Below are 57671 nucleotides of genomic sequence, written 5' to 3'. Positions count from 1 at the left end.
TACGTTTATCTTGACCCTTATGAGGGGGCAAAAGCAGTAGTAGCAGAAGCAGCACGCAATCTTAGTTGTGTCGGTGCGGAACCATTGGCAGTCACTGATAACCTTAATTTTGGTAGCCCAGAGAAACCAATTGGTTACTGGCAATTAGCTGAAGCTTGTCGCGGATTGGCGGAAGGTTGTCGAGAAATGGCAACCCCAGTTACAGGTGGTAATGTTTCTCTATATAACGAAACCCTTGATTCTCAGGGGCTACCCCAACCTATTTATCCAACTCCTGTTGTCGGAATGGTGGGCTTGATACCCGATTTAAGCAAAATTTGTGGTCAAGCTTGGCAAGCTGAGGGCGATGTAATTTATTTATTGGGTGGATTATCTTCTTATTCCACTTTAGGTGGTTCAGAATATTTAGCGACCATCCACAATACTATTGCTGGACAACCACCACGGGTAGATTTTGATTTGGAACGGCGAGTGCAAAAAGTTTGTCGTGAGGGAATTCGTCAAGGGTGGATACGTTCAGCTCATGATTGTGCTGAGGGTGGTTTGATTACTGCTATTGCTGAAAGTTGTATAACTGGCAAACTTGGTGCAGTAGTGAACTTGGATTTAGCTGAAAATAATTCCCGACGACTAGATGAAGTGTTGTTCGGCGAAGGTGGTGCGCGAATAGTAGTTTCCGTAACGCCAAAACAACAAGATATTTGGGAATCTTACTTACAAGAAAATCTCTGCCAAGAATGGCAAAAGTTGGGTAAAGTTGGGAATTCCGAAATGGGTTTACGGGTTTTAACCTCTGATAAGCAAACTTTAATAAACGTTAGGATTGAGGTGATGAGCGATCGCTACTTCAATGCGATTGAAAAACGTTTAGCCATGTCTAGTGCTACTCCTTAACTCTATTACTTACAGAGTTGAAACTAAAAAGTAGAAAGTAAGGGTTTTAACTAATAACTCATCATTTGTACTGGCTACCGCAAGCGTAATTAAGGTACTGTTTTAATGGATGGTTAATTTTTTATTAATCATCACACAACTATCCCTTTACATAATCCTAGTGACTTGACACCCCCGACCAGGAGCAAAGCGAGCATGATTCCCAAGCATAGCGTCACTTCGGATGACTACCCCCGACAGAATAACTTAATGAACGATTTAGAAACTCGAACAGACAAGCCAGAAGAAGCTTGTGGTGTATTTGGCATTTATGCACCAGGGGAAGACGTTGCCAAACTCACCTACTTTGGATTGTATGCTCTCCAACACCGGGGGCAAGAATCGGCTGGCATTGCCACATTTGAAGGTGAGCAAGTACACCTCCACAAAGATATGGGTTTGGTGTCCCAAGTCTTTAATGAAACGAATTTGAATGAGTTACCTGGCAGTATCGCTGTTGGTCACACTCGTTATTCAACCACAGGTTCTAGCCGCAAAGTTAATGCTCAACCAGCCGTAGTTGACACTCGTTTAGGAAAATTAGCTCTAGCACATAATGGGAATTTAGTCAATGTCGCACAATTACGGGAAGAGTTGCTGCAAAAAAACTGCAACTTAGTCACTACAACTGATTCCGAGATGATTGCTTTTGCGATCGCCGAAGAAGTCAACGCAGGTAGAGATTGGTTAGAAGGTTGCATTGAAGCTTTTGGTCGCTGTCAGGGAGCCTTTAGTTTAGTCATTGGCACGCCCACTGGTGTCATGGGTGTTCGCGATTCCAATGGTATTCGTCCCCTCGTCATAGGTACTTTGGAAAGCAATCCAGTGCGTTACGTCCTCGCTTCTGAAACCTGTGCTTTAGATATCATCGGTGCCGAATTTCTGCGAGATGTACAACCAGGTGAGTTAGTTTGGATTACAGAAGAGGGTTTAACTTCCTATCACTGGTACCAACAGCCACAACGCAAGCTGTGTATCTTTGAGATGATTTACTTTGCCCGCCCAGATAGCGTTATGCGGGGAGAAAGTTTATACAGCTACCGGATGCGATTGGGGCGGCACCTAGCAGAAGAATCACCCACAGAAGCCGATATTGTCATTGGTGTTCCTGATTCTGGTGTGCCAGCAGCTATTGGATTTTCTCAAGCTTCCGGTATCCCTTATGCAGAAGGACTGATCAAAAATCGCTACGTCGGGCGCACTTTTATTCAGCCTACCCAATCCATGCGGGAGTCGGGTATTCGCATGAAATTAAACCCGCTCAAAGACGTGTTATACGGCAAACGAGTTGTAATTGTAGATGACTCAATTGTTCGCGGGACAACTAGCCGAAAATTGGTTAAAACCTTGCGTGAAGCCGGCGCGGTAGAGGTACATATGCGAATTTCCTCACCGCCAGTAACTCATCCCTGCTTCTATGGCATTGATACTGATACCCAGGATCAACTGATCGCTGCCACTAAATCAGTAGAAGAAATCACCAAGCAACTAGAGGTAGACAGTCTTGCCTATTTAAGCTGGCAGGGAATGCTCGCAGCAACACGAGAAGATCCACAAAGCTTTTGCTCTGCTTGCTTCACAGGAGACTATCCTATTCCTGTGCCAGAACCAATGAAGCGCACCAAGCTGATGTTGGAAAAAGCGGTAGTGTAAGTTTAAGTTAGGGGCTAGGGGCTAGGAAGAGGAGGGGAGAGGGGGAGACAAGGGGCAAGAATGTGATTCACGATTCCCCGCGTCTCCATTTCCCCACGTCGCCCTGTCCTTTTCCCGATCCCCAACCTAACTTTTCTGTAAAAATTCAATTTTTGGCAATAAAGGATCGCAAACAACACCCACACCGATAAAACCCCAACGTTTCAGCAAATTTCCTATTTGCGAGCCGGAAATAGATTCTATTGCAAAGCGATTTGCTACTTCTGTGGCATGGGTATTAAGATAGCTCAAAGCATCAAAATGTTCGCGAAACAACAATAAATAACCCAGTTTTTCCGAATTTGGTCGAGCAGCAAGATAGCTACCGTCAGTTTTTGACCGTATGAGATAATAAACTTCTGAAAACATATTCAACAGTCAATAGTCCATAGTCAAAAGTCTAGACGTTTTCTGCTAATGTACAGATGCAATTAATCGCGTCTCTAACAAATAACTAATGACCAATGACTAATACTACTAACAAATAACTAATTGAGATTTTCCAAGCGGATGCGAGGATCGGCAATCTTTAGCAGTAAATCTGCTATTAAATTGCCCACTATCAGCAAGACTGCACCCATAATCAAACTTGCCATCAGTAAATATAAATCTTGAGCTTGTACTGCCTGTAGTGTTAACCTTCCTAAACCAGGCCAGTTGAAGAAAAATTCGGCAATGAATGCACCGCTTAGTAAACCTGCCAATTCAAAACCTAATAAAGTAATCAAGGGGTTGATGGCGTTGCGCAGAGCATGAACATAAATAACTCGATTTTCTGGCAGTCCCTTAGCACGGGCTGTTTGAATGTAATCTTGGCGCAGCACATCGAGTAGCTCACCACGAGTAATGCGCTGTAAACCAGCAAAACTGGTGATACTCAAAGCAATGGTAGGTAAAATCATATGCCAACCGATATCGAGAATTTTACCAAACCATGTCAGGTCACCATGATTGATACTAGTCATGCCACCGACAGGGAAGACTGGAGCAGTCATTTGGGCAAAGATTAACAGTAATAGGGCAGTGATGAAACTGGGAAATCCTTGTCCGGCATAGCTAACCACTTGTAAAACCCTATCGGTAAGACGATTTTGTTTGACGGCAGCAACAATGCCCAAAGGAATAGCGATCGCCCAAGTAATAATCAAAGATGCGATCGCCAATAACAAAGTCGCAGGTACCCGTTCCCAAATCAGTGAGGCTACGGAGCGCTGGTAAACAAAACTTGTGCCAAAATCTCCTTGAGTTACTACTCGCCAAAGCCAAAGAAAATACTGTTCCGGCCAAGATTTATCCAGTCCAAATTGTTGCTTGATTTCCTCAATGCGTTCTGGAGAAATTTTCGGGTTTTGCCGTAGCGTATCTACATAATCACCAGGAGCCAGTTGAATGATAAAAAATGACAACGCCGACGCCAATAACAAAGTCAACAAAGCTTGCAAGACTCGCTTAATCACATAAAGAAAAGTCTCGCTCGTCACTAGCCTTACCAGCCAATCCCGACTTGCCTCCAAGGAAATTCTCGTAGTAGTCATTTGTGATTTGTCCTTTGTCCTTTATCCATAGTCATTAGCCAAGGACTAATGACCAATGACTAGTGACTAATATTCAACCAGGGTGACAATCGGCACATCCGGCAGATTTTTACGCCCTTGTAGATCCCGTAGCTCGATGATAAACCCAAACCCCACCAGTTCGCAGCCAATTTTCTGTACTAGCTGTGCTGTTGCTGTTGCAGTCCCACCTGTAGCAATGAGATCGTCTACAATCAAAACTCGGCACTCTGGTTGCAAAGCATCTTGATGCACTTCCAAGCAATCTGTACCATACTCCAGTTCATACTCAATAGAATGCACTGCTGCTGGTAGCTTACCTGGTTTACGAACAGGGATAAAACCTGCTCCAATGTTATAAGCCAGAGGCGTGCCAAACATAAAGCCTCGTGACTCCATTCCCACTACGTAATCTGCCTTCAGTCCGGCATCGAGAATCTTTTGTGTGAATAAGTCAATAGTATGGCGCAAACCTTCTGGATTACGCAAAAGTGTAGTGATATCCCGAAATAAAATTCCGGGTTTAGGAAAATCTGGAATATCACGAATCAGAGACTTTAGATCCATAGATTAAAGATAGCTTTGATGAAGGTACAGCAGTACATCCTTGCTCCCATCTGCCGATAGGAATCTATCGGGTGGTTGCGGGCAGATACCTGACAAATCGTACACTATAATGTCATACGCATGGAATTAGCACTCTGTTGCTATCCATTGACGATTATCTGAATCTACACCAAGCTAAGGATGAAATGATAGTAACAACAATAAACAATAGAAAATAAAATTTATGCTTTGAAAACTTTAAGCTGTATATGCGGAAATATTTGAATAGAAAGAGTAACTAATGTATGTATCATAGTCGGGCAGTTATTACACTGCCACAAGTAAATATTTCCCGCTTAAGCTATCTATCTTAAATTAGTTTTACCGACTCTGTCGCAGCCGCACAAGGTATTTATAATGAATGTCTCCGCTAGTGTAACGCCTTTTAATAGTCAAACTCCCCAATCGCCGCCAATGATTTTAGATTCGTTACCTGATCCTGCTATTGAAGGACAGGGATGTCCCAGAAAAACGCGGGTGCAAATTGACCTGATTTTACTGGCAATTGAAGCTCTAGAACTTGGCGGTTCTGAGGCTATTCTGGCATTTGCCGAAGAATTGGATTTAAAAGGAATCATTAAAGATCGGGTGAATTTATGGCGAATGCGTAGCTCTAACCCTTTGAGACGAGCACATATCCGTCGTTCTTTAAGCATTATGGAGGCAAAAGCCTTAGTAGTAATTACTTGCTATTTAGCGCGGCGGTTAACAGTTGTGATTCGCCAGATGCTGATGATATATCAACAGTTAAATGAGAAACAGATTCCTCTCGAACAAAATTTGCGTTTATCTAATTACTTAGAGCGGTTTAGAGCGCATTTTAAAAGCCGAATGAACCCGCGACGTTCTGGTGTACTGGCTTTAAATTCAGATGAAAAATTAGATGAATTGGCTATAGATTTATTAGCTAAATTACTATTTTGTACCGGTACGGCTGGAATGCAGCGGTTCTGGATTAGCCTTTTTGACGGTGAAGTAGAATGAATATTCAACGTAAGTACAGCCTACCCAATTGCACGTTAGTTTTAGAAGGTCTCAGTGATGCTGCCCAAGCTGCACAATATCAAGAACTGCGCCCTGCACTTTCAATATTAGTGAATGCAGAATGCTACTTATCTGGTTATCGTCAGCCTTTATCTGGAGGACGGGAATTTTTTGAAAGTTTGACGAGGACAGTTAGTGCCTATGCTCAAGAATTTTTGAGTAATGTTAACCATCCACAAGCTCATAACTTTGAGTCAGAGTTGGTGCAATTGCAAAAAATAGATGTCAATTGCCATAGGCTAATTGTACACTCAGAAATTCCTGGTCAAGATTTAGAGGTTAGCTCCCATAACGGTAAACAGCCTATTCAAATGGATTTGAATACAGTGCAGTTATTTGATTTAGTAGAAGCTGTTGACCAATTTTTTGCTGACAGTCAAACTTTACCAGAGCTATCACTAGAATTACAACCAGTTCCGAAACGGTATGGCGGCAACACTCAAGCTTTGTTCAAACAAACACTGCCAGCTAGTGTGGGGGCAACTAGTTTAGCCGCAGCAGCGATCGCTTTCGGCATGATCCCACCTCCGCAAATGCGTCCACCACAACCAGAAACCCAGGAGCAATCTAGTTCAACTAGTCCTAACGCCAATACTTCTGAACCAGTTCCTAGCACTCCTTTACCGCTCACTAATCAACAAGTCGCTGCCAATTCAACATCAACTCCTACACCAATTTCTGCAACAGCTAAAAATCTTACACCTACTCCATCTCCTACTGTTCCAAATTTAGAAGCACTTTTAAACACAGTCCCAGAAATTACGGATGCATCCCAACTACGTGCATTAAATCGTCAAATTTATAACCAAATTAATCCGACTTGGAAAAATCGCAAAGCATTACAACAGAACGCAGTTTTTCGTGTAGGTGTGGCAGCTGATGGTGCGATTGTTGGTTATAAAGCTGTTGATTCCGAATCCAATCAGGTAGTTAATCAAACTCCCTTACCTGATTTGCTCTCCAATCCTGCAAATCGTACTTCTCTTACAAAAGAAGCGATCGCTCAATTTAAAGTAGTCTTTACTAACGAAGGTATACTTCAAATTAGTCCTTGGCGTGGATACACTAAAACGCCCGATGTTACCGGGCAAAAAATTACTAACTCTAATAAAATCAAAGAATTAAATCAAAAGCTTTATAGTGTTGTTCGCCAAAATTGGCAAGGCACTCCTAGCTATACACGCGACTTGAAATATCGCGTCGCAGTTAACAAAGATGGCATTATTGCCGATTATGAACCACTAAACCAAGTTGCATTTGACTATTTTCGAGAAACACCTTTGCCGCGAATGTTCCATAGTATTTATGGCTCAACTGTTGCAGCACCTAACACCAAAGAACCCCTGGCTCACTTTGAAGTAGTTTTCCAGCCAACTGGCAAACTGCAAGTTAATCCTTGGCGGGGTTATAAGTAAGGGGACAGGGAATAGGAAGAGGACAAGGAGAAGGGGAGACAAGGAGCAAGAACGTCAAATACGATTCTCTGTGTACCCGTGTAACCTTATCCTCTTTTTCCCGATGCCCGATACCCAATCCCAATCACCTGTTACCTGTAACCTATCACCTGTAACCTAATTTTCTAGCGAACTACTCTACGCATATAATTTCCCCACAACTGAGCTGCTTGAGCGCTACTACCAGTTGTGGGAGAGTTGTTATCGTTACCCAGCCAAACACCTGTCGCTATGCGGCGGCTGGGAATATAACCAATAAACCATAAGTCAACGTTTTTATCAGTTGTACCTGTTTTCCCAGATACAGCAAAATCGCCGATAGCAGCACGAGTACCAGTACCGTTTGTAACTACCCCACGTAGCAAACTAGTCATAGTGTCGGCGATCTCAGTTTTCAGTACCCGTCTATTCGCATCGGCATCTTGATCAAATGAGTAGATAACGCGGCAAGTTTTTAGATCATTGCGATCCTTGCAATCACTACTGTCTAGAATGCGGCTAATTGCATGAGGACGATTCCAGACACCGCGATTACTAATTGCACCAAAAGCACCAGTCATTTCCAAAACATTGACCACACTTTGTCCCAATACTAATCCTGGTACTGGATCTAATTGTGATTTAACTCCTAACCTTTGTGCCATACTCACGACTTTATTTAACCCTACCTGCCTTGCGATTCTTAAGGCAATGGGATTTTCTGATTGGGCAAGCCCTGTGGCAACATCTAAACTAACATCAGCACCTGCTCGACAGGGTTTGTAGGTAAAACCTTGCCAAGTTAAAGGACTACATGAATAACTTGTACTTGGTGAAATCCCCTGTTCTATAGCGGCGGTATAAGCAAAAACTTTAAATGTGGAACCCGGTTGCCTTTGAGCTTGGAAAGCGCGGTTGAATTGACTTTTGGCGTAGTCGGTACCCCCTGCCATTGCTAAGACGGCACCAGTGCTGGAATCAAGGGTAACGATCGCCCCTTGAGAAAAGTTAAAACTTCTGCCAGCGTCATTAACATGATTGCGCAACGCTGTTTCTGCCTGTGACTGAATTGCGGGATCTAGCTGAGTTTCAATAATAAAATTGCCTTCACCCGCTATGTCTTTTCCCAAGATGGATTCGAGTTCTTGAAAGACGTAGCTGTAAAAATATGGAGCAATCGTTTTGGCTTGAGTTTCGCAAACCTTGGGGCTAATCTCCACAGGCGATCGCCTAGCTCGGTTATACTCATCTTGTTTGATTTTGCCTGCGTTCAGCATTCGCCGCAGCACTCGATTGCGGTATTCTACAACCCGTCTTCTACTTTCGTTATCCCCACAAAAATTGAAGCTATTAGGCCCTGGTAAAATTCCTACTAATGTTGCTGACTCTGCCAAAGTTAACTCTTTTGCTGACTTATCAAAGTAATATCTAGCAGCATCCTCAAAGCCGGAAGTATCCGCTCCTAGAAACACCCGATTTAAGTAAGTCAACAATATGTAATCTTTGCTGTAAAAAGTTTCCAATTTAAAAGAAACAATTGCTTCTCTTAATTTGCGCCCCAAAGAATCCTGTCTGCCCACATATTCGCGGAACAAGCTACGGGCAACTTGCTGAGTAACTGTACTAGCTCCTTGCTGAACATCCCCACTTTTGGTATTTATAAATATGGCTCGTAAAATTCCATAGGGATCGACTCCAAAGTGCCAGTAATAGCGACTGTCCTCTGAAGCAACTACAGCCGAGGGTAAATAAGGGCCAAAGTCCTCCAACCGCTTCATGTCTATATGGGCAGTTGTCCGAGGTTCGCGTAGCGGTGTTTCTCCATCACGGGCATATACAATAACTGGAGCGCGAGTGGCGATTGGTAATGGTCTAACAGAGAATTTTAACCATTCTACGCCAATGATTAATGCCATTAAGGCACTGACACCACCAACACCATAAGCTCCCCAAGTTGCCGCTTTGACATACACTGGAGGCGGATCGACATATTGCAGACGTACTGAAGCCGCAAGCTCTGGTGGCCCTAACGTTAGGATATCGCCATGACGCAACTCTAAGGAAGTAACTCGGCGCTTGCCACGATAAATACCATTCGTTGAGTTTTCATCTTTAATGACGAAAACTGGTTTTCTTTGAGTAGAATCCCGCGATAGTGACAAGTGGATTTGACTGACAACTGGGTTGCGCACAACAATATCGCAGGATTTGGAACTGCGACCAAGTACATAGCGATCGCCCAATAGCGGATATACTTCCGCTTTGTCCGTCCCCGCGTCCTGCACCCAAAGTTCTGGTACTCTGGCATTAGGCTTAAGCGCCAGTTTAGAAAAATCTACCCTAGCTTGAATTGTTTGTACGGCTTGTGTTATCTGACCAAGCAGTGTTTGTGGCTTGTGGGGAGGTGGGGGAGAACTCATCGGCTAAACGAACCACGCTTAAAGAGTGGAAAATCGGGGCAAAACGCAATCTCTATGTTTGTACTTCACCATTGTACCCATAGAGCCGCATAGACGTTGGCTGTACGGTTTCGTTCCCAATTCTCGATGACATCAAGATAATATATAGTAATATGACTCGTTTTGTTAATTTTGTAACTTCTGTTTGCAGTCCAATATTTCATTCCTGCTATTCTAATATCTGTAGTTATATACCGTATTTACTTGTTAAACAGTAATAATTGCTTTTTCTGTATTATTCTTCTATAACTATAAACAAATCAACGAATGATTTAATTTTTACAACAACAACACCCACTACACCCTACAAGAAAAAAATACATCTTCTTTTAGGAAGATTTTCTTGATCCCATTGTTTGATTTAATGGGGCGAGTACTTCTTTGTATTTAGGTGTTGAGGTTAAGTTATATGAAGGGGAAATTTATAACCCTGATTGGTACAGGTATGGTTTTGGCATTAACTAGCAGCCTAGTTCTTGCTCAAAGCTCCCAATCAAGAACTCCACAGCCAGGAGATCCAAGAAATCCAACTCCAAAAGAAGTTCAAGAGCTAGAAGCGGGTGAGTCTGCCGCAGAAATCAAGCTTTCTCCAGAGGCACAGGAAATATTGTGTAAGCGTTTCCCACTTAATTCACGGTGTGGCGGCAGCGCTCAAGGAACCACAACAACTCCTGAAGCAACTCCAACAACAACTCCTGAGGCATCTCCTGAGGCTTCACCTTCTCCAGAGGGTACAATAGCTCCTGAAGCATCACCGGCTCCAGAGGGTACCACCGAGACTCCAGGAAGCACTACTACTCCTGACAATACAACTGAACCAGCACCTGGCAGCACAATTGAACCAGCACCTGGCAGCACAATTGAACCAGCACCTGGCAGCACAATTGAACCAGCACCTGGCAGCACAATTGAACCAGCACCTGGCAGCAGCCCAAGCAACATCACTCCCGCTCCTCAAACAGTACCAGCCCCGGACGCAACTCAAAGTCCTGACTCCGGCAACACAATTAAAATCACTCCCGCTCCTGGCAGCACAACTGAACCAGGAAGCACAACTACCCCCGGCAGCATGGGTGATCCAACCAATACTTCTCCCTCCAGTGTTCCTGGCGGTGTAGAAACAGTTCCTAATACTGGCAACTAACCAAATTATGGCTTTAGGCTAGTTAAGATACAATCTAAGACTAGTTAACAGCATTTTGTTGATGAGTTGAAAAAATCACAGGAAGATTTTTAGCCAAAAAACAGGAGACAGATGTGAGCTGGCTCCTGTTTTTTTATATTAGGCGATCAGCATTTTACCGTGATCTGCGATTTGAAGTTGGTGTTTTTTTAAAGGTAGCAATTAGCAAACAAGCAATACCAACGTTAATAAACACATCTGCAAGATTAAATACAGGAAAGTTAATCAGTCGAAAATCAAGAAAATCAATAACATAGCCTAACACAAAGCGATCTATTCCATTACCCATCGCACCACCTAAAATAAATCCATAGCCCAACTGATCCCAACGATGTAAAATTGGGCCAAACCAGGCTAAAGCTATCAATGCTAAACTTACTGCCAAAGACAACCAGCGCAACCATTCTACTTTTCCTGAGAGTAAACTAAAAGCTGCACCAGTATTGGTAACATAGGTGAGATGAAAGATTCCAGGTAACAGTGGCAATGTTTGCCCCAAATTAAAGGTTTGTGCAACCCAGTATTTTGTCAATTGATCTAATAAAAAAACTGTGAAGGCAGCGATCCAGAAGAGGGAATTTTTTAAATGCATAGCTAGTTAGTCAAAAGGGGGACACTTGCACAAGAAGGGTTCCCGCAGGTTACAAAGTGTCCGTTCAATAGTCAATAGTCAATGGTTTATAGTCAATAGTCAATAACTCACGTTAATACAGATACTCTTAATTAAAAGCAAACACTGATATACAAGTAAAGGCGCGGCTAGTGAATAGCTAATAGAACATTATTTGCCTTAGTACATATGCTATGAGTGTAATGGCACAGATGACTACTATTTGTCCTGGAAGTGCAAACCAAGAATATTTAAGAATTGCTTGTGTTAGTGACAAAGTTTCTGTACCTTGCCACTGAAAAAAATAACTAAGAATTAAATAACCAATACCGCAGATATGAACAGTTAACAAGCCACAAATGCAACTAAAAGCCAAAGTTTCTAATCTTGGTCTGGCTTTAAAGGCAAAAAAGCCACAAATCCAAGCTCCAGGAATAAAACCTAATAAATAACCAAACTGAGATAATCTAACATACCCTATACCACCACCGTCAGCAAATACAGGTAACAAAGTTAAGCCCATAACTAAATAAGCAATTTGTGAAAGCGCACCAGCGTTTTTGCCTCCTAAACAACCAACCAGGAGTACTCCGCCAATTTGAAAGGTGACGCCTAGAGAAAAAGTATGAATTCCGTGCTTACTCCAACTTAAAGGTAAGGTGGTAATATGGGCTTCTAAGAAGGTACCACCCATCGTTAGCAGTAAGCCAATCATAGACCATAGTAGTTGATTGGATGCGGCTAACATTTAAAAATACTCGTGCCAACAATTCTCATGTAACAGTAGAAAATTAAAATAAAATATTGTATTTTTACCTTTTACTGAAAAAAATCGCCATATTTTAAAGTTACTCTGAATTATACAAATTTCAGCATAGATGTAAAGCAATTAACAGTTAACAGTCTGCTTGGGATTTTGCCATAATTACTACCTACCCACTCAAAGTTGTTAAGAACTGAATCGATGTTCTAAATTATCGGCTGGTCTCAAATAATAGCTTGTATGTAGCAAATAATTGCCTTATTATCGTAATTGTACTTATAAAACTCCTTGTTTTTTGTCGTGGATAAATGTAGATAGATACTATTTATACTCATTAATTGAGATATAAGATATTTGATAAGTGACTATTTAAGCTAGGTGATCGCTTTTGCTTCTGGTGCTTTGTTCTAGATTCATCTGAATCATGCTTTTTAGTAAAATTTGCTGAATATTAATGCAAAAACATCATTTAATAATATACAAATTTACTAAATTATTAGAAGACTTTATTACTTCTTCTTTTTCAATTTCAAATAACTTAATCAATATTTAATATTTTTTGAAATAACTTGATTTGAATTTTATAAATACAAATGTACTGATCAAGTATTTAGCGATCAATTTAAATAAATTACATGTGCCAAGTTTTAACTAGCAAACGAAAGTAAACTTTCTAAAAATTACAGGATAAAAATGTGATTGTTTGACCGGGCTTAACCTTAGCTTAACCAAGCGAATATATACTTTGTAGAGGCATTAGTTGTAAAAAACACTAAAATCACATCCATGCTTTTCCGTACACCTGTAATTAATCAGTCTCTTTTATCAAAAACAGTTTCAGTATTAGTTTTAGCGATGAGCTTGGCAGCTTGTGGTGGTGAAAACAATACTGCGACTAACGATGCAGCCCCTAATACTGCTACTGATGCTACTGCCTCTAGCCCAGGAAAACTGGATCTTGGTGGAACTGTACGATTAACTGGAGCTGGTGCCTCTTTCCCAGCGCCACTGTATCAAACTTGGTTTCAGAATTTGAACAAGAAATATCCTAATCTCCAAGTCAGCTATCAGTCAGTTGGTAGTGGTGCTGGAGTTGAGCAATTTACCAAAGGTACTGTGGACTTTGGTGCTAGCGATGTGGCAATGAAGGACGACGAAATTCAAAAAGTGCCACAGGATAAAGGTGTATTACTGTTACCAATGACTGCTGGTACGATTGTACTGGCATATAACCTGCCTGGTGTTGAGCAGTTACAGCTACCAAGAGCAGTGTATACCGATATATTGCTGGGTAAAATTAAGACTTGGAATGATCCAAAAATTGCTGCTGCTAACCCTGGAGTTAACCTCCCTAACCAACCAATTACAGTTGTGTATCGTTCAGATGGTAGTGGAACCACTGGTGTCTTTACCAAACATATGAGTACCATTAGTCCAGAATGGAAAAGCAAAGTTGGTGAAGGCAAAACAGTCAGTTGGCCTGTGGGAGTTGGTGCAAAGGGTAACGAAGGTGTTACAGCTCAAGTTCAACAAACTCAAGGTACAATTGGCTACATAGAGTACGGTTACGCCAAGCAAAACAATCTCAAATTTGCAGCTTTGGAAAATAAGGCTGGTAAATTTGTGACACCTAACGATGAATCAGCATCTAAAACCTTAGAAGCGATTACTTTGCCGACAAACCTGCGTGCCTTTGAACCAGATCCACAAGGTGATGCATCCTATCCCATCATTAGCTACAGCTGGATTTTGGCTTATCAGAAATACCCCGATGCAGCAAAAGCCAAAGCAGTTGAAGCGATGATTGAGTATGGCTTAACTGAAGGACAGAAAGTAGCTCCAGAACTAGGTTACGTTGCTTTACCTCAAAATGTAATTGAAAAAGTGGCAGCAGCAGCTGATGCGATTAGCCCGGATTACAAAATTGCAGTTGGTTCAAGCAATAGTCCTAGCGCCAGCAAATAGGATTATGTCTTTTGCGATTTGCTGTAATTAACCAACTTACTCCAATTACTAATGTGGTTATGTGGTTCGCTCCCACTTTTTTAACCGTTGATGGATAAAAGTCATTCATGAATACATCAGCCAATAATTATCAGCCAACAGTAAAACCACGTTCAGAATTTGAAAAGTCGTTGGATCGTGGCTTTATTTGGCTGACGCGAATATTTGCACTGGCGATCGCAGGCATTTTATTATGGATAGCAATTCAAGTTGGCGCAGATGCAATGCCGGCAATCCAAAAATTTGGTGCCAACTTTTTAACTCAAAGTGTTTGGAATCCAGTCAATAACAGTTACGGTGTATTACCAGCAATATATGGAACATTAGTAAGTTCCTTTCTCGGTCTATTAATAGCAGTGCCAATTGGTGTTGGAACAGCAGTGCTATTGAGCGAAAATCTATTACCAGTAACAGTACGGACAGTACTAGTATTCTTAGTTGAACTGCTAGCAGCAATTCCGAGTGTAGTTTACGGCATCTGGGGAATATTTGTCTTAGTACCGATTATCACAGCCATAGGCAGATGGCTGAATACTTACCTCGGTTGGCTACCAATATTTAGCACCCCTCCTACAGGCCCAGGAATGTTACCAGCAGGGGTGATATTAGCAATTATGACATTGCCGATTATCACGGCAATTTCGCGTGATGCTTTAATTTCGGTGCCTCGGAACTTACGCGAAGCAGCAGTTGGACTGGGAGCGACGCGTTGGGAAGCAATTTTGAAAGTGATTATTCCCGCAGCTTTCTCTGGCATAGTCAGTGCAGTCATGCTTGCCTTAGGTAGAGCAATGGGAGAAACAATGGCTGTAACAATGTTGATTGGAAATGCCAACACAATCAGCCCCTCACTATTTGCACCAGCCAATACAATTTCTTCTCTTCTAGCAAATCAATTTGCAGAAGCAAGCGGCTTGCAAGTGGCTGCTCTGATGTATGCGGCATTAATTTTGTTTGTTTTGACATTACTAGTCAATATTCTCGCAGAGTTCATCGTTCTGCGAATGAAGCGGCTGTAGACATTTGTTGTTTGCGTGTTTTAAAGTATGTCTTCTTTTGTTCCCAATCAGCCCGATCCCAAATTGATCCGCAGCAGTCTGACTCGCACTTCGATGTCAGGACGAACGCTGTTTAGCACGGTGATGACAGTTTTAGCATTTTTGTGCGGGGCATTGGCACTTTTGCCTTTACTAGCAGTACTTTCTTACGTCATCATTCAAGGCTTGGGCAGTTTTCGGTTGAGTCTATTTACTGAATTGCCACCACCACCATTGGTACAAGGGGGTGGATTTGGTAATGCGATCGTAGGTACGTTAATCATGGTAGGCATCGGCGCTCTGATTAGCATTCCTTTTGGTGTGTTAGCAGCGATTTATCTGACTGAGTTTAGCTCCGGGAAGATATCTCGTTGGGTACGCTTTGCCACAAACATTCTCAGTGGGGTACCCTCGATTATTGCGGGTGTATTTGCCTATGCAATTGTGGTGACAACACTAGGTACATTTTCTGCGATCGCCGGAGGAGCAGCGCTAGCAGTGCTAATGTTACCGATTATTGTGCGAACAACAGATGAAGCTTTGCAATTAGTATCACAAGACTTGCGTCAAGCAGCATTTGGAATTGGAGCAACAAACTTTCAGACTGTGATGCTAGTAGTACTGCCGGCAGCATTACCAGCAATTGTGACTGGGGCAACATTATCAATTGCTAGAGCAGCAGGAGAAACCGCACCTCTACTATTCACAGCTTTATTCTCTCAATACTGGCCGAGTGGTTTATTGGAACCGACTGCTTCCCTTGCAGTTTTAGTTTTCAACTTTGCCATTGCTCCATTTAGAAACTGGCAGTCATTGGCTTGGGCGGCATCTTTGATTTTGGTGCTAATGGTTCTAATTACCAGTATTATTGCTCGTTGGGCAACTAGTCGCAAAGCTTACTAATTTTTTGATTGACAAGTTTAGCACAGTCAGATTTCAAACCTCAGGATTTATTTATGGCTACTAACGTTAGTACTGCAAATCAACTGGAAACAGTTTTACGTACAGAAGCGCTGAACATTTACTACGGTAAATTTTTGGCAGTGCGTGACGTTTGGATGAATGTTCCCAGAAATCGAGTGACTGCTTTCATTGGCCCTAGTGGATGTGGTAAAAGCACACTACTGCGTTGTTATAATCGCTTGAACGACTTAATTGAATCGTTTCGGGCAGAGGGTAAAGTCTTTTACTATGGCGAAAATTTGTATGCTCCTCAAATCGATCCGGTAGAGGTGCGGCGTAAAATTGGGATGGTGTTTCAAAGACCGAACCCGTTTCCGAAATCTATATATGAGAATATTGCTTTTGGGCCGAGAATTAACGGTTACAAGGGTGATATGGATGAATTGGTGGAGCGATCGCTCAAGCAAGCTGCTTTATGGGATGAGGTTAAAGATAAACTCAAACAAAGTGGTTTGTCTTTATCTGGCGGACAACAACAGCGCTTGTGTATTGCCCGTGCGATCGCTGTTCAACCAGATGTAATTTTAATGGATGAACCTTGTTCAGCTCTCGACCCAATTTCGACATTGCAAGTTGAAGAATTGATTCACGAACTCAAGCAGCGATTCACTGTGGTGATTGTAACTCATAATATGCAACAAGCATCACGGGTGTCAGATATGACAGCATTTTTCAACGTTCAGACTTCAGAAAAAGGTAGCCGAACTGGTTACTTAGTTGAATTTGACCGTACAGAAGCTATTTTCCAAAATCCTCAACAGGAAGCAACTAAAGAATACGTTAGCGGTAAATTCGGTTAAAATAAGTAACTTTCATTACAGCAATTAATGGTACACATTGTGTGAAGCTGGTTCTTTGGCTGTTAGTCAGAACTAGCTTTTTGGATTTAATAATCATGGCTACCTGATTTGCGATGCCCAACTGCTGTCATGCCTGTAGGTTCCAATACTTCTCCTTTATCTACAGTTGCATAAATTAACCAGCGATCGCCACATTCCATCAGATTTTGAACAGTGCATTCTAAATAGGCAAGAGCATCACTGAGAATTAAGCAACCGTTGTTAGCAGTTTGAGTTGCAAGCTGACTAAAAGGGTTTTCTTGGAGTGTATTGCGAGAAGAAAAGTGGCGTCTCAAATTGCGTCCTTCTTTGAGGATGTTAAGAACAAAGCAATCGCCTGGATGAATGAGAGCATCAGCATTTTGTTCTTGGGCAATGGCAATCATTAAACCAGGGGGAGTGAAAGTAGCTTGGGAAACCCAAGATGTTAAGATTCCACTGTGGTTGTTATCCTGCTGAGTAGTCAGAACACACAGAGAACCAACAATTCGCCCAACCGCTTGTTCTGTGCGATCAATATGGGCTTCTGTTAACGCTTGCCGAGGAGCACGAAGTTTTTTATTCTTTTTCAAAACTTGGGCAAATTCTGCTCCTGCATCTTGACACTGCTGTAAGGTAAATTCAGTAGGACTAAAGCGAACGCGGATACTTTCAAACCCCAAACGGTAATTAGCATCCAGCAACTTACTTTCAATTAGATCAACAGCCTCGCCACTCCAACCATAGGAACCAAAAACTCCCGCTAGCTTAGTTTTTGCAACTGTAGATAAAATAATTCCTAAGGCAGTTTGGATTTGAGTAGGTGCATGTCCACCTAAAGTAGGGGAACCGATAATAAAACCATCGCAAGTCTCAATCGCACGAGTAATTTCAGCGGGTTCTGCTAGTTCGCAGTTGATAGATTCGACAGCAATTCCACTTTGAATTAAACCTTGAGCGATCGCAACTGCTAAAGTCGCTGTATTGCCGTAAGCAGAGGCAAAAAGCAAGGCTACTCGCAATTGTTGGGTTTTTTGTTCTTGGCACCACTTACGGTAATCGTAAGTAAAGCGACTGAGACTGTAACGGATGATCGGGCCGTGTCCAGGGGCGTAGAATTTAGTTTTTAAGGGTGCTAATTTCTCTAGAGCTACTTCAACTTGTTTTGCTTGGGTGGCATGGAGACAGTCAAAATAGTAGCGTCGATCCTCATCGAGTTCTTTCCAGTTTTCATCAAACAGAACATCATTACAGACATGCACCCCGAAGAACTTATCAGTGTAGAGAATACAGCTAGCAGGATCATAAGTACATAATCCATCTGCCCAACGAGGAGTTGGTACAGTCACAAATTGCAGTTGATGTCCTCCTCCCAAGTCGAGAGTGTCTTCAGAACGTACAATTTGAATTTTCGATTCCCAATCGGGAAAAGTCACTTTTAAGGCATTAGCACCGGGTTTAGAACAGATAATTGTGGCTTGGGGTGCTTGTTCAAGGAGAACTTTGAGAGTTGCCATTCTGTTGGGATTGACGTGATTGAGAAGAATGTAATCTAACCGCGTCAAATCCAAATGTTTTTGTAATTCTTGTAAGAAAATCTGGGTAAAAGATTCGCCAGGAGGATCAATGAGAACGGTGCGAGCGGCTTGAATGAGATAAGAATTGGCTGTTGTTCCTTTCTGACGAGCGTATTCAACTTCAAACTTGAGGCGTTCCCAAGTACGCGATCGCAAAACTAATGTATTAGTACTAATTTCAGCAACTTGAACGTCACGAGGGTGGGTTGTTGTAGGCATTACAGTTTGGAGAGACATAAGAGTTTTTTGGTAATTAGGGGCTAAAGGCTAATAATGAATGGCAATCAATAATCAGAATGAGCATTCACTTCAGACATTTCTTGGGAAAAACGCTTTTTGTAACGCTTTGAGACTTGTTGTTCAGGATCGATACCTTCAAAGGTTGGAGGTAGCCAAACTCTAAGAACCATTAACACGCCTAAAACCATTAAAAAAGCACAGGCAGCTAAAACTTGCACAAAAGTCGTTTCGAGCACACCACGTACAATCATTTCTCGCAACACAGAAACTATTGAAACCTCAACAGCAACTCCAATCGAGACTCGTTGCTCTTGCAGGTAGATGATTAGCAAGCGAAATAACTCTACCAAAATCAGCAATGACAGGATATCTGCCATCACAGTATGGAATTGAATTGGGGGGATGAGAGAGAGGAACATGGTTTGAATTTGTAGCACCATGAAGCTAAATAACCCGATGCACAGCGAAATTACAATCAAATCTTGAATCAATTCCAGTGTTTGCACAATTCGTCCCAGATTTAACCAGCTTTCCCGCTTCACGGGTTTAACTGGCACGTCTTTGAGTAATAGCATGATTAAAAACTCCAATGATGTGAATGAAGAGTGTGAGAGTGGGAGTGAGGGAGAATCGTGTGAATTTCCTTCTGCCCCTGCCTTTCCTAATAGTGATTTCCAACCTTGCGATGGTGAACGGCAGTTAAGGCATCTATTTTGGCGACTCTTCCAGTTTGGACGTTACTGTAAATAATCCAGTGATCGCTACACTCCATTCGCATCGTTACTTCACATTCCATATATGCCAGTGCATCTGCCAAAATCGGACAGCCATTGCTAGCAGAATAGGTTTTGATGCCTGCGAAGCGATCTGCACCAGGAGAGAAACGTTTGAGGAAGTGTTTCATCAAACTTTGGTAGTTATCTTCCTCTAGAACGTTAAGAATAAAGCGATCGCCTACGTGTAGCAATGATTCAATTGCCCGATCTTTGGCAACTGCAACCGCGACTCCCAAAGGATTCATGCTCGCCTGCATTACCCAAGAGGCTAACATGGCACTCTTTACATCTCCTTTACGAGCAGTCATAATATAAAGTCCACTGCTAAGACGTCCCAGCGCTCGTTCTAAGTCATTATCTAAAGCTTTAATTTGTTTGATCGTGCGATCACGAGTTAGCCATTGTCCAATATCTGTCCCTGCCTCATCACACATCTGTTCAGTAATCTGCGTCGGTGGTTCTTTAATTAGAATTGGCGGAAAAGCTTCGGTTAGCCCAATTTCTTGAAACTTGTTCCGCAGAGGATAAATTGGTTCATCTTCTCCACCGCCAGTTTCAAACAGTCCGATCGCTTGTTTGTTGTGTGCGGCTGCAAGAATAGTACTTAAAGCCGCATGGGCATTTTGATTAGATTGGGATGGCATACCAATAACTAAACCCGCCGCTTGATTTACCAACTCTCGTACTTCATGGGGTTCAGCATCACTTAAATCTACCAGTTCTACCGCCACTCCATTTCTTTGGATGCCATGAGCGATCGCCCTTGCTAATTGGTCGCTATAGCCATAATCTTCAGAGTAGAAAAGGGCAACTAAAGTATCTGTCTTCGCTTGTTCTTGACTCCACTGCTGATAGCAATTTACCCAGTTTGACAGATGATGTTGCAGAAGTGGCCCGTGTCCGGTAGCAATTATGCCTACATCTAATTTATCTATCCGCTTGATTGCAGACAAAACAGAACGAGCATTTGGAGCCATCAAGCAATCATAGTAATATTTAAAATCCGCTTCGATTAGTTCTGGATCTTCATCAAAGGTGTAATCGTTGCAATAGTGCATCCCAAACGCATCACAAGTGAACAGGATGCGGGTTTTGGCATCGTAGGTAAATATCGTATCAGGCCAGTGCAAATTCGGGGCAGAAACAAATTCTAATTCATGCCCATTGCCCAAATTCAAGCGATCACCATTCTTGACAATCAGAGATTGGAATGGCTGATGCACCATATTTTGGAGGAATTGGATTGCAACCTTTGCCCCAACAACTGTTACTTGGGGAGCTAACTGCAACACCTCCTTAACTAAGCCACTATGATCCGGTTCGGTATGACTAATAATTAAATAATCCAGTGTTGAAAGGTCAATTAACCCTGTCAAGGCATCCAAATACAACTCCTGAAACTTGCGGTGAGAAGTGTCAATCAGAGCAGTCTTTTCGGCTTGAACAAGAAACGAGTTATAGGTTGTACCATTCTGCAATCCAAATTCAATATCAAAGCGATCACGATCCCAATCAAGAGAACGAAGACATAATGTTTCAGATCCGATCTCCACTGTTTGCATGGTCAAGCGACCTTGCGGTTTGGTATTTTCAGATCTAGCAGTAAGTACAACCATACGCTGCTGCCTCCAACAATCTTTTGGCGTGAGTAATCTTACTCCTATAGTTATCCAGATACACTCGATTTGTAAAATGTCAATTTTTAAAGCAAAACATTAGTTATTTAAAACTAAAAGCAATATTATGTTTGTCTATTCTTATCATTTGTATTTGCATCAATTTAAAACTTTTCTTTTGGTCTATTGCCTATTCTCGCGATCGCACTTAGACTGCTGATGAGGTAGATTTTTAGATAAATTCACGGAAGCGGGACACAAAAGACGATTTCCAATCCCAAATCTAAAATCCAAAATCCAAAATAGTATAAGATTCCCATCACTACCCTGATTTGGAGGGGCAGAATGTATATCTGTGTTATTGCAGACTACGGTACAGGAGATCCAGCATTTACTGAAGTCGTGCAACGTCTGTTGATAGCTTTTCCCCATGCTCAGGTTCATTCACTTTCGGTTCCTCCATTTAGTACCCTGGCAACAGGTTTCTGGATTGCTCAACTAGGCTTGAATCCTGGTTATAGTGATCGCCTCATCTATCACAACTGCGCACCTCGCCAAGACGATCCGCAATCTCGTCGAGACAATGAGGGTGAAGGATTAACCTATGCTTTGTTATCCAATAACGTAAAAGTGGTTGGTGTGAATGCGGGCTATACCCTTTCCTTTATCAAAAACCATACCAAGCTGTTGAAAGTTGTCAACGTTTCTCGCGGTGGCTCCCAGTTTCGCTCACGGGATGTATTTCCCCCTGCTGCGGCTGCGATCATAAATGAAGATTTTAGTCTTTTGGGAGATAGTCTCAATCCTGAGCAAATTCCAGATGTTCCCCTCGATCGGATTGCTTGGATCGATGGTTACGGAAACATCAAAACCACAATTCCGGCACATACGATGAACTTGGAACCTGAAACAAAAGTTGTGATTCGGATTGGAGATGTAGTCAGCGATGCTGTGTATTCTGATGGTAGCTTTAAGGTACCTGAAGGAACTTTAGCTTTTGCTCCTGGTAGCTCTGGTTGGCAATCAGCCTCAGGAGGAGAACAAATACGGTGGATGGAGCTATTTCTGCGTGGTGGAAATGCTTGGGAGCGATTTGGCAAGCCCCGTGTGAATCAGCGCATCACTCAAATTGCCTAGACTAAAGGTAAAATTTTGCCAATTCTAGAGAAATGAAATCAAGCGATCGCTTTAATTAAATAGAAGTAGGATTAACATTTTCAGGAAAAGATACGTCTTCATAAATATCAGCAAGGGAACAAGAAAAGTTTACGCTGGTGAACTGTAATTCTTGATTTCCTCGATAGCTATAAAGCACCCATCTACCCTCACAATTGCGACGAAAACAATCAACTCGCTTGCGGGTTTGACTGATGAGGATATATTCTTGCAACGTTTCTAATTCTTGATAGTCACTAAATTTATCACCTCGGTCAAAAGCTTCTGTTGATGGAGAAAGAACTTCAATAATTAAACAAGGATAGCGTTTGAAATATTCAAAATTTGTATCTCGTTGATCGCAAGTAATCATGATATCAGGGTAGTAGAAAATATTCAGTGATTCGATGCGGGCTTTCATCTCTGTGGCATAGAGACGGCAGCCTGTTCCACGCACATGATTTCTGAGGAGGGCGATGAGATTAGTTGCAATTGTGACGTGGGCATCGCTTGCCCCTGACATCGCATAAATTTTTCCTTGAATGTATTCATGTTTAATTGGGCTAAATTTTTCAGCCTCTAGATAATCTTCGGGAGAAAGATAGGAGTGATATTGACTAAAAGTCATACAACACCCGCATTTAATTACTATATTTATTGGCCATTATATAAATTTAGTATTACTGGTTTGATTGATGTTAAAAAATAAACATTAACTGATGTGTGAGCGCTAGGAAGCGAATCAGGCGATCGCACAAACATCAATGGCGTTCAAGGTTCAGTCTCACCCCAACAAGCTAACTTCGAGGTGTATAGCTAGGCGATCGATCATACTGTCAGTGATTCTTCTGTACTACAGCAAAGATCCTAATTAAGCTTAAGAAGCGATAAATAGCAAACAGTAGGATTGACTCTTGAAGCGGGCAGCGAGAATCGAACTCGCATCAATAGCTTGGAAGGCTATGGTTTTACCACTAAACTATGCCCGCGGACTTTCAACTTGAGTAATATAACACAGTCTGAGTTAAATATCAACTCTAGCGGCACTGAATTAGAAATAAGTATAACTCAACTGCTTGGGAGTGGCTTGACAATACACCACTATATAGATTTTGACAAGTCGCAAGTGTTTAGATTCCCCGACTTTTTGAAGAAGTTGGGGATCTATAACTGAGAAATTTCTCATTCACTTTAAGGTTTAACTAGGCAAAATTCCAGAAAAAGCATATGCAGCATATCCCCCGAAAATCTTTAAATAATCAAATATCAAATTGTTACATTTAATGATGTGTATGTTATTAGATTAGGTTTTATAAATTAAGTAGAACAGGATAAATAATTAAACAAAAGACGCAAAGGACATAAAGGAAGAAGTTGGGACTCATTAAGTGCAAAATTTATAGAGAATAGGTATAAGTCAAATTAATCTGACTAGAACAGTCTTTGAGTCCGTTAAAACGGACTTGTGCTGTTAGCCAGAGAATTAATTCTCTGTAGGGTTAGGGGATAGATGCAAAATACAAATATTAAAAAACGGGCAAAAGTTTATCTCAAACCTTTACCCGTTTAATTACTTAATTTGCAGACTTACTCTTAAACTGCTTGCTAACTTCAAACCATCTCTGAGGATGTTTGCACTACTGGTTGTGGTTGGGGTTGAAACATAAACAACGAGTAAACCACATCTCTGCGGATATTAACCATCATATCCAAGAAGAGTTCATAACCCTCGGTTTTGTACTCAATCAACGGATCTTTTTGACCATAACCCCGCAATCCGACAGACTCGCGCAGAGCGTCCATTTGCTGTAGGTGTTCTCGCCACAAGGTATCAATTCGCTGCAAGATAAAGAATCTTTCGGCTTGACGCATCAATCCGGGTTGAATTTGATCAATTTGAGCTTCCTTCATGTCGTAGGCGATCCGCACCTGTTCGTGCAGAAAAGCTTTAATCTCGCCCATTGACATATCTTCTAATTGAGTCGGCTGCAAGTCTGCTAACAAGTAGACAAATTCTTTGACTTTCTCTACCAACTTGTCTAGTTCCCACTCTTCTGAGGGTAAATCGGGGTTGATGTAGTAGTTAACGATGTCGTCCATCGTTCTTTCAGCGTACTCAATTACTTGTTCTTTCAGGTCTTGCCCTTCCAATACTCGGCGGCGTTCGGCGTAAATGGCCTTACGCTGGTTGTTCATCACCTCGTCATACTCAAATACCTGCTTACGGATGTCGTAGTAGTAGGTTTCAACTTTTTTCTGTGCGCCTTCCAAACTACGAGTCAGCATCCCCGATTCAATGGGCATATCTTCTTCAACATTGAAGGCGTCCATTAACCGCGCGACGCGATCGCCTCCAAAAATTCGCATCAAGTTATCTTCCAAGCTGAGGAAAAATCTGGTTGAACCAGGATCGCCTTGTCGTCCGGCACGTCCCCGCAGTTGGTTGTCAATCCGCCGCGATTCGTGGCGTTCTGTACCGATTACGTGTAAGCCTCCCAAATCTACTACTTCTTGGTGTTCGCTACTGGTAAAAGCTTCATATTCTTGCTTAACACTGTTGTATGCTTGTCGCAATTGTTGAACTATGGGATCGTCGGTGGGAGCTTTTTCTGCGGCTACAGCTACTTTATCTTCTGCTTCTAATTCTGGTAGACTGCGCTCGCCATACTCTCGCACCGCAGATTCCACTGCTTGTCTAAGCAACTGTTCTGTTTCTTTAGAAAGTTGAGTTGGGAAAACCTGAGGCGAAGCCTTCCAAGTTTTGACTTTCCTGCCTGGGGCAAAGCCTTGTCCGCCACCACTTGCAGCAGGAGGTAAACCACCCGCCCTGTGAATGGCAAATATATCTTCATCTTCTGGCTTGACAATTCGAGGTAGGAGGTACTCCCGCAGCTTCAGGCGAGCCATATACTCTGAGTTACCACCCAAAATAATATCTGTACCTCTACCAGCCATGTTTGTAGCAATAGTTACAGCTCCCTTGCGTCCTGCCTGAGCCACAATTTCCGCTTCACGCTCCACGTTCTCTGGTCGAGCGTTGAGCAGTTCGTGGGGAACACTCATCTGCTTTAACAACTGGCTGAGATATTCTGATTTTTCTACGCTTGTGGTTCCTACCAATACAGGTCTGCCAAGGTTGTGCATTTCGGCACACTCTTGAGCGATCGCCCGCCACTTACCAGTCTCAGTCTTAAACACCATATCAGATAAATCTTGGCGTCTTCTGGTTCTGTTAGTGGGGATGACAGCTACTTCTAGTTTGTAAATTTTTTCAAATTCTGCTTCTTCTGTCTTTGCTGTTCCGGTCATACCGGCTAATTTTGGATACAGCAAAAACAGGTTTTGATAAGTAATTGTTGCTAAAGTTTGGGTTTCCGGCTGAATTTCTACTCTTTCTTTGGCTTCAATTGCCTGGTGTAAGCCGTCACTCCACCGTCTTCCGGGAAGCACCCGCCCAGTAAATTCGTCTACAATTACTACTTCTCCGTTACGAACAATGTAATTTACATCCTTGAGGAAAAGTTCTTTAGCTTTAATAGCGTTGAAGACGAAATGCGCCCACGGATCTTCCGGATCAAATAAATCTTTTACTTCTAAAAGCCTTTCTGCTTCGGCAAAGCCCTCGTCTGTCAACAGCACGTTACGAGCTTTTTCATCCACCTCGTAATGCTCGTCTTTTTTGAGTGCATTGGCAATTCGGGCTGCTTCGGTATATTTTTCTGTTGGTCGTTCCACTTGCCCGGAAATAATCAACGGAGTTCGCGCCTCGTCAATTAAAATCGAGTCTACCTCGTCAATTACACAATAGTTGAACGGGCGCTGTACAACATCTGCCATCGACGTTGCCATATTATCGCGCAGGTAGTCAAAGCCAACCTCGCTGTTAGTGACGTAGGTAATATCACAATCGTAATTTTTCTTCCGCTCTTGAGGAGTCATGGTAGCCTGAATCAGTCCTACACTTAACCCCAAGAAACGATGTACTTGTCCCATCCATTCTGCGTCTCTACGAGCCAGGTAATCGTTGACGGTGACAACGTGTACACCCTTCCCCGTCAGAGCATTCAAATAACTAGGTAAGGTGGCTACTAAAGTTTTGCCCTCACCAGTTTTCATTTCAGCTATTTGACCTGTGTGCAAAATGACACCACCCAAGAGTTGGACATCAAAGTGCCGCAATCCCAAAACTCGCCGTCCGGCTTCCCTAACTACGGCAAAGGCTTCTGGTAGAATGTCATCCAGAGTTTCGCCGTTGGCAAGACGCTGTTTAAACTCTGCTGTTTTGCCTCTAATATCTTCATCAGAAAGGGCTTTAATGTCTTCCTCTAAGAGATTAATTTCAGTAATGTAAGGCTGGTATTTTTTAAGCTTACGAGCGTTGGGATCGCCCAACAAAGTTTTTAGCATGGCAGTTTATTGAACAAACTCAAGTGAAGATGGGAATTTTAGATTTGGATGGATAATTATAAGTGTTTAATCCAATTGAGCTTTAACACTCAAGTAATGAGTTGCCAATGAGAATTTCCTCAAAAGCAGCAACAAGATTAGCCAATCTACTTTACTTAAATAATGGCTTTAAACTACAGCTTATATTTGAAGCTTTAATTAATAGTATCATTTCACCCCCAGATGGGGCAGTGAACCCCGACCAAGCTCAAGTAGCGATCGCCCACCATCAGGAAATAGGGGACAGGAGATAGGGGACAGGGGACACGGGGACGCAAAGACAAGGAGACGCGGGAACAAGGAGAAAATAAACCACCAACCACTAACCACTGTACGGGCGGGTTTATTTAGATATTTCGGCATCTTAGAGAGATTGTTGTAAAAACCCGCCCCTACCACTAACTAATGACTAATGACTAATTACTAATGTCTATGATTTTTCTTATTCAGAACTGAGGCGACGGAAGTTGAAGTCCGCAGCTCCAGGATGACAAGTCACACAGCTATTTATGTCTACAGGACGTGGCAATTTGACTTGAGGATGCAAAGCTTTGAAATAACGGGAGTTATTGACGCGGTACGGTACTTGTTCATCTTTTTGCAGTAGGCGCGAAAAAGTTGCCAGATATCTCCAGACTAAAATGCGTGGTGGATCGACTAGTGGCTTGAGCTGTGCGCCATAATGTTCTGAATCTTGCAAAAGATTTTTCCAGGTTTCAGTAGGCAGTACTGCGGGTGGTAAGGCGATGTGGCAAGTGGAACAGTTTTCTAAGTAAAGTTCTTGACCCAATTGATACTGAGGAGCTACTACATCAACGGTACCAACTTCGGAGACGGGAGTAGCACCTTGGACATTTGTCGCAAAGGATATTAGCCAACCCATTGCCAAACTCCAAGTTAGGACTACCAAAAGTAAACCGATAGACTTGCCCTTGATTTGGCGGCGGTTGCGATGCTTAATCATAATTGGATATGCCTCACACCATTATTCTTAACTTAAGACAAGTACGCATCAATTAGCATAGCTGCTACTTTTTCCAAAGATACCTCCGCAACTTGACCAAACAACCGCCGTTGAGCGAATGCACCATCAATTAGCAACAGTAAATTTGCAGCCAGTTCGCCCGGATTGCTTACACCCGCGTTTTCGGCTAGTTGAATCAGGCGATCACGCACCGCTTCTTTGTGGGCGATCGCAACTTGATGTCCTGGATAGTCCAATTCTGCGTATTCTGCTGTGGCGATTAGGAACGGACAGCCTAAACAATCTGGCTTTGCCAATAGTTCATCCAACCATTTAAATACCGCCAACAGTTGTTCTCTAGGCTGATGGGGATGCTTGGCAATTTCTACTTCCATCAGTTCCCAAAAGCGCTGGTTACGTCGCTCCAGATACGCCACCACCAAATCATCTTTTGATGGAAAATAGCGATATAAGGTTGTTTTTGCCACCCCTGACTTGGCAATGATAGTATCCACCCCTGTGGCTCGAATCCCTTGGCGATAGAATAGTTCATCGGCAATGTTGAGGATATGTTCTCTGAGCGCAGGTTTAGTTTCGTCCTGTGTTGCTATGACGCGAGTTTTTGGCACCTAATTTTCCCAATATTTCTATTGACATGATACAGACCTGTCTGTAATATAGCAATTATCAAAAACAATACAGACCTGTCTGTTTTATATAGGAAATATCGAGCTATGAAGATTGGAATTATTGGTAGTGGAAACATGGGACGTTCTTTAGGTATTCTCTGGGCAGAACAGGGACATCAAGTATTTTTTGGCTCCCGTGATGCCGAAAAAGGAAAAGCAGTAGCAAAGTTAGCAGAACGCGGAACGCAAGGTGGTACGAACGATGAAGCAGCAGCTTTTGCTGATGTCATTTTGTGGACAGTACGCGGGATTATGCCTAGTGAATTGCTATCTAATCCTGAAGCTCTCAACGGTAAAATAATTATTGATTGTAATAACCAAGAAATTCCTGAAGGATTTGCTTATCCGCCAATAATAGAATCTTTAGCAGAAAAGCTTGCCAAAGATGTGCCGAAAGCCCGTGTAGTCAAAGCTTTTAACACAATGGCGCAGGAAGTATTTGAGTTAGCACCAGAGCCGCTCAGAGATTATGGAGTCTCTGTGTTTGTTGCGGGAGATGATGAGCAAGCTAGAAAAACAGTAATGCAGCTTGCAGAAGAGATAGGATTTTTACCCCTAGATTCCGGAATATTACGTAATGCTCGATTGGTGGAAGGCTTAGGAGATTTTATTCGCTTGATCATTATTGGTCAGCAGCAAGGTGTTTATGCAACTATCTCTGTTAACATCCTACCTGCCGCGCAAGACCAACGCTTAGGCGGGCGGCAAGCTTCAAGTCTGAATTAAGGAATTGGTACTGCTCGCAACAACCTTTCCATCACTGTTTTTGCCCTGCGTCCACCAGCAGGAATGAGGCGGTGGCACAGAACGTAAGGAGCAAGAAATTTCACGTCATCAGGAATAGCGTAATCACGCCCTAAAAGAAAAGCTAGCGCCTGAGTAGCCCGATGTAAGGCTACAGAGCCGCGTGGACTGACTCCAAGGGTAATTTCCTCATCACATCGTGTTGCTCGCACCAAGTCGAGCATATATTGTTGTAGGGAAATATCCACTTTGATGCGAGAGCAGATTTGCTGTAGTTGTTGTACTTCAGTCAAGGTAATGCAAGGCTGTAAATCTCCTCGTTTAACACTACCATCAAGATTTTGCAGCATTTGCAGTTCTTCTTCCTCCGAAGGATAGCCCAGGCTTAAAGACAGCATAAACCGATCCATTTGTGCTTCTGGTAGGGGAAAGGTACCTTGGTATTCGATTGGATTCTGGGTGGCAATGACAAAAAAGGGCGTAGGCACTGCACGAGAAACGCCATCGACTGTTACTTGATGCTCTTCCATTACTTCCAGCAAAGCCGACTGAGTACGAGGCGTAGCGCGGTTGATTTCGTCAGCTAGTAGCACATTAGCAAATACGGGGCCGGGGAGAAAGTGAAACTCACCGCTTTTGGGATTCCAGATGTTAGTGCCAGTAATATCAGTAGGTAATAGATCGGGGGTACATTGTAGCCTTTGAAACTTTCCATCTATGGAGCGAGCCAGGGTTTTTGCTAGGAGAGTTTTACCAACTCCAGGCACATCTTCCAATAAAGAATGACCACCGGCTAGCAAGGCTACTAGTACTAAGCGTATTGCCTCGGATTTACCAACGATGGTATGAGCCAAATTTTTAGTCAGAGCGTCAATTTTGTCTCTCATGCAGTAATTAGGGATAGGGTACTGGGGATTGGGGATTGGGGATTGGGTATCAGGGATTAGGTATTGCTCCTTTGCTCCTCTGCCCTTCTGCTCTTAATCCCTAGTCCCTAGTCTCTAGTGTTCCCTTAGCAAGACGAAATTAACACTTAACAACCAAAAAAAGCTTTAGCGGCATGGCAATCTAATTGAATTTGTGTCTTTAAGGCTTCTAGATTGGGAAATTTTTGTTCGGGGCGTAAAAATTTTTCTAGCTGCACAGTTAGCTTTTTACCATATAAGTCACCAAACCAATCGAAAAGATGTACTTCCACTGATATTTGAGTACCATTTACCGTGGGGCGATTACCTATATTCATTACACCTAAATAGCCATTTCCATCCAGTTCTAGAGTCTCATCAGTGATAAAGACACGCACAGCGTAAACACCTTGGAGAGGCAAAAACTTATCTTTGGGCAATTGCAGGTTGGCGGTGGGAAAGCCAATTGTTCTGCCAAGTTGTTGACCTTTAACTACTGTACCGATCAAAGAGTACGGACGCCCTAGCAGTTTGTTTGCGTGTTGAATATCACCGCTACTAAGAGTTTCACGAATCAGTGAACTGCTAATGGGAGCTTCGGGAAAAACTTCCTCAGAACAACTTTCTAAGGGAACTATGGTAACTGGAACACCGTGCTTGGCAGCGATGATTTGTAAATCTTGAGCAGTACCAGTGCGTTTAGAACCAAAACGAAAATCTTGCCCAACACTAATTTGTACTGCTTGCAATTGCTCAATGAGAATTTTTTCTACAAATTCTTCGGGAGTCAAAGCACATAACTCTTTGTCGAAAGGCAATAGTACCAGTTGTTCTACCCCAAGCGATCGCAATTGTTGGACTTTTTCATCTAGCGGCGTCAGCAAAGTACGGGGTTGACCGGTAAAAAACTCTTGTGGATGAGGATTAAAGGTGACAACTGTCGAGTAGATGGAAGGAGAGGGGGGGAGATGCAATTGTTTACTTATTCTCCCACTTTCCCAATCTCCCAGTTTCTCACTTTTGAAGGCTGGCAAAATTGGTTGAATAACCTGTCGATGACCGCGATGTACACCGTCAAATTTCCCAAGTGCCACAGCAGTTGGCACTAGAGCTAATTCGGTTGAAGAAGTAACCCACACAGAACACCCATTTTGAGACAGATTTAGCACGTCGATTCTGGGATTTGAGGTTTTGTTCGGCTTTCGGCCAACCCTACGGGAAGTTGCCCTGGCGGGTCTTGTGTCTAGCCTCAAAAGACCACTTTTAAGGTTGATTGTACTATCAGCTTTTGCCTAATAACTAACTTCGCAAAGCCAATAGCCAACTTTCACCAGACGTTTAGAAGTCATCCAAGCGTAGGGTAAGCCTCTGATCACCAATCTAATCTAAAATTTGTAATTGCTCCGAAAGTAAAATCTATGCAAAAAACTTACTAACAGGAAAAGATTCTGATAAGCTAACTGAAACAGGAACCTGAAGCTCCATGCCTTCGCGTGCCATGATTGCACGAGGAAATAGCCCACGTGCTTCTTCTCCCACACGATCCAAAAAATCATCATCATGAGCTGGATCGTGGTGAAAAATTACTAATGTTTTAACATTAGCGGCTTTGGCTACCTTTACAGCTTCTTGCCATGTAGAATGTCCCCAACCAATTTTTGGTCTAGTTGGTGAATGATATTCCTCGTCAGTGTAGGTGGAATCGTAGATTAGGATGTCGGCATCACGAGCTAGCCGCAGAACATTTTCATCTAATCTGTCGGGGAAATGTTCGGTATCGGTAACGTAAACAGCAGTACCGCCACGCCAGGTGACTCTATATCCTACGGCTTCACCCGGATGGTTTAAAGGTGCTGTCTCAACGGTGATGTCATCAATTTGGATGGATTGGCCTGGTATGACGTTACAAAAATCCAAATTTGCCTGCATGATTTGTAAGGGTACTGGAAAATTTGGATGCAGCATCTGGTCATTAAGACGCTGTTCGACTGTGGAACCATCAGGAGCGATCGCGCCATAGATATGAAAGGTATTTCCCTTCACAAACCCTGGTGTAAAAAAAGGAAAACCTTGCATATGATCCCAATGGGAATGGGTGAAAAATATATGAGCTTCTATCGGCATTTTAGGCAATAAAGATTGCCCCAAAACATGCAGCCCAGTACCACCATCAAAAATTAAATGTTTGCCGTCGACTTGCATCTCAACGCAAGAGGTATTACCTCCGTAACGGACGGTGCTAGGCCCAGGGCAGGGGATACTGCCGCGAACGCCCCAAAAATGCACTTTAAATTGATTTTCTATCCTGGACATGGGTGTTGGCTTGCAAAGATTGAGCGGGCGAGCAATACAAAGATGTTACTTAACTGGTAACGTTTATGCTGTCTTACCATTGTTGGCAGATTGTCGTTCTATTGGTAACACAGTATACCGTCGTCTAGCCGATTGTACTCAATTTAAGTAAGACATCCAAAGAACTTGATTGAAAGTTTTTGGCTTTCCTATAGGGTCAATGGTCAGTGGTTCTCTACGTTATAACTTATATTTATTTGTAATGCATTTAACTCATTTAGTACGGTAATTATTCTTGTCATACCTTACGGAAAGGTAAAGTCCCATTGCGATAAATCATGCAACCCGGTTACGTAGGTGAGATTATATTGCAATGGGGTTATACTAATGTAGTTTTTGCGGATGATGTGTACATCCATCGGTAAATTTTGAGGTAAATTTAGACCTGTTGGTGGTTCCACATCTTCTAAGACTTCTCCGGTTAACCAGTAATAAGTTTTACCACGTGGATCAATTCGCTTGTCGAAAACGTCTACGTAGCGTCGCACTCCTTGACGAGTTATGGCAACTCCTGCAATTTCTTCCCACTTGACAGCAGGAATATTAACATTAAGCAACATCAAATCAGGAAGAGGCTTTTTCGCTATCTGCTCCACTAGAATATTGGCAAATTTAGCGGCAGGTTGGAAATCTTTATACGAGAAACTAGTCAAGCTGAGTGCCACACTGGGAATGCCTTCTATTAAGCCTTCCATTGCCGCAGAAACGGTACCAGAATAGAGAATTTCTGTTCCCAAGTTTGCACCTTGATTAATGCCAGAAAGAACTAAATCGGGAGGAGAATCAAGCAAAGCCCACAACGCCAATTTTACGCAGTCAGAGGGAGTACCATCACAAGCCCAGGCTTTGATAGTGGGATGAAAAATCGACTCGACTATTTCGGCACGAATTGGTTGGTGTAAGGTTAATCCATGACCTGTGGCAGAACGTTCTCTGTCTGGACAGACTACGGTAACTTCATGACCTGCTTGGGCTAAAGAGTCAGCGAGTGTCCTAATACCTAGAGCGTAAATACCATCATCGTTACTAATTAGCAATTTCATGTGTCATTCTTAAATATAAATACTTACTAATCATTAAGTCATTAGTCAATAGTCATGAGTCAATTGTCAATGTTATGTGTCACAAACATGGAATAAAAATATGCTTATCTACTCAATCACCTCTAAACTGATAGTAGTGCGTTGGGTTTCAACCATTGCCTTTGATGCACAATTGACTTATTAATTAATTTGATTAGTCTTTTGTCATTTGTCTTTTGTCATTTGTCCATAGTTAATGACCAATGACTAATGACCGATGACCAATGACCAATGGCTATTGACTATTACTATTAACTAATGACAAGCAACTTAGAGACTCAACTTTTAGCACTGCGAGAGGAAGGAGAAAAGGCGATCGCAGCTGCCGACACCCTAGAAAGCTTAGAAGAACTGAGAGTCAAGTATCTTGGCAAAAAAGGTAGTCTGTCAGTACTTTTAGGTGGAATGGGCAAACTTCCAGCAGAAGAACGACCGAAAATAGGGGCTGTTGCCAATACAGTCAAAGAAGCCTTACAAACAAGCCTCGATCAGCAACGTACAGCCTTGGAAGTGGCGAAAATTCAGGCACAGCTAGAAGCTGAAACTTTAGATGTGACAATGCCAGGAATTTACTACCCCCAGGGGCGAGTTCATCCTATTAATGGCATGATCGACAAGGCATTAGATATTTTTGTCGGTATGGGCTATACGGTGGCTTCTGGCCCGGAAATGGAAACAGATTACTATAATTTTGAAGCTCTAAATACTCCACCCGATCACCCTGCTCGCGATATGCAGGATACTTTCTACCTACCAGATGGCAATTTGCTGCGGACTCATACCTCGTCGGTGCAAATTCGGTATATGGAAAACGAAGAACCACCGATCCGCATTGTTGCTCCTGGCAGAGTCTATCGGAGAGATAACGTAGACGCCACTCACGCGGCAGTTTTTCATCAAATTGAACTTTTAGCAATTGATGAGGGACTAACTTTTACCGACCTCAAAGGTACTATTAAGGTATTTTTGCAGGCAATGTTTGGTGAGTTGCCGATTCGCTTCCGTGCTAGTTATTTCCCGTTTACCGAACCATCTGCTGAGGTGGATTTGCAGTGGAACGGGCGCTGGCTGGAAGTTATGGGTTGTGGTATGGTCGATCCAAATGTGTTGAAAGCGGTGGGTTACGATCCGGAAGTTTATACAGGCTTTGCTGCTGGTTTTGGTGTGGAGCGCTTTGCAATGGTGCTGCATCAGTTGGATGATATTCGGCGCGTTTATGCCAGCGATTTGCGCTTTTTAAGGCAGTTTTAGAAATCGACCACAGATGGACACAGATAAACACAGATATATCATCCATGTGCATCTGTGTTTATCGGTGGTCGTCAGATCATAAATTTGGATCTTGCAATCAATCTATAGATTTGGTGCGACTCAAGGTGAGTTAGGCTAATTCACATTAAACGTGAATATAGTCATTAGCTAAGGACTATTGACAATTATCGCAATGACCACAGCGCCAATTAGCTGCTTGTTTTTCAAAACCAAAAGCAGATAATAAAAATTGCCAGCGGCACTGGTTGCTATTGAGGTATTTATTCATCTGTGTAGCTGTTTGGAGTTGTGTAACTGAGTTACTTTTTGGACTACTAACAATTGTGTAATGGAAAGGGTCAATCCACTCTAGTTGACCGTAACTGTGTAAGAGAGAAAGAGTAATAGCACCATCGGGAAATTGTCGGGCTATTGCGTCCACTTCCCCTGTTTTTGGTAGTTTGTTGATAAATCGTCGTGCTTGTAGTTGTTGCGATCGCACTTTTTCTTCAAAAAATTTCTGTCTTTGTTTATCTGTTGGATCTAACCACCCTGTCGGTTCACTTATTAGCGTTAATGCTTGGGCTGGTTTCCCATCCCGCCCGGCGCGTCCTATTTCCTGCACGTATTCTGATAGTAATAAAGGTGCGTGAAGGTGAATTACCCAACGGCAATCTGGCTTGTTTATCCCCATACCGAAGGCAGAGGTACAAACTACAAAAGGTATTTTTCCTCCTAACCAATCACTTTCTACGGCGCGGCGTTCATCTGCGCTCAATCCCGCATGGTAACTAGATGTGGCATAACCCATTGCTTGCAGCCATACAGCTAAGTCCTCACTATCTCGTCTGCTGCGGACGTAAACTAATCCTGCTGTTTGCTGTCTTTGTTGGATAAATTTTAATAATTTTTGCTTTCTGCCTCGTGGTGTCCAAATTATCTGGACTGTGGGGCTAAGATTGGAGCGATAAGGATTTAAACGGAAAATTGTTGGTTGATGTAATTGTAAAATTTCTTGGATAATTTTTTGGGCGAGAGGATCTGCGGTGGCGGTAAAAGCAGCTAGTACTATTTTTGTTCCCGGTGGTTTGAATTTTAGCAGTGCTGGTCGCACTGCCCCAATTCTTCGATAAGCTGGTCGAAATGTCTCTCCCCACTGCACTAAGCAATGCGCTTCATCCAAAATTAAACCATTAATTGCAAGTTCCGGCTGAGATAATCTTTCCCACACTGGCTTGCTGAGTAAAGTTTCGGGTGATAAGTAGAGTAATCTCAGCTTTTGTTGTTCCAAAGCCTTGAGAATTTGTCGCCGTTGGAAAGAAGACAATTCGCTGTGTAATAACTCTGCATTTAAATTGCGATCGCGTAGTTCTTGCACTTGGTTTTCCATCAATGCTACCAAGGGTGAAACTACCAAAGTTAATCCTGTTTGTAATAAGGCTGGAAGTTGAAAGCAAATTGATTTACCCCCACCTGTAGGCATAATAATTAGAGCGTCTTTTTTCGCCAATAAACAGCGGATAATTTCTCCCTGTGGTGGACGGAAATCTTCGTAACCCCAGATTTTTTGAAATGCAGCCCGAACTTCATTCCAAGATGTAGGTGCAGAGTTATTCATAAGCAATACCAGGTGGGCTTGATTTTGAATATATCCTCTGCTGTTGAGTTACTGGTTCAGTAGTTTTATCGGTTGTTTATAGAATTTTGATAAATGTATAAAAAGCGATCGCAGAAGAGTGCGATCGCATTTATTCAAATTTTCACTGAAATGAGTTTATTGACTTTTTGTACCAGTAACAATTGCGTAGTGGAAAAGTTCAAGGCATTTTTTCACTTTTAAGAAGCTCAACCAGTGGTTTCTCATTATAGAGCCTTGTAAATGTGAGGAATTACAACAATTATTTTAAGGTAATTCAAAAATATCTGTACCTAAGCGAGCGCCTGTTTCACCGTCAACCGTTATAAGAATTTTAGACTTTCTAAACTTTACTCTTTGCCCACCTTTTTGAGGTAATTCTAAACGGTTTGGTGCATCTATTTCAGCAACCCAGACTAATCGATTGGGAATAGAAGTAGACGTATAGCCCTTTCCAGCGCCAAGCTCAAGCCATTCACGTGCATTGGGATTACTAGGCTGATTTGCAAAATTTAACCACATTATTTTATTTAATGGGTAAGGCGAAAGTGTCCCATACTATATAAGTCATCGATCTAACCACTACCAATAAAAGCAGCGCCATAATAGGAATTTTCTACATACTGCTGTATGTAAAGAGGATCGGTTTCTGCTGCTAAAACAGGAGAAGCAAATGACAGCAACAGTCAAAAAATCGCTGTTTTTAACAGATTATTTTTGAGCATAAAGGTGAAAGCCTTTCAGAACTGAAGAGTATTTTTTAGTACAGAAAATTTATGCCATGATCTCGGAGTATAGCGATCGCATTTGTGCCAATCGACTGCAAGGAGAATATTTGGTCAGAATCATAACGAATGTGTAAGCACACCTACTACCGAATAACTACTAGATGCGTATGCATAATCCTTCTATAAACCACTCTGCTGTTGTCCATCCTTCATATAAGTAACGTTTGCATTGATGCTGTACTGTTCCCACATCTGTGCCAAGCCCGAAACGAAATCGAACAGTAGTAGGAAGCAGAATACGTACTTTCATCCATTTCAGTACTTTTATCAGTTTGTGCCTCGAAGATTTCAAGTTCGTTTTGGCAAGCCAGTAAATTATAATTATTTCTCATAAATCTTGATCTAAAAATGCTACAACAACATGAAAGAAGAATTACAACATAAGTTTTATATCAGCACCGATCAAACCAAATTAGATACAAGAATGATTCATGCTTTTTTAAAAAATTCTTATTGGGCTGAGAATATACCATTAGCAGTTGTAGAAAAGGCAATTCAAAATTCTTTATGTTTCGGTTTATATGAAAGCAACAAACAAGTTGGTTTTGCCAGAGTCATTACTGACTACGCAACTTCTGCGTTATTAAAAGATGTTTTCATATTAGAGCCTTATCGCGGACAGGGTTTAGGAAAATGGTTTGTTGAGTTTATTTTGGAATATTCGGAACTGCAAGATGTGCAAAGGTGGCTGTTAGGAACAAAGGATGCTCATGGGCTTTACCGCCGCTATGGCTTTAAAAATTTGACGGAACCAGAAAGAATTATGATGCGTTTAAATGTTCATGCCTATCAGCACTAAGATAGGCGATCGCCAAAAGTATACAGCAGACATTAGGTTTCTCTACAGACGATGTAAAGACAAGTTAAGGGTAGGGTGTGTTGTAATTAAGCACCGCACTATCCCAGATTTTTGGTGCGTTAGGACTACCGTCAATAACACACTCTACAAATAATTTATATTTATTCATATACGTGGAATTTGTATCGCCCACTTACTATTTTTGACACTATTGTTGTAGTCAAAATGAAAGTTTTATTTAAAAGTCGTATTTGTACTGATAATAAACATTGATTGGTTGGGAATACTAATAAAGGAAGAATATATTTATTACCTTCCTAAGCAGTGTCTTTATAGCAAGATTGCAATTTAAATATGCAATTAGAATTTATTTTAATTCTTTTTATATGGCTTTACTTTTCAATTTTTTGCCATGAGATGGGACATTTTTTTACAGCTAAGATAGTAGGTTTTAATCCATATCTTGTCAAAATAGGAATGGGCAAAAAAATCTTGCAATTTAAGCTATTTAATTCTGTAATTGAGTTTGCAAGTATTCCTGGTGGCGGTATAACTTATATCTCCAATTTAGAACTAAAGTGGCTCAAACATAAACTTATACTTATGTATTTAGGTGGGCCAATTGTTAATCTTATTCTTTTTTTCATACTTACTAAAATTTATGAATACTATAGTTACAATTTAGTTGATTTAAGTTATATAGAAAATATAAATTTTTTAGCTCATGTAGAATTTTTACTATTTATTTTTAATATTCTACCATTAGAAGCTAGACAGTACGGTATCACAGTTGGAAGTGACGGTAAACAAGTAATAGATGCTTTGACTAAAAGCAATCAGCAATTTATTCAAAAATTGTTAGGATTATCAAGATACGCATCCAAACAAGATAATTCTTCAGAAATTTTCTTCAATAATGATTTAAAAAGCTTACAAGTTTTATTTAAAGCACAAGCTCAAATTAATAGACAAAATTTTGATGATGCAGTTGAATTACTGGAGTTACTTTTAAATAATTCTAATTTTATTAAAAGAGATAAAGTTTATATTATCGATATTTTAGCTTCTATTGTTATAAATCATGGAGAAAATAAATATCTACAACAAGCTGATAAATGGTCAGAACAAGCACTTTTGTTAGCTAATGATATCAAGACAGTGCAAGGAACTAGAGGTTCTATTCTGATAGAATTAGGTAGATATAATGAAGGTAAAGAAATGCTTTTACCTTTAACAGAAGCAGGCAATGATACTATCGATATAGTAGTTAGTTGTTGCTATATTGCTAAAGCAGATTACTTTTTGGGTAATCAAGAGCAGGCAAAAACTTGGCTAAAAAAGGCTAAACAAGTTGGCGCTGGTAGCCCCACTCTGCACCAAATTATATTAAGAATACAAAGAGAAATTAATTCTTTTATCTAGTCCATCAAACAATTCTGCTGACATTTCTCCTTCAGCTACTTTTGTTACAGAACCCCTCATTAAAATCATAAAATCGTTACTGACTTCTATCCAAATCAATCCACCAGGCATTTGCACAGTAATTGAGGAATCACACAAACCGAGTTTATATGCTACTGCCGCTGCTGCACTGCTACTACTACCTGATGCTAGGGTGTAACCAGCACCGCGTTCCCATATTTCAATTTGGATACTGTTTCGCTTCAATACTTTCATGAACTGAACATTGGTACGATTTGGAAACAAAGGATGAACCTCTAAAACTTGCCCGTACTTTTTTGCGATCGCTGGCGTAATTTCGCTTAGAGGAATCACGCAATGTGGATTTCCAATTGTGGCAGCACAAAAGGAAAATGTTCGATCACCACAATTAATCTCCTCTTGAATCACTTCTCTGCGATCGCCTACAACTGGGATTTCATCGCTCCAAAAACTAACTTTTCCCATTTCTACCTGAACAGTTCTCCCAGCGTCTTTTACTACCGATTGAACCAATCCACCTAAGGTTTGAATTGAGAATGGTTGTTTGCCAACAAGTTTTCTATCCCATAAGTAGCGAGAAAATATCCGCAATCCATTGCCACTTTTTTCTGCTTCACTGCCATCAGGATTATAAATACGTAATGCAAACTGTGCGATGTCAGATGGAAATGGCCCTAATAATATACCATCAGATCCAACCCCAAAATTGCGATCGCAAATAACCCTAGTTATCTCTGGATTTAAGGGAAAGGAAAAATCTTTAGGATCTAATACCAAATAGTCATTTCCAAGAGCGTGATATTTGTAAAACTTCATTCGTTATGCTTTACGATCTGGTAAAGAGTATCCCGTTGCTGATAAGGTCTTCCTAAGGAAGCGATCGCTGCTTGTAAGGTTTCAACTTCCATGCAGGTACCACCAACTGCACCCGCCATTGTGGTGATATGTTCTTCCATTAATGTACCACCGATATCGTTACAGCCCCAATTTAAGGCTTCAGTCGCACCCACAAGTCCTAGTTTTACCCAACTTGGTTGATGATTAGTAATCCAGTTTCCTAAGTAAATTCTTGCCACAGCAGTGAGTAAAAGTGCATCACCTAACACAGGCTGATCACGCCCAACACGACGGCGTAATGGCTTGGGCGCTTCTTGCCCAACAAATGGTAATAAAATAAACTCAGTAATCCGGGCTGGATATTCTCGATTGATGGCAGTTTGTTGGAGCGATCGCAATTTTTCTAGGTGTCGAATTTGTTGTTCTGGTGTTTCTATATGCCCCGACAGCATTGTACTAGTGGTATACAAACCTAATTTGTGAGCCGTACCCACAATTTCTAACCAGGTTGCTGTATCAATTTTTTCTGGACATAGGATACGCCTGACTTCATCGTCTAAAACCTCAGCTGCTGTTCCTGGCATGGAATCTACACCAGCATCTCGCAAAGCAGTTATCACCTCAGCATACGTCAACCCATCTGTTCTAGCTATGAATTGTACTTCTTGAGGAGAAAAAGCGTGCAGATGCAAATGAGGAAACTCTTGCTTGATTGTTTCGATTAGCTTGAGATAATAAGGCAAAGATTGGCCACTGATTTTTGCTTGGGGATTTAATCCCCCTTGCATACAGATTTCTGTTGCACTTCGCTGTTCTGCGTCTTTTGTCTTCTCAAAAATTTGCATCCAATCTAACCAGTAAGCACCCTCCTCGCCTTTATCCCGTCGGAAAGCGCAGAAACTACAGTGCTGCTCACAGATATTTGTAAAATTGATGTTACGGTTGATGACGTAGGTAACAGTCTCACCTACTTGTCTTTGACGCAAGATATCAGCTGTAGTACGGATGGCGGCGATCGCTTTTTGATTAGTCTGTCTTAATAACACCACTCCCTCTTCGGGAGATAAATTGTATCCAAGCAGTACACGGTCAAGAATTGCATCAACAGTGGTATCTATCACATTTAAAGCCGAAATGTTAAGAGATGAATTTAATTTGATTGATAATTTATCTATTAATTAAATTATACTTCTTTGCCAAAACAGTAGAGAACAGACTCCCAAACACAAAGATAATTTTTCTTTGCTTTGGCTTGCTATTGCCTGTAATCTACAAAAGTGACTGTACAATTGACTCCAGTATTTCTTTTGCTATCTATCTTGTTCAGTGTTCTGTACTATTTGTAACTAAGTAAGCGTCATATAAATACTGTAAAGAGTTATCTTGTGTTTCCCCACAATATTGCCTATAAATATTTATCTCAACTTTACCTCTAAAAACCGTTCATTTTTTGTTATTAAACTAAGAGTATAAATAAAAACAACTTAGTGATTATGAATTGTGTACAGAATTAATGATTGTGGATGTTAGCAAATGTAGCCTAGCTCTTAAAGATGATAGCTTTTATTAAACTTTACAGCTTCGCTTTGGTTTATAATTTGACGACCATTACAGCTAAATTTTACATTTGCATTTTCTAATTTCTAACTCTTTTTGTTTCTGACAACAAATGCTTGTAAATATTTAGAGAATTATAAATATATTTAATTTAAAAGTAACTAATATAGTGATAAAATCAGCGTCTAATCACGTAAAATAATCAAAATTATAGAATTAATAATATTTTTGTATATAAACAAACTAAGTTTACTAAAAATTTTTATTGAATCAATTCGCAACTACAATCTTACTCCATGAGTATTAAGCAACCTAATTTATTACTACCAGTACCATCAGGAGATTTGCAGATTTCCGAATTGCCTGCTGCTATCTCGGATAAAGCTAGCAGTCTATTGAGCTTTTCTCTGGTAGTACCAACCTATAACGAGGCTGCTAACATCAACAAAATTGTCAGGATATTAAGCCAGATTTTGGATGAAATTATTCCTGGAAACTACGAATTGATTGTAGTAGATGATGATAGTCCGGATGGTACTTGGCAATTGGCTCTATCTCTAATTGCAGAATACCCACAGCTACGGGTGATGCGACGCCAGCATGAGCGAGGACTTTCTTCGGCTATAATTCGGGGCTGGCAAGCAGCACAAGGAAGAGTTTTAGGAGTAATTGACGGTGATTTACAGCATCCACCCCATGTATTGTTGCAACTTTTGAGCGCAATTCAACAAGGAGCTGATTTGGCAGTAGCTAGTCGTCATGTGGAAGGGGGTGGAGTAAGTAGTTGGAGTTTTATCAGGCGTTTTTTGTCCCGTGGTGCTCAATTGTTGGGATTGATTATTCTACCAAGAGTATTAGGTAGAGTTTCAGATCCAATGAGCGGTTATTTTCTTGTGCGGCGAAGTGCGATCGCCAATGTAAAGCTCAATCCCGTAGGGTATAAAGTTTTGCTAGAGGTAATTGGGCGAGGTGATATCAAGCAAATTGCCGAAGTTGGCTATGTGTTTTGTGAGCGTAAAGAGGGTGAAAGCAAAGTAACTTGGAAGCAGTATTTAGACTACATCCACCATTTATTGCGGTTGCGTCTTTCCACTTTGCAAATCAGAAGATTCAGTATAAACAGTGGTTTTCCTATTGGTAGATTTATCCGTTTTGGTTTGGTGGGACTAAGTGGGGTATTTGTAGATATGGCAGTACTTTACTTACTCAGCGATCCAACTACTTTGGGATTACCTCTAACTCGCAGTAAAATCATTGCTGGTGAAATTGCAATTTTCAATAATTTTTTGTGGAATGATGCTTGGACATTTGCTGATGTCGCGATGCAGCAAAAACAATGGCATCAGCGCCTGAAGCGATTTTTGAAATTCAACATTATTTGCCTTGCAGGGTTGGTGTTGAACGTGCTGGTTTTAAATCTAGTGTTTAATTTCATTATTCCTAATCGCTACATTGCTAACCTGATTGCGATCGCAGCTGCCACTGTCTGGAACTTTTGGGTTAACCTCAAACTGAGTTGGCGCGTCACACAAGTGAAATAGTTAAAACACAATGTGCCAATGTGCAATTTTGGATTGAACTTTCATCTAAAATGTAACGTCTGATGTCCAAATTATATGTGTTGATGACACAGCTATGACAGCTCCACTATCCCCGCGTTGGCTTAACTTGTTTCTGCTGTTGATTTGGCTTGTCATCGCTATTGGTTTACGCTTAATCAACTTGACAGCAAAGCCACCTTGGACAGATGAATTTTCTACTTTAGTATTCAGTTTGGGAAATAGTTTTTTGCCAGTACCGTTAAATGAACCAATAACTATCGATATTCTCTTACAACCCCTGCAACCCCAACCCACCGCAAGTATTCAAGACGTATTGGCAAATTTATTTAGCGAAAGTAATCATCCCCCTTTATACTTTGTTCTCACTCATCTATGGATGAAACTTTTTCCCACCCAAGCTGGTTTAGTTTCTTTGTGGGGAGCGCGATCGCTGGCTGCTATTTTTGGTGCATTATCTATCCCTGCTATTTATGCTTTGAGTTGGGTTGCCTTTCGTTCCCGTTTAATCAGCCATTTAGCTGCTGCGATGATGGCAGTCTCACCTTATGGCATTTTTTTGGCACAAGAAGCCCGCCATTATACTTTGGCAATTCTATGGGTAATTGCTTCCCTCACTTGCTTGGTAGTAGCCACCCGTCACATCCACAATCGGATTCAATTACCTATATGGTTATCATTCTTGTGGATCGTAATTAATGCTTTGGGTATTGCTACTCATTACTTCTTCACCCTTACCCTCTGCACTGAAGCTATGGTTTTAATTTTTTTGGCTTGGCAACAGAATGAAGAGGACATGGGGAGGTGGGGAGGTGGGGAGGTGGGGAATGTTTCTCTCTCCGCGTCTGATAAAAATGCGTCACCGCGTCTTCCCCTCTTTGCGTCTTTACTCTCTCCTCCTTGGCTACGTATTTATGCAGTTGCTGTTGGTACGGCTGTAGCAGGTATAGTTTGGTTACCAGTGTTTTTACAAAATACTTACGGTGATAGGTTAGTGGACTGGATTCAAAGCGATCGCGTTGGCATAGCTTGGATTAGTCCAATTTTTCAAGCTTTGGCTGCTTGGGTGACGATGTTTTGTTTACTACCAGTTGAATCATCAAACCTAGCTGTGGCGATCGCATCGGGGCTGGTAATGCTAATTTTTCTAATTTGGGCAACACCGATTCTATGGCGTGGCTTGAGGGTACAGCTTGTGCAACCACAAACCCGTTTGACAACCCAAGTTTTAGCTGGTGTTGTTGTTGGAGCGATCGCTTTATTCTTTCTCTTTACCTATTTTCTAAATATTGACTTGACACGGGGCGCTCGTTATAACTTTGTTTACTTTCCTGCTGTAATAGTTTTACTAGGAGCAAGTTTGGCAATTTGTTGGCATCCTGGATTGAAAAAGGAGAACTGGGGAATCCATGGGAAAGTCAGTGTGGTAGTGATCTGGATCATGGGATTACTAAGTGCAATCACAGTTATTTGTGATTTAGGTTATCAGAAATATTATCGTCCAGACTTATTTGTGCAACTAATTCAAAAAACATCTCAGGTACCAGTACTGATTGCTACTACGCAAAAAACACACGTACAAATCGGCGAAATGATGGGGGTAGCCAGAGAATTTAAACTTCAGAATACTCTCTCTGCTTCTGCTCTTTTCCTACTCGCCCATCAAGATCAAAACTCCAATACTTCTACTATTGCTCTCCAAAATACTTTAAAGGGATTGCCACGTCCTTTGGATTTATGGTTGGTGAACTTTTTTGCTGCTGAACCAGAGGAAGTAAAAAATTGTGCTGTCGAAACACGAGCTTTTCCGGCAATTAATGGTTACAAGTATAAACTTTATCATTGTCCTTAGGCGCTCAAAAATTAATTGTCATAGCCATTAGGAACACCAATTGATGATAAACCAGCGATCGCCCGCAAATTTTGGCAACGAATTAATTCAGTAAAATCTAAAGCAGCATTTCCCTCAATTTTTGCAACTGCCTCAATAGCAGATAAAAGATGTTGTGCTGCTTCAACTTTCGAGTAACCCCGACGTTGCGCCACTTCAATGGCAGTTTCATCTGCGTTTAACTGTAATTGTTGAGAGCGGTTAATGGCAGTAATGCGAAATCCAGCTAAAGTAGTCAGTCCACCAGCTATAACTACACCTAGCGCATCTGTTTGTAAAAATTCAACTACTCCGCCCAACAGTCCAGCCAGCGCGATAACTTGATAAATATCAGGCTTAAACCACTTCACTGCTGTCAACCAGCTAACAGTTTGCAATAGCAATAAATCGCGTTGCGACTTATTCAATCGACGCCACAAATCGAAATTTATACATATAAGTCGCTCCCAGTTCCAAGGCAATGGAAAGGAAGTATCAATCACCTTTGCTTGCTCCGGCTTACTAATAATTTTATTCATCATCCTAGCCGAAGCTGGCATTAGATCGAACAAACGGTGAATTTCAACTGTCGGTTCCATATTAACGTAGAAAGAAAAATCTATTTTCTGACAAACTTTTTTTGATTAGTATTTTACGCTTATTTATATTTGCTTACTTAACTATTAATCTGTTATCAAATTTTAATTTACATGAATCTTCTAATCTGTGCTGAGGATATTTACAATACTCAGCCGATTGAGTTTCAAGGTACAAGTATAATACTAATGACTAATAACTATTGACTAATGACTATAGAAGCTTTTGCTCCCACCTCGCCAGAATGGACACACCAGGCAATTCATGCTCGTGAATTTTGTTGTCCTAATTGCCATGCCAGCAGCCGAGAAGCTGTGCAAGTGTGGATAAATCGCCGCTCACCTGTAATTACAGAAGATTACCGTCGCAAATGGCAAGAATTCTATCAATGTAACTGTAATTGTGCCTGGTGGGCTTGGAGTAGCGATCGCCCTCCAACCAAGCTTACAAGTCAATAGTCAAATTAGCTTCTGATGTTGTAAATAAAAGCCCGCCATTTGGCGGGCTTTTAGTTGTATTAACTTGTAACGGTTTTAGAAAGTGAAGGTGGTACGAAGTGTACCTACATACACAGTGTCGTTGTTGTCGTTATGCTCAGGATTGAAGATAACCAACACACCAGGAGTAACAGCAATATTGTCAGTAAGCTGGTAGCGATAAAGCGCTTCTAGGTGATAAGAAGTGCCATCATCTTCGCGAGCGCCAATATCGTTGCTGGTAACTTTAGGTGGTTGACCAAAGAAAATACCGAGTAGATTTCCTTGTTTGCCAAAGTCTCTTAAAGCTAAATTAGCCATCCAATACCAAATATCTGCATCTGCATCAGGCCCAGCCTCAGCTTCTGCTGTACTGTAACCTACCCAACCACCAATAGCCAACTTAGAACTAGCTCTAAAGTTAACTTGTGCGCCGTAGTTGTTAGAAGAAGTCGCAACAGCACCAAATGGTTGGCTAGCAAAAGTGCTACCAGTGGATTCAAACAGGTTTACACCACCCTGGCTATTTTGGTAAGTGCGCACGTAAGTCAGACCGATATTAAATGACTCACTAGGTTGGAAGGCTATCTGAGCAAGGGCAGAGTAGTTACCATCAAACAAACCTTCTCCAGCAAGAGGGCTGCTAGCGTCGTTAGTACGTCCACCAGCTAAATAACCCACAGATCCAGATAATGAACCTTTGGGATTGAAGGTTAGAGTTATACCTGCACCACCCTGACCTTGACGATAGATGGGGCTAAAGCGACCGTAGCGGGAAAGAGCACCTCTTCCTGAGCTAGCAAAGTCGGGGTTAAAGTTATTAACGTTTTCGTAGTACTCACCATTGTTAGCGTCAACTTTAACACGAATGGCGTCACTGAGGTTGAAAGCGTAGTTAAGCTTATCGATTTCAACGTTGTTGTTGCCAGTGTTATTGTCATACCCCAAACGAGCCATGTTAGTACCCGCTGCCGTACCGAAATTGGTCATGTTACCAGCCTGTAAACGGGTTTGCAACTGATCACTACCGGTAAAGCTGGTGTTCAAGCTTAAACGAACTCGGTTAGAGAAGGTTATATTATCGTCTACATCATCGCCAGTACCGTTAGCCTTCTCATCTCCGAAGGCTCCTCCCACGTTGAAAATCGCTTCCCCAACCAACTTAGTTGTAGTAGAAAACTGATTTGCTTCCAACTCAGCAGTGCGAGCTTCCAAGGCATCGACACGACCACGCAATGTAGCCAATTCTGCAGAGAATTCTTCTTGTAAACGCTGTAAAGTAGCCAGGTCTTCTTTAGTTACTAAATCAGCTGTCGCTGTAGCAATCAATTCGTTAACCCGGTCTAAACAAGCATTCAAACCTGCGGCAAATTCATAGCGGGTTAAAGCACGGTTACCACGATACGTACCATTTGGATAACCTGCAATACAACCGTAGCGCTCAACCAAAGACTGCAATGCCTGAAATGCCCAGTCTGTTGGTTGCACGTCAGAAAACTGAGAAACTGATGTTACCTGGCCCACGTTGTTGCCGCTAGAACTCTGAGACAACTGGGTTACAGAGGTCGCATCTTGGTTTAAGTCTTGCTTTACTTCTCCAGCGAAGGCGCTATTAGCAGTAAATAGAGCTGTTGCAAATACAACTGGACTTAGCTTTAACCAGTTCCAGAATAACTTTGTCATTGTGTTTATCTCACTCACACCTACTGAGTTAATCATGGCTAAATTTACAGAATAATTTTATTTTTTGGAAATTTAGCCACAATTTCAAAGACAATTGTACCAAGATCAGGGGTAGTTAATGCAAGCTATTTAATGGACTTTTTTGCATTTTTTCATTGTTTTTAAATCCTTCATTAGGTAAACGTAGAATCATTCTACGTTTGTGACGTAAAAGATTACCTTCTTCCTCAAACTGTTGCAGAAGGCGAGTTACAGTCACTCTAGTTGTATTCAGTACTTCTGCCATCTCTTGATGAGTAACATTGAGGTCGATGAGTATCCCTTGATCTACATTCCGACCAAATTTTTCACTCAGCCAAACCAAAAACTGCCACAAACGCAAGTATATTGGTTTTCGATGTACAATACTCAAAAGCTCTTCTGCCTGTTGAATATGGGTTATTAAACTGTTAACATCTTGATTCCACATATGAGGAGGCAATAAGCTTACCTCCACACTTGTCAGGCACTCAATTTGGTAAGGTTTCACTTTAGATAAGGGATAACCAATCAAATCTCCTGGCCCCCAATATCCCAAAGTAATGAAAGTTCCATCTTCACTCCAGGTTAATGTCCTGACTGCTCCACGCTCGATTCGCCACAATACATCATTGCGTGCTGGAATAACCTCTCGGCGAGTGAATAACCTTTGGGGTAAAGTACCAGATAAGCCAGAGTTATATGAAGTAGCTGAATGTTGTGTACGACTGGTAGGATACATCATTAGTAGGTAGGAATTGATAATAGTAGAAGTACGTTATTGATAGGTTAAAGTTATCTAAAATCTCTTATTGGTTTGTTATGAGTGCTGAATTATGACTCAACTCATACAGGAGAATTTAGAAATTGTCAGGCTTTGCTGATGATTAATCTCAACCGAAAGGTAGATGTCAAAGTAGAAAAATTTATCGTAAGCTACGATAAATAAATCAAATGAAATACTCATACACACCAACCCTGAGATTAAATACATCAAATTCAAGCTTATACTGGTATAAAAAGCAACCACTTGTACGGGTGATTTATAAAACTATTGACAGTGTAAGCTTGTGTAAGAATTGTTATATGAATGTTTCAAGAAATGAGACAATTGCATAAATGTAATATATGTTGTTGGACTAGGTTGTTGGACAAATTTAATACCTTGGAAACTATTGTCAGCTAAATTTGATACTTTGAAAGAAATAAGTTATTAAAAGTTTACTAGCAATTAGTAGTAAAGCTAAGTAATTAATGCCACTAAATGCTTAAGTATTTGTTAATTTTTACTAAAATCCTAAGTTAAGTAGGAAAAGTTGATTTGAAAGTTTCTGTTCTGGTGGGACGATACTTTAGCCAGATAATTGGAGCTAGTAGAAGTTTGACAGAATTATCCAAATCTCCATATGTGTAGAGCTTTTGACAATTTATTTTTTGAAGTCAAAAGCTTATTGATAGTAGGTTTTATTTATATATAGATAAATACATATGTAATAAGCATTTAATTATTGTTATAATCTATCGTTTAGATAGAGTCTAATTTAGCAATACGAAATAATAAATAGAATCTTTTTGGTTAAGAGTTTTCTGCTTATATGTACTTAGTTTAATTTCTAAAATTTAGAGATATGGGATTTAAAATTTAATTTTAAGTTTCATGAACTAAGAGTTATATTTGATACAAAGATTTACTGATAAGTAAGTAATAATTACAAGTTAAAAAATATATAATCTTAGTTCTCGGTATAACAATATGATTGCTATCCCTGAATAAATATAGTTACGATCTAACAATGCAATCTATTGTCTGAAGATTTAGTATTTAAGCATTAATTAATACAAGTATTATTAGTGTCAAGATTTTCTAGATATAGAGTCTATGTAAGTAAGTTACTTCTGGTGAAGATTAAGAAACGGTAGTTAGGGGTTTTTAGGCGCAAATGACTTTAAATTAATCCAAAGTATGATCTTTAATGCCTACTCAATCTGCGATCGCAGATATTCGCATAATGCTTCTAAGTAAATCCGTTGATCGCGGTTTTACCTCAGAGTTTGTACTCTGGCGATCGCACTGTGGTGGTAAACAATCCAACGGAATCACATCCTTGAAATTGCAATCGCCATGAAAGCTTCTGCTAGAGTGGTGATAGGCTTAAGTACTGTAGAAAAAACAGTAGAGCGAAAATTCATACAGAAATGTTGCTCGGTAAGTTTATTGGGGTGTAAATGAAACGTGTTGGTGTAATTGGTGGTGGACAACTTGCTTGGATGATGGCAAGTGCTGCAAACAAACTAGAAGTGGAATTAATAGTCCAAACTCCCAGCGCCAACGATCCAGCCGTGGCGATCGCTCACGATACTGTTTTTGCCCCAGTTGCTGATGCCGCAGCTACAGCAATTCTAGCCAGTAAGTGTGATGTGATTACATTTGAAAATGAATTTGTTAATCTAGAAGCTTTATCACTATTGGCAAAGCAGGGTGTATGCTTTCGTCCTAGCCTAGAAGCATTGGCTCCCCTTTTAGATAAATACCACCAGCGCTGCTATTTACGCAATTTGGGGCTACCTGTTCCTAAGTTCTTTACTGTCGATCAAGTTGGAAGTCAGGAACTAAGAGTTGGAAGCAACAGTATTTATGAGTTTTTAGCCCTTCATAATTTGGATTTTCCGGTAGTTTTGAAAGCTCGCCGTCATGGTTATGATGGACAAGGCACTTTCATTATTAAAGATGCAGAGGATTTACAACAAAAATTAGCGACTGCAACCCCTGAAAACACATTCTTAACCAATTCGGTTTTTTTATTAGAAGAGTTTATTCCATTTACAAGAGAACTAGCAGTGATTGCAGCACGTTCTGTAGATGGAAAAGTAGCGATTTACCCAATCGTAGAAACTCAACAAGAAGAACAAGTATGTCGGCGGGTGTTCGCGCCAGCCGAAATTTCTCCACAACTAGCAGCAGAAATTAATGAAATAGCCCGTGTTATCCTGAGTAGTTTAGAAGCAGTTGGGGTTTTTGGGATTGAACTGTTTCTCACAGACGCAAACAAAGTATTGGTGAATGAAATCGCACCCCGTACTCACAACTCTGGACACTTTTCTGTTGATGCCTGTGAAACCTCCCAATTTGAACAGCATTTAAGAACTGTTTGTGATTTGCCTTTGGGCAATTCTAATCTGATTTGCTCATATGCTATTATGATAAACTTGCTAGGTTACGAAACATCTACAAGTAACTATATAGTTAAGCGTCAAAAAATAGAACAAATCCCTCAAACCATCGTCCATTGGTACGGTAAAACACCATCGCGTCCCGGTCGAAAGCTGGGACACGTCAACGTTTTGTTAAACCACAAAAATCGTAATGAAGCAATGGCGATCGCTCGCACTATAGAAAATATCTGGTACTCAAATTAAATCCACAAAAAAATCTAATTTGCACGCACAACATTATTTTTGAAAGCTATAATGAGTTTATTCCACTGCAACGTTGGTGACTGCCAACAAGTTTTGTGATCTATGACTTGAAAGTTAAGGGAACCAACATTTTTCGTGGCAGTAGACCGTGGCTATGTACCCGGAAACTTTAAACGAAGAAAATCGGTACCCACCTGGTTATTCCAGGTCAAAAACTTAGGTAAAACGGCGTTGCGGTGAACTAAAAACTATTAGCTCCTAAAGTCAAATTAGACTTGGGAGCTTTAATTATTAAAAATAATTATATATTGGTAGTAAAAGTTAAAAATAAAAAATAAGTATTCGCAACTATTTTGAGGTATGTTGATATGCAAATTCTATCTCTGAATAATTTTCAGTTTAACCACAAAAAACCCTATCAAGGCAGAATATGTATCAATTGATTCTAATTTGTCTGGACACAAGAGTTAGAATCCCAAAATTGCAATCATCAATGCTTCAAGTTCAAGAAATTTGTTACATAAACTAATTTATAACTGTGTTTCCAGCCTCGGTTTTCAGACTAGATAATGGTTTAACGTTTATTCATCAAGAAATACCTAACACTCCTGTCGTTGTAGCGGATGTTTGGGTACGCGCTGGTGCTAAGGTAGAGCCGCAACAGTGGTTTGGGATGGCTCACTTTTTAGAGCATATGATCTTTAAAGGCACAGCAAATCTCTCACCCGGAATCTTCGATCAAAAAATTGAAAACTGGGGTGGAATCACAAATGCCGCAACAAGCTATGATTACGCCCATTACTGCATAACCACAGCTACCCCTTTCCTAGAGGAGACTTTACCTTATCTGGGAGAACTACTACAAAATGCGGCAATACCAGAAGATGAATTCAGCCGCGAACGGGATGTAGTACTAGAGGAAATTCGTTCTTGCCAAGACGATCCAGATTGGATTGGATTTCAAACCTTGATTCAAAGTATTTACCAACATCATCCTTACGGGCGTTCAGTATTGGGTACAGAACAAGAATTGATGCAGCATTCACCAGAGACAATGCGTTGTTTTCACCGCACTCACTACCAGCCAGAGAACATGACAGTAGTGATTGTTGGAGGAATTGCCGAAAAACCAGCATTTGAATTAGTCAGTCGTACATTTGATAATTTCGCAGAACGCGGCTATGACTACCCGCACAATCAGGAATTTGCACAACCGATCATAGCAGGAATTCGCCGTCAAGAGTTGTGTTTGCCTCGGCTAGAACAAGCACGGTTAATGATAGGATGGACTGGCCCTGGAGTAGAACAAATTCGCAAAGCATACGGCTTAGATTTATTGTCGGTAATACTAGCAGAAGGGCGAACTTCACGCTTAGTGCGAGACTTGCGAGAAGAACAGCAATTGGTACAGGGAATTTGCAGTAATTTTTCTTTACAAAGCGAATCAAGTTTATTTACAATTACTGCCTGGTTAGAGCCAGAAAATTTGGAGCAAGTCGAGTCTTTAATTCGTCTCCATTTGAATGATTTGTTGAGTAATGGTGTGAGCGATCGCGAACTAGCTCGCGCTCAGAGGTTGCTGTGCAATGATTTTGCATTTTCTACAGAAACACCAAATCAACTTGCAGGGCTTTATGGTTACTACAACACAATTGCCCAAGCAGAAGTAGCGGTGACATATCCAGAAAAAATCAAGTCTTTTGACGTCCAGGAACTGCAACAATTAGCAAAAGATTATCTCTCACCCAACCATTACGCAGTTACAATACTTACACCTTATGAGTGGTAATGGTTAGTGGTGAGCCAGCACTGCGGGGTAGTTAGTGGGTAATGGGTAGCGGTAGTGATAAGGACTAAGCAAACAACTACTATCTACTGTACGGGCGGGTTTAGAAGACAAATTGTCTTTTTTAGCCCAAAAATCATCAGCCCAACCCGCCCCTACTATCTACTAACTACTATCTACTGTACGGGCGGGTTCAGAAGACAAATTGTCTTTTTCAGCCCGAAAATCATCAGCCCAACCCGCCCCCACTATCTACTAACTACTATCTACTACTGATCGATGACAACCTCCCTGCAAAAGCCCCATATTCATCGCACTGTACTCAGCAATGGCATAGTGCTACTCCTATCAGAAAACCCAACAGCAGATATCATTGCAGCACGAATTTTTATTCGTGTCGGTAGTGCTTATGAAAAGCAGCAGCAGGCAGGATTAGCACATTTGCTGTCGGCAGTACTAACAAAAGGATGTGATGGACTTTCGAGTTTAGAAATTGCTGAACGTGTAGAGTCTGTCGGAGCAAGTTTGAGCGCGGATACAGCGGCTGATTATTTTTTAATGTCTTTGAAGACAGTAACATCGGATTTTGCAGACATTTTGGCATTAGCGGGGCGAATTTTGCGATCGCCTACTTTTCCAGAAATGGAAGTGGAGCTAGAACGACGAATCGCTCTACAAGATATTCGCTCCCAAAAAGAACATCCATTCACCATCGCCTTCGATCAATTGCGGCAGGTAATGTACCAAGAGCATCCCTATGCTATGTCAGCGCTAGGAGACGAATCAACGATGAGTCGTCTGACTCGTAAGGATTTGGTACAATTTCACCAAACTTATTTCCGTCCGGATAATGTGGTAATTAGTATTGCTGGTCGAATCACACCAGAAGATGCAGTTGCAGTGGTAGAATCAGTCTTCGGTGATTGGTCAACTCCTAATACACCACTAGCAAAACTTTATTTACCCGATCCAAATGTGCAACCACAAGCAGTGGTTTCACCTCAACAAACCCAACAGTCAATTGTTATGTTGGGCTATTTTGGAGCCGCCGTAAATTCTTCTGACTATGCTGCTTTGAAACTATTATCTACATACTTAGGAAATGGACTTTCCAGTCGCCTGTTTGTGGAGTTACGAGAAAAGCAGGGTTTAGCTTACGAAGTATCTGCTTTTTACCCTACACGCTTATTTCCTGCAACATTTGTAGTCTACATGGGTACGGCTCCAGAAAATACCAAAAAAGCTCTATCTGGTTTGTGGACAGAAGTTGATTTACTGTTTACTACTCCACTTACAGAAGACGCACTGCAATCAGCCAAAAACAAAATTTTAGGACAGTACGCTTTGGGGAAACAAACCAATACTCAGATTGCTCAGATATATGGTTGGTATGAAATTTTGGGTTTAGGAGTTGAATTTGATCAAGAATTTCAAGAACTTATTGCCAATGTGAGTGCTGCCGATGCAATGGCAGTTGCATCTCGGTATTTACAGGAACCGTATGTGTCTTTAGTTGGGCAAGAAGAAGCACTAGAAAGTGCAATACTTCTAACGGACGAGCGGCATTAACGAGTCGCGGCTTTTATGTACATTTGTTACCCAAAATCTAAACAACTTTCGCGATCGCGTGCTATACCCGTATTTACTGATACGAGGGGCATTGTTCCATGAAAGGTAGCACGAAGGTTAGTTCACTAAAACCATTTGTGAAATGCTGGATATTAGAAGCAAAGTACAGGTCAAAATTCTTAAGTAGTGAAATAATACTGTATACTTCTGTACCTTTACTCTTTAGCACCTCGGCTGTAGTATCACTCGCACAGACACCACAACAAATTGCTCCGGTAATAGCTCAAGATAATATCTATCGCCCTACCCTGCAACTAGGTAGCCAAGGGCAACCTGTATCTGAACTTCAAGCAGCATTGAAACTTTTGGGCTTTTACACAGGTACAGTTGACGGAATTTATAACAAAATTACTGCTGGGGCTGTTTCTCAATTTCAACAAGCAGCAGGTTTAAATCCAAACGGCATCGTTGATGTCAATACCTGGCAAAGACTTTTCCCTAGCGAAATTGTCTTAACACCAACTTCTTCATCCAATCCACCAAACAACTTTCCTATTTCGACTCAAAGTGTAAATACTCCTAAAACAGTTGCTACCACTTCTGAGCCAAAACCTGCAAAACCACCTCAGCAAACTACACCCACTAATTCACAAAATAAACCCAAATTACAATCATCGTCCACTCATAGGCAACAAACAAGTCGTTCCCAGCCAGGTAATCGCCCTTCTCAATCAACTCCTTTTGTTCAACCCACTCCTCGCTCTCAGCAAACTCCTGGAATTCAATACACACCAGAAGGATTCCCGATTTTGCGTCTGGGAATGCGTGGTTCTGAAGTTGTAAAATTGCAAAAAATCTTGAAAAGACAGGGCTTACTTAAAGGTGATATTGATGGCAACTTTGGTAAAGCTACTGAAGCGGCAGCGATCGCACTGCAAAAACGCTACGGTATTGAAGCTGATGGTGTAGTTGGTGGTGCAACCTGGGAAGTTTTACTGCAACGGCATTAGGCTTTGGGCGCGAGTTTATCCCTTGAGATTGATGAGAAGTTTCAAGCCAATTTGAACAATGTTAAAAGCCTACAGAAAAATTCTGTCGGTTAAAAGTCAATACAGTTGCAGATAGCCGACACCTGAAAAGTTGCGGCTAAACAGACAAAGGCTGCGAAGGCAGACTTTGGTTCTAATAGCATCAGGCTACTCTACGGGAAGCCGCCCTGTAGGCTTAAGTGAAACTGTATTGGGAAAACTGTATTTTGTTCATTGTTTAAACTTGGAATTGGAGAAAGAACATGAATCCCAAAGAATATTACAACCCCAGTACACCAGGGGCGACACAACATGGTAGTGGTGAACTCACTCCAGATGCAGGCTCTGATACTTCACGTGCTGATTATTCAAATGTAGGTACTCCAGCTATTCAATATCCAGAGTTGAGTGAGTCTGGTGAACCAGATTTAAATGATTCTCTTCATGAATCTAACAATGTTGATGTACCATTTCCCGATCCTTCTACTGGAGATCAAGATGAGAATGTTGTTGATCGCCAAATGGGAATTATTGGTCGTACAGCAGGTTAACATCACTATTGTTGTTAGTTTGAAAAAGTCTATTTTCCGAAGATGAAGTTTCATTAGGGAAATAGTCTTCGTCTTTAATTCATTCCTTCCCTATCAACAAAAGAACCACAAACACAAATTTCAATAGGATGAGTTTCAGAAGGCAGAAGTATAAAGACAGAGGGCAGCTATGATCCCACCCTTACTCATAGTGGGATTGAAACAAGGACGTTGTTTTTCTTCGTGCAACGCATACACTCGAAAAACATGTTTATTTTTACTGGGCTTTAAACCCAGAACTAAAGTTATTATTGGTATTTCACCTTCTACCTACCAAGGGATACGCCGTACCTACCCTTCGGGAACAGCTTCGCTGAACGGAAGTCGCTTTGCGCCTACCGCGTCTACTGCCCTCAGCATAGCTGCCTTCTTTGTAATACATCTGATTGAGGTATGGTTAAATGCTAGTACTTAAACGATAAAAATGAAGTTTGCAATAAATAAAAGTAGGTTAAATTAAATATATTATAGACACCAGAAAAATAGCTTTTTAAAAGTGAACCAACGCAGGTATGATAGTGAATATTAAGTTGAGTAAGTCTACTTAAACTTTACCTGAGTGCAATATTATTTCTGGAAATAGGTATTAAATTTTACTACTGAAAAAGTCAGAAATAAAACTTGTAGGAATATTCTGAATTCAAGGAGACAAATCAATAATTCTAAATATTGAATCTATGAAAAATTTTTTATTAACTTGGCTAGGCGCAGCAATAGCGCTGCTAATAACTGCCTATATCCTTCAAAGCTTCAACATTGGTTTCAGAGTAGATAATTTTGGTACAGCCCTTGTTGCTGCTGCTGTAATTGGTATTGTTAATGCCATTATTCGTCCAGTTTTGAAAATATTGGCATTTCCTATTACATTATTGACCTTTGGTTTGTTTACATTCGTCATTAACGGTTTTGCTTTGTGGCTAGCAAGCTACCTCACTCCCAGTTATGGTTTTGTGATCGAAGGCCCCATAGCTGCTTTATTAGGTTCAATTGTACTATCAATTATTTCTAGTACAATCAACTATTTTCTGAGAGCAGTTGAGTAGAAAGTATTAGTTGTAAGGGCGGGTTTTTACAACAATCTCTCTAGAATGCCGAAATATCTAAATAAACCCGCCCGTACTAG

The 57671-nt window shown here is 41.2% G+C and carries 52 protein-coding genes, 1 tRNA gene and 1 other RNA gene (1 of these 54 running past the window's edge); 28 read left to right on the top strand and 26 right to left on the bottom strand.

Annotated elements, in window-relative coordinates:
- A protein-coding gene (gene purL / locus U2718_RS30970) for a phosphoribosylformylglycinamidine synthase subunit PurL (RefSeq protein WP_341993881.1) crosses the window boundary here: on the top strand, positions 1 to 894 show its 3' end. It extends 1521 nt beyond the left edge of the window; 894 of the gene's 2415 nt are visible here — the last part of the coding sequence; its start codon lies off the left edge, out of view; it ends in the stop codon at positions 892 to 894.
- A 195-nt stretch (positions 895 to 1089) separates the two neighbouring features.
- The gene (gene purF / locus U2718_RS30965; protein ID WP_341993882.1) at positions 1090 to 2586 is read left to right on the top strand and encodes an amidophosphoribosyltransferase; all 1497 of its coding nucleotides are present in this window, start codon (positions 1090 to 1092) and stop codon (positions 2584 to 2586) included.
- A 126-nt stretch (positions 2587 to 2712) separates the two neighbouring features.
- On the opposite strand, the gene U2718_RS30960 is transcribed toward purF, so the two are convergent.
- The 3 genes from U2718_RS30960 to U2718_RS30950 all read right to left on the bottom strand — a co-directional run bounded on the left by U2718_RS30960 (position 2713) and on the right by U2718_RS30950 (position 4745).
- Positions 2713 to 2994: a hypothetical protein gene (locus U2718_RS30960; protein ID WP_341993934.1), complete on the bottom strand. Its 282-nt coding sequence runs from the start codon at positions 2992 to 2994 to the stop codon at positions 2713 to 2715.
- Between the two features lie 119 nt (positions 2995 to 3113).
- A complete protein-coding gene (locus tag U2718_RS30955; RefSeq protein ID WP_341993883.1) occupies positions 3114 to 4160 on the bottom strand; it encodes an ABC transporter permease in 1047 nt (348 codons plus the stop codon).
- A gap of 66 nt (positions 4161 to 4226) precedes the next feature.
- Positions 4227 to 4745 carry an adenine phosphoribosyltransferase gene (locus tag U2718_RS30950; protein WP_341993884.1) on the bottom strand — a complete coding sequence of 173 codons (519 nt, stop codon included), beginning with the start codon at positions 4743 to 4745 and terminating at the stop codon, positions 4227 to 4229.
- A 396-nt stretch (positions 4746 to 5141) separates the two neighbouring features.
- Here U2718_RS30950 and U2718_RS30945 point away from each other — a divergent pair, with 396 nt between their 5' ends.
- Both U2718_RS30945 and U2718_RS30940 read left to right on the top strand, forming a co-directional pair.
- Complete coding sequence (locus U2718_RS30945) at positions 5142 to 5768, top strand: DUF3038 domain-containing protein (protein ID WP_341993885.1); 627 nt, start codon at positions 5142 to 5144, stop codon at positions 5766 to 5768.
- On the top strand, positions 5765 to 7243 hold the full coding sequence (locus U2718_RS30940) for a DUF4335 domain-containing protein (RefSeq protein ID WP_341993886.1): 1479 nt from the start codon (positions 5765 to 5767) through the stop codon (positions 7241 to 7243). Before U2718_RS30945 ends, U2718_RS30940 begins: the two co-directional genes overlap by 4 nt.
- 164 nt (positions 7244 to 7407) lie before the next feature.
- On the opposite strand, the gene U2718_RS30935 is transcribed toward U2718_RS30940, so the two are convergent.
- On the bottom strand, positions 7408 to 9681 hold the full coding sequence (locus tag U2718_RS30935; protein ID WP_341993887.1) for a transglycosylase domain-containing protein: 2274 nt from the start codon (positions 9679 to 9681) through the stop codon (positions 7408 to 7410).
- Between the two features lie 448 nt (positions 9682 to 10129).
- Between U2718_RS30935 and U2718_RS30930 the strand changes: the two genes are divergently transcribed.
- On the top strand, positions 10130 to 10864 hold the full coding sequence (locus U2718_RS30930; protein ID WP_341993888.1) for a hypothetical protein: 735 nt from the start codon (positions 10130 to 10132) through the stop codon (positions 10862 to 10864).
- 154 nt (positions 10865 to 11018) lie between these two features.
- On the opposite strand, the gene lspA is transcribed toward U2718_RS30930, so the two are convergent.
- Both lspA and U2718_RS30920 read right to left on the bottom strand, forming a co-directional pair.
- A complete protein-coding gene (lspA, locus tag U2718_RS30925) occupies positions 11019 to 11495 on the bottom strand; it encodes a signal peptidase II (protein WP_341993889.1) in 477 nt (158 codons plus the stop codon).
- A 178-nt stretch (positions 11496 to 11673) separates the two neighbouring features.
- Positions 11674 to 12261 carry a biotin transporter BioY gene (locus U2718_RS30920; RefSeq protein WP_341993890.1) on the bottom strand — a complete coding sequence of 196 codons (588 nt, stop codon included), beginning with the start codon at positions 12259 to 12261 and terminating at the stop codon, positions 11674 to 11676.
- Positions 12262 to 13062: 801 nt separating this feature from the next.
- Between U2718_RS30920 and pstS the strand changes: the two genes are divergently transcribed.
- The 4 genes from pstS (at position 13063) to pstB (ending at position 17080) form a co-directional block, all read left to right on the top strand.
- Entirely contained in the window at positions 13063 to 14241 is a 1179-nt protein-coding gene (gene pstS / locus U2718_RS30915; protein ID WP_341993891.1) for a phosphate ABC transporter substrate-binding protein PstS, read from the top strand.
- Positions 14242 to 14348: 107 nt separating this feature from the next.
- Complete coding sequence (gene pstC / locus U2718_RS30910; protein WP_341993892.1) at positions 14349 to 15299, top strand: phosphate ABC transporter permease subunit PstC; 951 nt, start codon at positions 14349 to 14351, stop codon at positions 15297 to 15299.
- A gap of 27 nt (positions 15300 to 15326) precedes the next feature.
- On the top strand, positions 15327 to 16220 hold the full coding sequence (gene pstA / locus U2718_RS30905; RefSeq protein WP_289792544.1) for a phosphate ABC transporter permease PstA: 894 nt from the start codon (positions 15327 to 15329) through the stop codon (positions 16218 to 16220).
- 53 nt (positions 16221 to 16273) lie between these two features.
- Complete coding sequence (pstB, locus tag U2718_RS30900) at positions 16274 to 17080, top strand: phosphate ABC transporter ATP-binding protein PstB (protein ID WP_341993893.1); 807 nt, start codon at positions 16274 to 16276, stop codon at positions 17078 to 17080.
- Between the two features lie 86 nt (positions 17081 to 17166).
- Here the strand turns inward: pstB and U2718_RS30895 are convergent, their stop codons facing one another.
- From U2718_RS30895 to U2718_RS30885, 3 genes are all read right to left on the bottom strand, one after another.
- Positions 17167 to 18912 carry a diflavin flavoprotein gene (locus U2718_RS30895; protein ID WP_341993894.1) on the bottom strand — a complete coding sequence of 582 codons (1746 nt, stop codon included), beginning with the start codon at positions 18910 to 18912 and terminating at the stop codon, positions 17167 to 17169.
- A gap of 47 nt (positions 18913 to 18959) precedes the next feature.
- Positions 18960 to 19490 carry a phosphate-starvation-inducible PsiE family protein gene (locus U2718_RS30890; RefSeq protein ID WP_341993895.1) on the bottom strand — a complete coding sequence of 177 codons (531 nt, stop codon included), beginning with the start codon at positions 19488 to 19490 and terminating at the stop codon, positions 18960 to 18962.
- Positions 19491 to 19576: 86 nt separating this feature from the next.
- Entirely contained in the window at positions 19577 to 21307 is a 1731-nt protein-coding gene (locus tag U2718_RS30885; protein WP_341993896.1) for a diflavin flavoprotein, read from the bottom strand.
- A gap of 345 nt (positions 21308 to 21652) precedes the next feature.
- Here U2718_RS30885 and U2718_RS30880 point away from each other — a divergent pair, with 345 nt between their 5' ends.
- Complete coding sequence (locus U2718_RS30880) at positions 21653 to 22444, top strand: hypothetical protein (RefSeq protein ID WP_341993897.1); 792 nt, start codon at positions 21653 to 21655, stop codon at positions 22442 to 22444.
- 55 nt (positions 22445 to 22499) lie between these two features.
- Here U2718_RS30880 and U2718_RS30875 read toward each other — a convergent pair whose 3' ends face one another.
- The 3 genes from U2718_RS30875 to secA form a co-directional block, all read right to left on the bottom strand.
- Positions 22500 to 23090 (bottom strand): Uma2 family endonuclease, encoded by a 591-nt coding sequence (locus tag U2718_RS30875; RefSeq protein ID WP_341993898.1) that lies wholly within the window; start codon positions 23088 to 23090, stop codon positions 22500 to 22502.
- Between the two features lie 290 nt (positions 23091 to 23380).
- Positions 23381 to 23451 (bottom strand) — tRNA-Gly (locus tag U2718_RS30870).
- 622 nt (positions 23452 to 24073) lie between these two features.
- Positions 24074 to 26869: a preprotein translocase subunit SecA gene (gene secA, locus U2718_RS30865; RefSeq protein WP_341993900.1), complete on the bottom strand. Its 2796-nt coding sequence runs from the start codon at positions 26867 to 26869 to the stop codon at positions 24074 to 24076.
- A 107-nt stretch (positions 26870 to 26976) separates the two neighbouring features.
- Between secA and U2718_RS30860 the strand changes: the two genes are divergently transcribed.
- The gene (locus U2718_RS30860) at positions 26977 to 27162 is read left to right on the top strand and encodes a hypothetical protein (protein WP_341993901.1); all 186 of its coding nucleotides are present in this window, start codon (positions 26977 to 26979) and stop codon (positions 27160 to 27162) included.
- A 188-nt stretch (positions 27163 to 27350) separates the two neighbouring features.
- Here the strand turns inward: U2718_RS30860 and U2718_RS30855 are convergent, their stop codons facing one another.
- Entirely contained in the window at positions 27351 to 27872 is a 522-nt protein-coding gene (locus tag U2718_RS30855; RefSeq protein WP_341993902.1) for a diheme cytochrome c, read from the bottom strand.
- A gap of 32 nt (positions 27873 to 27904) precedes the next feature.
- Positions 27905 to 28501, bottom strand: coding sequence for a TetR/AcrR family transcriptional regulator (locus U2718_RS30850; RefSeq protein ID WP_341993903.1), 597 nt, complete (start codon positions 28499 to 28501; stop codon positions 27905 to 27907).
- A 105-nt stretch (positions 28502 to 28606) separates the two neighbouring features.
- Between U2718_RS30850 and U2718_RS30845 the strand changes: the two genes are divergently transcribed.
- Positions 28607 to 29287: an NADPH-dependent F420 reductase gene (locus U2718_RS30845; protein ID WP_341993904.1), complete on the top strand. Its 681-nt coding sequence runs from the start codon at positions 28607 to 28609 to the stop codon at positions 29285 to 29287.
- On the opposite strand, the gene U2718_RS30840 is transcribed toward U2718_RS30845, so the two are convergent.
- The 3 genes from U2718_RS30840 to U2718_RS30830 all read right to left on the bottom strand — a co-directional run bounded on the left by U2718_RS30840 (position 29284) and on the right by U2718_RS30830 (position 32523).
- On the bottom strand, positions 29284 to 30192 hold the full coding sequence (locus U2718_RS30840; protein WP_341993905.1) for a MoxR family ATPase: 909 nt from the start codon (positions 30190 to 30192) through the stop codon (positions 29284 to 29286). The genes U2718_RS30845 and U2718_RS30840 overlap by 4 nt on opposite strands.
- Positions 30193 to 30338: 146 nt before the next feature.
- Entirely contained in the window at positions 30339 to 31379 is a 1041-nt protein-coding gene (locus U2718_RS30835) for a bifunctional riboflavin kinase/FAD synthetase (protein WP_341993906.1), read from the bottom strand.
- A gap of 247 nt (positions 31380 to 31626) precedes the next feature.
- Positions 31627 to 32523 carry an MBL fold metallo-hydrolase gene (locus U2718_RS30830; RefSeq protein WP_341993907.1) on the bottom strand — a complete coding sequence of 299 codons (897 nt, stop codon included), beginning with the start codon at positions 32521 to 32523 and terminating at the stop codon, positions 31627 to 31629.
- Between U2718_RS30830 and U2718_RS30825 the strand changes: the two genes are divergently transcribed.
- The gene (locus tag U2718_RS30825; protein WP_341993908.1) at positions 32522 to 32674 is read left to right on the top strand and encodes a hypothetical protein; all 153 of its coding nucleotides are present in this window, start codon (positions 32522 to 32524) and stop codon (positions 32672 to 32674) included. The genes U2718_RS30830 and U2718_RS30825 overlap by 2 nt on opposite strands.
- Positions 32675 to 32807: 133 nt before the next feature.
- Here the strand turns inward: U2718_RS30825 and surE are convergent, their stop codons facing one another.
- Positions 32808 to 33605 carry a 5'/3'-nucleotidase SurE gene (surE, locus tag U2718_RS30820; protein ID WP_341993909.1) on the bottom strand — a complete coding sequence of 266 codons (798 nt, stop codon included), beginning with the start codon at positions 33603 to 33605 and terminating at the stop codon, positions 32808 to 32810.
- Positions 33606 to 33902: 297 nt separating this feature from the next.
- Between surE and pheS the strand changes: the two genes are divergently transcribed.
- Positions 33903 to 34895, top strand: coding sequence for a phenylalanine--tRNA ligase subunit alpha (gene pheS / locus U2718_RS30815; protein ID WP_341993910.1), 993 nt, complete (start codon positions 33903 to 33905; stop codon positions 34893 to 34895).
- 175 nt (positions 34896 to 35070) lie between these two features.
- On the opposite strand, the gene U2718_RS30810 is transcribed toward pheS, so the two are convergent.
- The 3 genes from U2718_RS30810 to U2718_RS30800 form a co-directional block, all read right to left on the bottom strand.
- Positions 35071 to 36513, bottom strand: coding sequence for an ATP-dependent DNA helicase RecQ (locus U2718_RS30810; RefSeq protein ID WP_341993911.1), 1443 nt, complete (start codon positions 36511 to 36513; stop codon positions 35071 to 35073).
- Positions 36514 to 36798: 285 nt separating this feature from the next.
- Positions 36799 to 37053 carry a hypothetical protein gene (locus U2718_RS30805; RefSeq protein ID WP_341993912.1) on the bottom strand — a complete coding sequence of 85 codons (255 nt, stop codon included), beginning with the start codon at positions 37051 to 37053 and terminating at the stop codon, positions 36799 to 36801.
- A 363-nt stretch (positions 37054 to 37416) separates the two neighbouring features.
- A complete protein-coding gene (locus U2718_RS30800) occupies positions 37417 to 37569 on the bottom strand; it encodes a hypothetical protein (RefSeq protein ID WP_341993913.1) in 153 nt (50 codons plus the stop codon).
- 111 nt (positions 37570 to 37680) lie between these two features.
- On the opposite strand from U2718_RS30800, the gene U2718_RS30795 reads away from it, so the two are divergent.
- Both U2718_RS30795 and U2718_RS30790 read left to right on the top strand, forming a co-directional pair.
- Positions 37681 to 38118, top strand: a complete 438-nt coding sequence (locus tag U2718_RS30795; RefSeq protein WP_341993914.1) for a GNAT family N-acetyltransferase — start codon at positions 37681 to 37683, stop codon at positions 38116 to 38118.
- 354 nt (positions 38119 to 38472) lie between these two features.
- On the top strand, positions 38473 to 39540 hold the full coding sequence (locus tag U2718_RS30790; protein ID WP_341993915.1) for a site-2 protease family protein: 1068 nt from the start codon (positions 38473 to 38475) through the stop codon (positions 39538 to 39540).
- On the opposite strand, the gene dapF is transcribed toward U2718_RS30790, so the two are convergent.
- Positions 39505 to 40377 carry a diaminopimelate epimerase gene (gene dapF, locus U2718_RS30785; RefSeq protein WP_341993916.1) on the bottom strand — a complete coding sequence of 291 codons (873 nt, stop codon included), beginning with the start codon at positions 40375 to 40377 and terminating at the stop codon, positions 39505 to 39507. The two genes, U2718_RS30790 and dapF, sit on opposite strands and share 36 nt — an antisense overlap.
- Positions 40374 to 41519, bottom strand: a complete 1146-nt coding sequence (gene cofH, locus U2718_RS30780) for a 7,8-didemethyl-8-hydroxy-5-deazariboflavin synthase subunit CofH (RefSeq protein WP_341993917.1) — start codon at positions 41517 to 41519, stop codon at positions 40374 to 40376. Before cofH ends, dapF begins: the two co-directional genes overlap by 4 nt.
- A 732-nt stretch (positions 41520 to 42251) precedes the next feature.
- Between cofH and U2718_RS30775 the strand changes: the two genes are divergently transcribed.
- Together U2718_RS30775 and U2718_RS30770 are read left to right on the top strand one after the other, a co-directional pair.
- Positions 42252 to 43496 (top strand): glycosyltransferase, encoded by a 1245-nt coding sequence (locus U2718_RS30775; RefSeq protein WP_341993918.1) that lies wholly within the window; start codon positions 42252 to 42254, stop codon positions 43494 to 43496.
- A gap of 94 nt (positions 43497 to 43590) precedes the next feature.
- The gene (locus U2718_RS30770; RefSeq protein WP_341993919.1) at positions 43591 to 45366 is read left to right on the top strand and encodes a glycosyltransferase; all 1776 of its coding nucleotides are present in this window, start codon (positions 43591 to 43593) and stop codon (positions 45364 to 45366) included.
- An 11-nt stretch (positions 45367 to 45377) separates the two neighbouring features.
- On the opposite strand, the gene U2718_RS30765 is transcribed toward U2718_RS30770, so the two are convergent.
- Positions 45378 to 45983 carry a DUF3318 domain-containing protein gene (locus U2718_RS30765; RefSeq protein ID WP_341993920.1) on the bottom strand — a complete coding sequence of 202 codons (606 nt, stop codon included), beginning with the start codon at positions 45981 to 45983 and terminating at the stop codon, positions 45378 to 45380.
- 207 nt (positions 45984 to 46190) lie between these two features.
- Here U2718_RS30765 and U2718_RS30760 point away from each other — a divergent pair, with 207 nt between their 5' ends.
- The gene (locus U2718_RS30760; RefSeq protein ID WP_341993921.1) at positions 46191 to 46439 is read left to right on the top strand and encodes a hypothetical protein; all 249 of its coding nucleotides are present in this window, start codon (positions 46191 to 46193) and stop codon (positions 46437 to 46439) included.
- Positions 46440 to 46514: 75 nt separating this feature from the next.
- Here U2718_RS30760 and U2718_RS30755 read toward each other — a convergent pair whose 3' ends face one another.
- On the bottom strand, positions 46515 to 48140 hold the full coding sequence (locus U2718_RS30755; RefSeq protein WP_341993922.1) for an iron uptake porin: 1626 nt from the start codon (positions 48138 to 48140) through the stop codon (positions 46515 to 46517).
- 115 nt (positions 48141 to 48255) lie between these two features.
- Positions 48256 to 48903 (bottom strand): Crp/Fnr family transcriptional regulator, encoded by a 648-nt coding sequence (locus tag U2718_RS30750; RefSeq protein WP_341993924.1) that lies wholly within the window; start codon positions 48901 to 48903, stop codon positions 48256 to 48258.
- A gap of 1228 nt (positions 48904 to 50131) precedes the next feature.
- Between U2718_RS30750 and U2718_RS30745 the strand changes: the two genes are divergently transcribed.
- From U2718_RS30745 to U2718_RS30705, 9 genes are all read left to right on the top strand, one after another.
- A complete protein-coding gene (locus U2718_RS30745; protein ID WP_341993925.1) occupies positions 50132 to 50284 on the top strand; it encodes a hypothetical protein in 153 nt (50 codons plus the stop codon).
- Between the two features lie 100 nt (positions 50285 to 50384).
- Positions 50385 to 51575 carry a 5-(carboxyamino)imidazole ribonucleotide synthase gene (locus U2718_RS30740; RefSeq protein ID WP_341993926.1) on the top strand — a complete coding sequence of 397 codons (1191 nt, stop codon included), beginning with the start codon at positions 50385 to 50387 and terminating at the stop codon, positions 51573 to 51575.
- A gap of 59 nt (positions 51576 to 51634) precedes the next feature.
- A non-coding RNA gene (gene ssrS, locus U2718_RS30735) (6S RNA) lies at positions 51635 to 51819 on the top strand.
- Positions 51820 to 52113: 294 nt separating this feature from the next.
- Positions 52114 to 53364 (top strand): pitrilysin family protein, encoded by a 1251-nt coding sequence (locus U2718_RS30730; protein WP_341993927.1) that lies wholly within the window; start codon positions 52114 to 52116, stop codon positions 53362 to 53364.
- A gap of 276 nt (positions 53365 to 53640) precedes the next feature.
- Complete coding sequence (locus U2718_RS30725) at positions 53641 to 54930, top strand: pitrilysin family protein (protein WP_341993928.1); 1290 nt, start codon at positions 53641 to 53643, stop codon at positions 54928 to 54930.
- A gap of 98 nt (positions 54931 to 55028) precedes the next feature.
- Positions 55029 to 55940, top strand: a complete 912-nt coding sequence (locus U2718_RS30720; RefSeq protein WP_411813395.1) for a peptidoglycan-binding protein — start codon at positions 55029 to 55031, stop codon at positions 55938 to 55940.
- Positions 55941 to 56221: 281 nt separating this feature from the next.
- Positions 56222 to 56509, top strand: a complete 288-nt coding sequence (locus U2718_RS30715; RefSeq protein ID WP_341993930.1) for a hypothetical protein — start codon at positions 56222 to 56224, stop codon at positions 56507 to 56509.
- A 169-nt stretch (positions 56510 to 56678) separates the two neighbouring features.
- On the top strand, positions 56679 to 56963 hold the full coding sequence (locus tag U2718_RS30710) for a hypothetical protein (RefSeq protein ID WP_341993931.1): 285 nt from the start codon (positions 56679 to 56681) through the stop codon (positions 56961 to 56963).
- Positions 56964 to 57225: 262 nt separating this feature from the next.
- Complete coding sequence (locus U2718_RS30705; protein WP_341993932.1) at positions 57226 to 57591, top strand: phage holin family protein; 366 nt, start codon at positions 57226 to 57228, stop codon at positions 57589 to 57591.
- The last annotated feature ends 80 nt before the right edge of the window (positions 57592 to 57671 follow it).

It is taken from the genome of Chlorogloeopsis sp. ULAP02 (genome assembly GCF_038404745.2).
Classification (GTDB): Bacteria; Cyanobacteriota; Cyanobacteriia; order Cyanobacteriales; family Nostocaceae; genus Chlorogloeopsis.
This window is presented reverse-complemented; position numbering and strand designations above follow the sequence as displayed.

What these genes read in the sequence shown, in the direction of transcription:
- purF (WP_341993882.1), top strand. Translation starts at nt 1,090, where the DNA reads ATGATTCCCAAGCATAGCGTCACTTCGGATGACTACCCCCGACAGAAT.
- U2718_RS30960 (WP_341993934.1), bottom strand. Translation starts at nt 2,994, where the DNA reads ATGTTTTCAGAAGTTTATTATCTCATACGGTCAAAAACTGACGGTAGC.
- U2718_RS30955 (WP_341993883.1), bottom strand. Translation starts at nt 4,160, where the DNA reads ATGACTACTACGAGAATTTCCTTGGAGGCAAGTCGGGATTGGCTGGTA.
- U2718_RS30950 (WP_341993884.1), bottom strand. Translation starts at nt 4,745, where the DNA reads ATGGATCTAAAGTCTCTGATTCGTGATATTCCAGATTTTCCTAAACCC.
- U2718_RS30945 (WP_341993885.1), top strand. Translation starts at nt 5,142, where the DNA reads ATGAATGTCTCCGCTAGTGTAACGCCTTTTAATAGTCAAACTCCCCAA.
- U2718_RS30940 (WP_341993886.1), top strand. Translation starts at nt 5,765, where the DNA reads ATGAATATTCAACGTAAGTACAGCCTACCCAATTGCACGTTAGTTTTA.
- U2718_RS30935 (WP_341993887.1), bottom strand. Translation starts at nt 9,681, where the DNA reads ATGAGTTCTCCCCCACCTCCCCACAAGCCACAAACACTGCTTGGTCAG.
- U2718_RS30930 (WP_341993888.1), top strand. Translation starts at nt 10,130, where the DNA reads ATGAAGGGGAAATTTATAACCCTGATTGGTACAGGTATGGTTTTGGCA.
- lspA (WP_341993889.1), bottom strand. Translation starts at nt 11,495, where the DNA reads ATGCATTTAAAAAATTCCCTCTTCTGGATCGCTGCCTTCACAGTTTTT.
- U2718_RS30920 (WP_341993890.1), bottom strand. Translation starts at nt 12,261, where the DNA reads ATGTTAGCCGCATCCAATCAACTACTATGGTCTATGATTGGCTTACTG.
- pstS (WP_341993891.1), top strand. Translation starts at nt 13,063, where the DNA reads ATGCTTTTCCGTACACCTGTAATTAATCAGTCTCTTTTATCAAAAACA.
- pstC (WP_341993892.1), top strand. Translation starts at nt 14,349, where the DNA reads ATGAATACATCAGCCAATAATTATCAGCCAACAGTAAAACCACGTTCA.
- pstA (WP_289792544.1), top strand. Translation starts at nt 15,327, where the DNA reads ATGTCTTCTTTTGTTCCCAATCAGCCCGATCCCAAATTGATCCGCAGC.
- pstB (WP_341993893.1), top strand. Translation starts at nt 16,274, where the DNA reads ATGGCTACTAACGTTAGTACTGCAAATCAACTGGAAACAGTTTTACGT.
- U2718_RS30895 (WP_341993894.1), bottom strand. Translation starts at nt 18,912, where the DNA reads ATGTCTCTCCAAACTGTAATGCCTACAACAACCCACCCTCGTGACGTT.
- U2718_RS30890 (WP_341993895.1), bottom strand. Translation starts at nt 19,490, where the DNA reads ATGCTATTACTCAAAGACGTGCCAGTTAAACCCGTGAAGCGGGAAAGC.
- U2718_RS30885 (WP_341993896.1), bottom strand. Translation starts at nt 21,307, where the DNA reads ATGGTTGTACTTACTGCTAGATCTGAAAATACCAAACCGCAAGGTCGC.
- U2718_RS30880 (WP_341993897.1), top strand. Translation starts at nt 21,653, where the DNA reads ATGTATATCTGTGTTATTGCAGACTACGGTACAGGAGATCCAGCATTT.
- U2718_RS30875 (WP_341993898.1), bottom strand. Translation starts at nt 23,090, where the DNA reads ATGACTTTTAGTCAATATCACTCCTATCTTTCTCCCGAAGATTATCTA.
- secA (WP_341993900.1), bottom strand. Translation starts at nt 26,869, where the DNA reads ATGCTAAAAACTTTGTTGGGCGATCCCAACGCTCGTAAGCTTAAAAAA.
- U2718_RS30860 (WP_341993901.1), top strand. Translation starts at nt 26,977, where the DNA reads ATGAGAATTTCCTCAAAAGCAGCAACAAGATTAGCCAATCTACTTTAC.
- U2718_RS30855 (WP_341993902.1), bottom strand. Translation starts at nt 27,872, where the DNA reads ATGATTAAGCATCGCAACCGCCGCCAAATCAAGGGCAAGTCTATCGGT.
- U2718_RS30845 (WP_341993904.1), top strand. Translation starts at nt 28,607, where the DNA reads ATGAAGATTGGAATTATTGGTAGTGGAAACATGGGACGTTCTTTAGGT.
- U2718_RS30840 (WP_341993905.1), bottom strand. Translation starts at nt 30,192, where the DNA reads ATGAGAGACAAAATTGACGCTCTGACTAAAAATTTGGCTCATACCATC.
- U2718_RS30825 (WP_341993908.1), top strand. Translation starts at nt 32,522, where the DNA reads ATGGGTGTTGGCTTGCAAAGATTGAGCGGGCGAGCAATACAAAGATGT.
- U2718_RS30830 (WP_341993907.1), bottom strand. Translation starts at nt 32,523, where the DNA reads ATGTCCAGGATAGAAAATCAATTTAAAGTGCATTTTTGGGGCGTTCGC.
- surE (WP_341993909.1), bottom strand. Translation starts at nt 33,605, where the DNA reads ATGAAATTGCTAATTAGTAACGATGATGGTATTTACGCTCTAGGTATT.
- pheS (WP_341993910.1), top strand. Translation starts at nt 33,903, where the DNA reads ATGACAAGCAACTTAGAGACTCAACTTTTAGCACTGCGAGAGGAAGGA.
- U2718_RS30810 (WP_341993911.1), bottom strand. Translation starts at nt 36,513, where the DNA reads ATGAATAACTCTGCACCTACATCTTGGAATGAAGTTCGGGCTGCATTT.
- U2718_RS30805 (WP_341993912.1), bottom strand. Translation starts at nt 37,053, where the DNA reads ATGTGGTTAAATTTTGCAAATCAGCCTAGTAATCCCAATGCACGTGAA.
- U2718_RS30800 (WP_341993913.1), bottom strand. Translation starts at nt 37,569, where the DNA reads ATGAAAGTACGTATTCTGCTTCCTACTACTGTTCGATTTCGTTTCGGG.
- U2718_RS30795 (WP_341993914.1), top strand. Translation starts at nt 37,681, where the DNA reads ATGAAAGAAGAATTACAACATAAGTTTTATATCAGCACCGATCAAACC.
- U2718_RS30790 (WP_341993915.1), top strand. Translation starts at nt 38,473, where the DNA reads ATGCAATTAGAATTTATTTTAATTCTTTTTATATGGCTTTACTTTTCA.
- dapF (WP_341993916.1), bottom strand. Translation starts at nt 40,377, where the DNA reads ATGAAGTTTTACAAATATCACGCTCTTGGAAATGACTATTTGGTATTA.
- U2718_RS30775 (WP_341993918.1), top strand. Translation starts at nt 42,252, where the DNA reads ATGAGTATTAAGCAACCTAATTTATTACTACCAGTACCATCAGGAGAT.
- U2718_RS30770 (WP_341993919.1), top strand. Translation starts at nt 43,591, where the DNA reads ATGACAGCTCCACTATCCCCGCGTTGGCTTAACTTGTTTCTGCTGTTG.
- U2718_RS30765 (WP_341993920.1), bottom strand. Translation starts at nt 45,983, where the DNA reads ATGGAACCGACAGTTGAAATTCACCGTTTGTTCGATCTAATGCCAGCT.
- U2718_RS30760 (WP_341993921.1), top strand. Translation starts at nt 46,191, where the DNA reads ATGACTATAGAAGCTTTTGCTCCCACCTCGCCAGAATGGACACACCAG.
- U2718_RS30755 (WP_341993922.1), bottom strand. Translation starts at nt 48,140, where the DNA reads ATGACAAAGTTATTCTGGAACTGGTTAAAGCTAAGTCCAGTTGTATTT.
- U2718_RS30750 (WP_341993924.1), bottom strand. Translation starts at nt 48,903, where the DNA reads ATGATGTATCCTACCAGTCGTACACAACATTCAGCTACTTCATATAAC.
- U2718_RS30745 (WP_341993925.1), top strand. Translation starts at nt 50,132, where the DNA reads ATGCCTACTCAATCTGCGATCGCAGATATTCGCATAATGCTTCTAAGT.
- U2718_RS30740 (WP_341993926.1), top strand. Translation starts at nt 50,385, where the DNA reads ATGAAACGTGTTGGTGTAATTGGTGGTGGACAACTTGCTTGGATGATG.
- U2718_RS30725 (WP_341993928.1), top strand. Translation starts at nt 53,641, where the DNA reads ATGACAACCTCCCTGCAAAAGCCCCATATTCATCGCACTGTACTCAGC.
- U2718_RS30720 (WP_411813395.1), top strand. Translation starts at nt 55,029, where the DNA reads ATGAAAGGTAGCACGAAGGTTAGTTCACTAAAACCATTTGTGAAATGC.
- U2718_RS30715 (WP_341993930.1), top strand. Translation starts at nt 56,222, where the DNA reads ATGAATCCCAAAGAATATTACAACCCCAGTACACCAGGGGCGACACAA.
- U2718_RS30710 (WP_341993931.1), top strand. Translation starts at nt 56,679, where the DNA reads ATGATCCCACCCTTACTCATAGTGGGATTGAAACAAGGACGTTGTTTT.
- U2718_RS30705 (WP_341993932.1), top strand. Translation starts at nt 57,226, where the DNA reads ATGAAAAATTTTTTATTAACTTGGCTAGGCGCAGCAATAGCGCTGCTA.